We start from the raw sequence: 57,671 nt of genomic DNA, 5'->3' as shown, positions 1-57,671 counted from the left end.
TAGGGGCAGTAACGTCAACATCATCGCCATTACCGTTGCCAATGCCGTAATTATGTTCACCGTTACCTGCTAAAATGCCATTTAATAGGCCATCACCAGAGCCGTTGCCAGAACCATCCGAACCAATCAAGCCGCCTGTTGTGTTGCCGTTATTGGTCGTGTCGTTGTCATTGACTGTATTTGAAGTGGTTGTTGGTGAAATATTAATAGAGTCTGTCGAAGAACCGCCTGCTCCTGATAGGGCATTACCCAAAATGTTTAAACTGCCAGTAAATGGAAGCGTAAAGTCTGCATCGTCACCATTTCCGTTGCCAATGCCATAGTTATGTTCACCATTACCAGAGGCCGCACCGTTTAACAGACCATCGCCAGAGCCATTGCCCGAACCATCACCAAGGCCGCCTGTGTTGGCATTATCAATAGTGTCATTGTCATTGACTGTGTTTGTTGTGGTGGTTGGAGCAATATTTACCGAGTCACTAGATGAACTGCCGAAACCTGAAAGTGAGTTTCCAGAAAAGTTCAATACACCAGTGAGAGGGAATGTGAAATCTGCATCGTCACCGTTTCCATTACCAATGCCGTAGTTGTGTTCGCCATTGCCAGAGGCTGCACCATTGAGTAGGCCATCTCCAGCTCCGTTTCCAGAACTTCCGCCAACACCTAGAGCACCTCCATCATTTCCATTATCAGTCACGTCATTGTCATTAACCGTGTTGCTCGTGGTAGTTGGGGCCGTATTAACTGAACTAGAAGATGAATTGCCAATGAGCGAGAAAGAATTACCTGAGAAGTTTAAAACACCTGTAATTGGCGCGGTAATATCTACATCATCACCGTTTCCATTGCCAATACCGTAGTTGTGTTCGCCATTGCCAGAAGCCGCACCGTTTAATAGTCCATCGCCAGAACCATTTCCAGAACTGCTACCTGTGCCGCCACTATTACCATTATCAATGGTGTCATTGTCGTTAACAGTATTTGAAGTTGTGGTTGGGGCAGTATTGACTGAACTTGATGAAGAATCACCAATTAAAGTAAATGAGTTTCCAGACAGGTTTAGAACGCCAGTAATAGGAGCGGTGATATCAACATCGTCGCCGTTACCATTGCCAATGCCATAGTTATGTTCACCATTACCAGAAGCGGGGCCATTGCCTGCACCATCACCTGAACTGTTGCCAGATCCACCAAGAGCACTCACGCCACTATCATCATTACCGTTATTCGTCACGTCATTGTCGTTAACAGTGTTTGAAGTCGTGGTTGGTGAGGTGTTCACTGAACTAGAAGATGAATTACCAATTAAGGTAATTGAATTACCAGAAAGGTTGAGGGGAATGGTAATTGGGGCAGTGATGCTTGCGTCATCAGCAATGCCATTTCCGATACCGTAATTATGCTCACCGTTTCCAGAGGCAATTCCATTTAGTAAACCATCGCCAGAACCATTACCTGCACCTGAGCCATTGCCGTTATCAGTGGTGTCGTTGTCATTAACGGTGTTCGATGTGTTGGTTGATGAGTTATTAACCGAGCTTGCGGATGAGTCTCCAATGAGTGTAATTGAGTTGCCCGCAAGGTTAATTGGAATTGAAAGTGGGGCAGTAATGCTTGCGTCATCGGCAATGCCATTACCAATCCCAAAGTTTTGTTCGCCATTACCAGAGGCCGCGCCGTTTAAAAGACCATCGCCAGAGCCGTTACCTGCGCCGCCACCAGAGGTAGAACCATTGCCATTATTAGTGGTGTCGTTGTCGTTGACTGTATTTGAGGTTGTTGTCGGAGAGGTGTTAACTGAACTTGAAGATGAATTACCTATGAGTGTAATTGAGTTGCCAGAGAGGTTGAGAGGAATAGTAATTGGTGCGGTAATACTTGCGTCATCACCTATACCATTACCAATTCCATAGTTGTGTTCACCATTTCCGGAAGCTATTCCATTAAGTAGGCCATCACCCGAGCCATTACCTAAATTACTGCTTGTGTTACTATTTTCAGGAAGTGGGATAATATTAGTAATCGAAGATAAAATACTTTTAATAAACATAATCTATTTCCATGTGATTTGTTTGAGATATTGTTATTGCTATTTATTGATTATGTGAGTCAAAGCACATAATTGAGAAAGAGTATTTAATTTTTTGCTATTTGGTGTCAAGTTGTGCAATTTGTCACTAGTGATGAAGTAAATCTTCAAACATATTTAAAATCAATGGAATAAAAATAATGGTTATTTTGAATAACATTTTTAAACATAAAAGATGAGGTGAGTTAATAATAAATTTTAATATTAAAATAATATATTTATTTTTAAATTATAAATAAAACATATTTTATCTTATTGAAATAAAGTAGATTTTATTGGATGTTAAAATTGTTTTTTTATAAGCTTTTGTTTTATATTTATTTTATTGGTTGTAATAAAGTTGAAATATTTTTCTTAATAAAGGTATGAACTTAAATAATATATATGTGTTTTGTAATCTTTTTATTTAAGTATCTATTTGGGTTTGTAAAATAATAATATGGATATAAGTTTTTATAAAAATAATTTGGTATATCTAATTTGTCGGCTGAGTTTTAGTTCGTTTAAAAGCTGATGTGGGTCAGCCGACACCTTATTTTACTATATAAAAAAAGTTTCTTTTTCAAATAATAAGATTTTAATCCTTGGTTTGGGTTAAATTAACTTTTCTATTGTGAGGATGGAATTCTAGCTGTAACTTTTATTTCAAAATCAAATCCTGCAAGCCAATTTACACCAACAGCAGTCCAATTTGGATACGGGGCTTGATTAAAAATCTTCGATTTTACTTTCATAATAGTTTCGAATTGATTCTCTGGGTCAGTATGGAAAGTCATAACATCAACAATGTCATTAAAGCTGCAACCAGCTGCCGCTAAGGTATTTTCTAAATTATGAAATGCTAGCTCAACCTGTTTTTCAAAATTAGGTTCGGGACTTCCATCGGAATGACTACCCACTTGTCCGGAAACAAATAATAAATCTCCAGATTTAATAGCAGCAGAATAGCCATGCTCTTGATAAAGCGTATGTCTGTTTTTAGGGAAAATAGGGGTTCTAGTGTTCATAGTTACACTCATTCGATAATTTTTTAGGAAAGTTTTGATTTAGATAAAGCATCATTAAGGAAAGTACAGGTGTTATTCAACGCCGCTTCAGCCGAAGGTAAAATTTCGCTAAATAAATGCCAAACGCGAAACATTTCTGGCCAAATTTCCAGTGAAAACTCGTACTCGACAAAAGATAAGATAGTGCATATATTCGGGAAAAGGATTCGCTAATTAGGGGACAATGAGTGTCCAAAGAAAATTTAGATCTTTCAGCAATTAGAATATTTGTAACAACTACAAACCAAGGAAGTTTTGTTGCTGGGGCGAAGAAGCTAGGACTAACACGTTCTGCTGTGGGGAAGGCTATAGGGCGTCTTGAATCATATTTAGGTATACGATTATTGCATCGTACAACTCGGAAAATGTCGTTAACTACAGATGGACAAAAATTCTATGAAAGCTGTGTACAAATTTTAGAGAATCTAGAAGAGATAGAAGCGAATATACGCCAAGATAAGCCTATACCGAAGGGTGTTTTAAGACTTACGTTAACTCAAGCTTTTGGACGGATAGTCGTTCTACCCCTATTAAAACAATTCTTAGAAACTTGGCCTCAATTAGGTGCAGAAATAAGCTTCTCTGATCGAATTGTAGATATAGTCGAAGAGGGGTTCGATTTAGGGATAAGAATTGGGGAGTTTGAACCAGATTCACAACTAATTTCTAGAGTAATTACTAAAGCGAATCTCTGCTTATGTGCAGCTCCCTCTTACCTAATCGAGAATGGAACTCCTCAAATTACAGAAGATTTAAAAAATCATCAAATTCTTATTTATGGATTAAAATCAAATAATTATAATTTTGATCTTTATTCCGTAGACGGTGTATTAAATACAATTAAGGGAGTTGGTCGATTAAAATTTGATAGTGGAGAAGCCATAAAAGATGCTGCGGTGGAGGGCTTAGGGATCGCTTATTTACCAGATTTTTTAGTTAAAAAAGATATTCAATCAGGGAAATTAGTGCAAATATTACCAACTTACAAAAGTGATATGATTCCTATATATGTAATTTATCCAAATAGAAAAAACCTTCCTATAAGAGTGAGGCTTTTTATAGATGTGTTAACGAAACATTTAAATTACAACTAATGTGGAAACTCTATAAAACTCATCGAAAGAGCACGAATTCTGCTTTTTAGTCCTGTTTTATTTGTTCTAGCTATTCACATGCACAGATGACTGCACAAGATGTTATTGCTTTAGATAAGGGCATGATCAAAGCATCAGGCCTAGCAGTGGGAAGTGATTTAAATGATTTCAACATTGAGTTGAAAAGGTTGTATTTGGCTATTTAAATCTGACCTAAAGATCGTACATTTTTATGAATATGTAGATATGAAAGAGGGCAGCTAATAGACCAGTTTTTTTTGAAAAATAAGCATGAAGTAAAAGTGAGTTGTTAATAATTCATTATACCTATAATGTATATTTTATCTTGGACGTACTTGAAGATTATAGATTAATAGGAGATATTAATTTAATAAAAATATTATATATAACAAATATTAAATGAATCGAGTTTAAAAAATATAATTTTCATTATGATAGAAAATTATTAATTTAAGGAAATAAACTTATAGATGGATGATCTGCAAAAAAATCGATTTAAGAACTGTTTTATTATGTCGAGTAGATAATTGTAATTTAATGAAATAAAGTGATAACAATGATGAATGATTGTCATGAGTGGTTGTAAAGTAAAGTGATCTAAAATTTTTTCATGAGCTGATTTTAGAGTAAATCAGGTAACCCAATAAAGAGGGCACTCAAATGAACAATTCAGAACAAATAAAACCTGAAGGTGAAGAGCGTCATATTCAGGAAAATACGAATTTCGCGCGTATCGAACCTTATACACATCCTGCTGGTGGATGGGGGGCTTTATTGAGTGTTGCTCGAAATTTAAAAAGGCAAGAAGTTTTCGCAAAAGGCTCAATTACTTTAATGAATATTAACCAGCCAACAGGTTTTGACTGTCCTGGTTGTGCTTGGCCTGAAAAAAAGAATGCTCATGCATTTAACTTTTGTGAAAATGGAGCAAAAGCTGTTGCATTCGAAGCAACAAGTAAAAGAGTCACTCCAGAATTTTTTGCGCACCATACTGTCAGTTGGCTAGCCGAGCAAAATGATTTCTATTTAGAGGATTTGGGACGTTTAACAGATCCGATGCGTTATGACGCAGCTACGGACAAATATGTTCCAATTTCTTGGGATGATGCGTTTCAAATCATTGCTAAGCATCTTCAAGCTTTGGATAATCCTGATCAAGCCGCTTTTTATACTTCAGGCCGAGCAAGTAATGAAGCTGCGTTTTTATACCAATTATTTGTGCGCAGTTTTGGAACCAATAATTTCCCCGATTGTTCAAACATGTGTCATGAAACGACTAGCGTGGGTTTGAAAGACTCTATTGGGCATGGGAAGGGTACAGTTACTCTAGAAGACTTTGATGAAGCAGATGCAATCTTCAGCTTTGGACATAATCCAGGTACGAACCATCCTCGAATGCTAGGTACTTTGCGTGAAGTTTCGCGTAGAGGTGGGAATATTATTGCCATTAATCCTATTAAAGAACGTGGATTAGAACGTTTCCAAGACCCGCAGGCTCCAATTGAGATGATGACTAATGGAAGTACTCCGATTAGTCGTTTTTATTTCCAGCCTAAAATTGGCGGGGATTATGCTCTTCTGTTAGGCATGATGAAACATCTTCATGAATGGGATAAACAAGCATTGCTGGCAGGTAAAGCCAGTGTATTTAATCGTCAATATATTGCCGAGAATACAGTTGGTTTTGACGAAATGTTAAAAGAAATTGATCGAACAGAATGGAGTGATATTTATAAATATTCTGGTCTTTCTCCAGAAAATCTAGAATCAATTGCTAAAATGTTCTTAGATTCTGAGCGTTCAATTTTTTGTTGGGGCATGGGGATCACACAACACAGACATGGTACGGCCAATGTCCATATGTTAGCGAATTTATTGTTAGCGAGAGGGCAGATTGGCCGTCCAGGAGCAGGCTTATGTCCAGTTCGTGGGCACAGTAATGTGCAAGGCGATAGGACGATGGGGATTCATGAGTTACCAAGTGAAAAAATGCTTGATAACATAGACCGCGTTTTTGGAATTAAATCACCTAGAAAACATGGTTATGGTGTCGTTGATACCATTAAGGCGATGTATGAAGGGGATGTGAAGGTCTTTATTGGTTTAGGTGGAAACTTCGCGGTTGCAACTCCAGATACTCCATATACGCAAGAAGCTTTAAGACGTTGTTCATTGGTTGTCAATATTGCAACTAAGCTAAACCGTAGTCATCTAGTTTGTGGTAAAGACGCATTAGTTTTACCGTGTTTAGGTCGAACAGAAGTAGATAAACAACTGAAGGGTAATCAGGCTATCTCGGTTGAAGATTCAATGAGTAATGTCCATTTGTCAGCTGGACGTAATGAGCCTGCTTCACAAAACTTACTTTCTGAACCTGATATCGTTGCGCGAATGGCTGAAGCGACTTTATCAGACTCTAAAATTAAATGGCGTTGGTATATTGAGGATTATGATCGTATTCGTGATTCTATTGAAGACGTTTTTGAAGAGTTCAAAGATTTCAATGGTCGCGTATATCAACCAGGTGGTTTCCATCTTATCCATCCTGCGAATGAGAAGGTTTGGAACACCCCAGCTGGTAAAGCCCAGTTCCTCATCACACCATTAACAGAAGTCTATAAAGATCAAGAAAATCAATATGCTGCTGAGTATAAAGAGAGCAAAGTCTATACGTTAATGACGACTCGTTCACACGATCAATACAACACGACTTTATACGGACTTGATGACCGATATAGAGGTGTTTTTGGTCAACGTCGCGTATTGTTTATGAATCAAAAAGACATTGATGAAGCAGGATTTGTTGATAATCAATGGGTTGATATTGAAAGCGTATTCTCTGATGGCGTGAAACGAGTGGTCAAAAGTTTCCGAATAGTGCCTTATAACATTCCGCAAGGAAGTTTAGCGGCATACTATCCTGAGACGAATCCTCTTGTTGCGCTTTCAAGTCATGATAAATACGCGAAAATTCCAGCCTCGAAGAGTATCCCAGTTGTTCTACATCCAGGTGATGCGCCTGAGCACTTCAATTTATTTACCGAAGTTGATCCTGAAAATGCAGAGAACAAGGTTGGAATCTAAGTATTTAGTACTTTAGTTCACTATTAGTGAAATTGAATGGCAATCTTTGATTGCCATTCTTAATTGTAAGGAAAACTAAAGTTGGAACTAAAATTGTCAGGTTATGAGTCAATTCAAATTACACGATTTGAGAAAGGCCAAACAGAGACTCAGTTTGATAAAGTTGTTCAAGAGTATCCTATTGCCTTAGTTTACAATGGCATATCGCATGCTGTTATGATGGCTACACCAACTGATGTAGTAGAATTTGCAAAAGGCTTTAGTCTTTCTGAAGGGATAGTGGGAAGTTTAAAAGAAATTTACTCAATTGATATAATTCAGAATAATTTTGGCATACAGGTTGAGATGCAGATTTCATCAAAAGCTTTTATGGCATTAAAAGAACACCGCAGAATGCTCATTGGTAGAACAGGATGTGGCTTATGCGGTATAGAGAGCCTACAACAATTACATTTTTCTTTACCAAAAATTAGTCATCCAGTTAAATCAGATTGGTTAAGTGAAATCCCTAGCGCAGTGAAACAATTAAAAAGTCAGCAAAAAATTACGGCTGTTACAGGGGGAGCGCATGCTGCAGCTTGGGTTGAGAATGGAATAATTCTAGCTTTATTTGAAGATGTTGGACGTCATAATGCATTAGATAAATTGCTGGGGCATATTTCTGCACAGAACTTTGACTTATCGAAAGGCTTTGTTGTGATGACTAGTCGAGCAAGTTATGAGCTGATTCGAAAGTGTGCTGTTTTAAATATAGCTTTACTTGCAACGATTTCGGCCCCAACGAGTATGGCAATACAAATGGCACAAACAGCCGGCTTAACTTTGGCAAGCTTTTGTCGAGGCGTTGGTTTTGTAATCTATACTCAATAAATTCTGATGCTTTAGTAATAGGTCTGGGTGGACATTCAGGTGCAAGAAAAAACAGTATCTTGCATGTGATTGCTAGACCAATAGCTCCAACACATGGTTGGATTTAAATAAATAGTCAGCTTTGCTTTGGATAAAAAAGAGGAAATAAATTTATCTATTCAACAACGTCGTATGGGTGTTTAGTCTCGCAAACAAATATTCCCACAAGCGTTTTGGTCGGAGAAAAGCAGAGAGTAGCATTAAGACTATGAACAGATACTATTTGGTATCTATAAGAAGGGATCAAATTATATTATTAATCTCATAAATGTTTATTAATTTCATATTCAATATTCGAAACCATCTTATCGAGAGGTAATCCATTAATATTTAAATTAAAAGGTTCTTCAAGTTGAGTGCTGAGAGCATCTAATCCTAAGAATAAATAAGCAATCAGGCCAACTAAGAAAGGAGTGCCAATTCCTAATGTGGTTTCTAGGCTAAATGGTAATGTAAAACAAAAACAATATACCGCACGATGTAATAGTACAGAATATGAGTATGGAAGAGGTGAGTCTTTTATTCTATCGCATCCTGCTTGGACATTACCTAAATCAGTAATATGCGTGTTTATTTGATTGTAAATAATATCTGTCACCGCTTGTTCTTTTAGTGCTGTAATCAAAACATGTTGTATTTTTTCTAAAATAAATTGAGGTGGATTTTTTTGTTCTAGTAATATTTTGATATCAGAATCGCTAAGAAAACTATAATTTGAGAGTAGGTCTGCATTTAATGGGATATTACGTAATCTATAGCGTAATATGCTACTGAATAATATTAAATAATTCAGTATCAATATTCGATAAGATTTTGTGAGTAGAAGAGTTTCACGGAGAATGTGTCTTGATGAGGCGATTAATGTTCCCCAAAGTTTTCTCGCCTCCCACCATCGATCATAGCAAGCAGTATTTTTGAAACCTAAGAAAATGGATAAAATAACACCAAATATTGAAAAGCTAATAGTAGGGAATGTTGCAATTTTAATGACATTAAAATATATCAAACTGCTAAATGCTGTTGAAATTATTAAAACTAGAAGTAGTGCAGGAAGTATTTGAGGCAAAACTGTTTCATTCCATGCAAAAAGTAAGGATATGATGCTTTTTTTGTCTCTTTCAAACATGATTTTTTCCTTTATATCTGATTTTATTATAATTTAGATATATTAGAATTAATAGAAGCCTAAACTTATCTGCTTGGATAAATTTTTCATATCGAATTTATTATTAAAATAAGTAAAATCAACATGTTGTGATCGAGTTGTGTGAAATTTAATAATCAAAGTGAATATGTTTTCATGTTGTATTATAAAAAGAAAAAATGAGCGAAATAGTTAAAATATCTATATTTTATTTATCCTATAAATTAAAAAGAGCCTAAAATTTAGGCTCTTTTTTAACTCGATCAGATCAAACTTACCAGCTTAACGCACCACCAGTTTGGTAGTCAGTTACACGCGTTTCAAAGAAGTTCTTCTCTTTACGTAAGTCCATCATCTCAGACATCCACGCAAACGGGTTGGTTACACCAGCAAATTGCTCTGGTAAACCTAACTGAGATAAACGGCGGTTACAGATGAATTTCAAATATTCTTCCATCATGCTTGCGTTCATACCCAATACACCGCGTGGCATCGTGTCACGCGCATATTCGATTTCAAGCATTGTGCCTTCAACAATCATTTGAACCACTTCTTGTTGGAACTCTGCGCTCCAAAGGTGAGGGTTCTCAATCTTGATTTGGTTAATCATGTCGATACCAAAGTTCAAGTGCATAGATTCATCACGCAAGATGTATTGGAATTGCTCAGCAACACCGTTCATCTTGTTACGACGACCCATACTCAAAATTTGAGTAAAGCCACAGTAGAAGAAGATCCCTTCAAGAACACAGTAGAACGCGATCAAGTTACGAAGTAAACGTTGGTCGTTTTCAGGTGTGCCTGTGTGGAAATTAGGATCTGTTAAAGATTGAGTATATTTCAATCCCCACGCTGCTTTACGCGCAACAGATGGAACTTCACGGTACATGTTGAAGACTTCGCCTTCGTCCATACCTAAAGATTCGATACAGTATTGGTAAGCGTGAGTGTGAATCGCTTCTTCAAATGCTTGACGCAAGATGTACTGACGGCATTCAGGGTTGGTAATATGGCGGTAAATTGCCAATACCAAGTTGTTTGCAACCAAAGAGTCCGCAGTCGAGAAGAAACCTAAAGAACGCATAACAATCGTACGCTCATCTTCAGTTAAGCCGTTTTCAGACTTCCAAAGCGCGATGTCTAGGTTCATGTTTACTTCTTGCGGCATCCAGTGGTTTGCACACCCGTCAAGATATTTCTGCCAAGCCCATTCATATTTAAATGGAACAAGCTGGTTCAAGTCCGCACGACAGTTAATCATGGCTTTGTCATCAACTTGAACACGTTGCGCGCCCATTTCTAGCTCTTCAAGGCCAGGAGCAACATCTAAATGTTCTAAGGCTGCAGAGGCTCTAGCCACCGTATCGGAGGCAACTGTTGGTCGCACGGAATGGGTTCCAGCGGATTGTGAAGTTGCCAAGCTCTGCGATGATGACTCCGCAGAAGATACATTCTGCGAATTAGTCGTTTTTTCCGATTTGACGGGCGCAGACTTGAGTTCAGGTGCAGCCGGTTTTTGCGAATCATCTTCAAAATCGTCCCAACTAAGGATAGACATTTTTGTTCTCTCTTCGTTGTGTATATCTATATTTGACATCTCTTAAACGAAGATGTCCCTACTATACGCTTTTAATGTGTAAACAAAATTAAGTTTTATTGAAGTATGACCAAATTTTGGGCCTTTGGTCTCTACTCCCTACTACTTATTTTGCTTACGCTGTTGCTTACGTATTGTGAAAAATGCGTAAACCAGTGGCATATAAAAGAAAAGAAAGGCAAAGATTAAAACTCCAACACCAAGCATATAGTTATGGCTGAGATGAGAAAGCATAATCTTTACCTCTTGTAAAATTGCTCTTTAGTGAAAAAGAGCAATTTTATTGAATGTTATTGGCAAGCTTCACAATCAGGATTGTCGATTGAACAAGCCATTGGAACTGGAGCTGCTTGGGTAAAACCATCTTCTTCAACTGCTTCAGGCTTTTTCGCTTCTACAACAGGGGCAGCAACCGGAGCCGCTTCAACAGTCGCAGGTTTAACTGCGTTTAAAGCACCTGTGTTAATTGTAGATTTTTCAGCAGAAGTTGCACCTAAAGCTCGGAGGTAGTAAGTCGTCTTAAGACCACGTAACCATGCCATCTTATAAGTGATGTCAAGTTTCTTACCGTTTGCACCAGCAATGTAAAGGTTAAGCGACTGAGCTTGATCGATCCATTTTTGACGGCGTGATGCAGCATCAACGATCCAGCGTGTATCTACTTCAAACGCAGTAGCAAAGATTGCTTTTAATTCTTCAGGAATACGAGCAATTTTTTGTACTGAACCTTCGAAGTGTTTCAAGTCATTAACCATCACTGTGTCCCAAAGACCACGTTCTTTTAATGCGCGAACGAGATATGGGTTAATGACAGTGAATTCACCAGACAAGTTAGATTTCACATATAAGTTCTGGAATGTTGGCTCAATAGACTGAGAAACACCACAGATGTTAGAGATGGTTGCAGTAGGAGCAATCGCCATCACATTTGAGTTACGCATACCGTCTTTTTGAACTTTGGCACGTAAAGTGTCCCAGTCTAAACGTTGAGTACGGTCAACTTCGAACATACGCTCTGGACGAGATTTCGCAACAATTTCTAAAGAGTCGATTGGGAGGATACCTTGATCCCACAATGAACCTTTAAATGTTGAGTAAGCACCGCGTTCAACAGCCAAGTTGCTTGAAGTTTCAATCGCGTAGTAGCTAATCACTTCCATTGATTCATCAGCAAAATCAATAGCAGCGTCTGAACCGTAAGCGATGTTCATTTCATATAGAGCATCTTGGAAGCCCATGATACCCATACCCACAGGGCGGTGTTTCAAGTTCGAGTTTTTCGCTTGTGGTACAGCGTAGTAGTTAATGTCGATAACGTTATCGAGCATGCGTACTGCTGTTTTAATTGTGCGAGCTAACTTCTCACGGTCTAACACACCACCTTGAACGTGTTGTACAAGGTTGATCGAGCCCAAGTTACATACTGCAATTTCGTCTTGATTTGTGTTCAAGGTAATTTCAGTACATAAGTTAGATGAGTGAACTACACCAACATGTTGTTGTGGTGAACGTAAGTTACATACATCTTTGAATGTAATCCACGGGTGACCAGTTTCAAACAACATAGAAAGCATTTTGCGCCATAAGTCTTTAGCACGTACTTTCTTGTGTAGCATGTTTGTTTCTTTCGCTACAGACTCATAGTAAGCATAACGCTCAGCAAATTCAGCACCAGTTAAGTCGTGCAAGTCAGGAGTTTCAGAAGGCGTAAATAATGTCCATTCACCATCTTCAAATACACGTTGCATAAACAAGTCTGGAACCCAGTTCGCAGTGTTCATGTCATGTGTACGGCGACGGTCATCACCTGTATTTTTACGAAGTTCTAAAAATTCTTCGATGTCTAAGTGCCAAGTTTCTAAGTATGCACACACTGCACCTTTACGCTTACCACCTTGGTTTACCGCAACAGCTGTATCGTTCGCAACTTTCAAGAACGGAACAACACCCTGAGACTTACCGTTTGTACCCTTAATGTAAGAGTTCAATGCGCGTACAGGTGTCCAGTCATTACCTAAACCGCCAGCCCATTTAGAAAGCATTGCGTTGTCACGCATTGCGCCATAAATGTCATAAAGGTCATCGCCAATCGTTGTTAAGTAACAACTAGAAAGCTGTGGACGTAACGTACCTGAGTTAAACAAGGTAGGCGTAGAAGCCATGTAGTCGAAGCTAGACAATAAGTTATAGAACTCGATTGCACGTTCTTCTTTATTTTGCTCATTTAACGTAAGACCCATCGACACACGCATAAAGAATAATTGCGGTAATTCGAAGCGAACGCCGTTTGAGTGAATGAAGTAACGGTCAAATAAAGTCTGTAAACCTAAATAGGTAAACTGATTAGAGCGTTCTGGTTGAATTGCTGCTGCAAGTTTCTCTAAATCGAAATCAAGCAAGTCTGGTGAAAGCAAATCAAGCTCTACACCTTTTTTCAAAAAGGCTTCGAGTGCAGTGTTTTCAGGAGTATCTGTAGGTAAGCCTAAGAACGCTAAACCTGTGCTCACTAATTCACTAGAAAGCAAACGTGCAGTCACGTAAGTATAGTTTGGTTCTTGTTCAATACGAGTACGTGTTGCCATCATCATCGTAGTGGCAATATCAGTCTCTTTTACGCCGTTATATAAGTTTTTAACGGTTTCATCGACAATAGCCTGAACGTCAATACCTTCCAAACCTTCGGCTGCTTTAGCTACAGTTGCTTGCAATGCACTTAAATCAAGTGGCTGAAGCTGACCGTTTGCATCGGTCACTTGTAACGTAGGATGGTGGTTTGAGTTCGTTTGCTGACGAGCAGTCGTACGTTGTTCGCGGTAAATTACGTAAGCGCGGGCAACTTTCTGTTCTCCGGTACGCATTAAAGCAAGCTCAACCTGATCTTGAATTTCTTCAATATGGATCGTACCGCCCGATGGTAAACGGCGAGTGAAAGTATTTAATACCATTTCCGTCAGTTGGGTAATACGGTCGTGAATACGGCTTGAATCCGAACTCTGTTGACCTTCCACAGCAAGAAAAGCTTTACCAATCGCAACAGAAATTTTCTCTGCATCAAATGCAGCAACATCTCCAGTGCGTTTGATCACCTGAATTTGACCGGGAGTCGAAGTAATTACGCTCATGCCAGCATAGCTCCATTGTCACTTTTGTTATGTTTATAGACCGTTTGAACCGAGCAAAAAGTATGCCACGATGTTTGAGGGATAAACACAAGACTTAGTAGTTAAAGTTTATTTTGAACACAAGATACGGGATTTTTCATAGCAGATCAATCTTGACTTTTTAGTAATTTTTTATCTGTATGATTTGATGAGAGATAGCATAGCAAAGCTATCAAAAAACACTTATAGATAACTTTGTGGATAACTCAAAAAACAAGCACTTAAATACAATTAAAGTAGTTAAAGAAATAATTTGTTTAATATTCATACATTGGAAATATGAATAGAATATGAAATTTAATAACAATAACTAAATGTTAAAAACACGAGAAAATTCAAAGGTTAATAAAATGCAACAAAACATGGTTGTCATGTATCAGTTTGGTGAACGCCTACTTGTTTACAATGTAAACGTGTGTATATTGCAAATGATAAACGAATGTATCTGCAAGATTTTTAAGATGCATGTAATGAGATTTATAGGGGCAATGATATGAGCCAAGAAGAAAAGTTACCAAAGATTCTGATCGTTGAAGACGACGAGCGTTTAGCACGATTAACTCAAGAGTATTTAATCCGCAACGGCTTGGAAGTTGGTGTAGAAACTGATGGTAACCGTGCAATTCGTCGTATTATTAGTGAACAACCAGATCTAGTGGTCTTGGATGTCATGTTGCCGGGTGCTGATGGGTTAACCGTTTGCCGTGAAGTTCGTCCACATTATCATCAACCGATTCTTATGTTGACTGCACGTACAGAAGATATGGATCAGGTACTTGGCCTTGAAATGGGAGCGGATGACTATGTCGCTAAACCAGTTCAGCCACGCGTACTTTTAGCGCGTATCCGTGCGTTATTACGTCGCACAGATAAAACTGTAGAAGACGAAGTTGCACAACGTATCGAGTTTGATGACCTTGTGATTGATAATGGCGGCCGTTCAGTAACGTTGCATGGTGAGCTTGTTGATTTCACTAGCGCAGAATATGACCTATTATGGTTGCTTGCATCAAATGCTGGCCGTATCTTATCGCGAGAAGATATCTTCGAACGTTTACGCGGTATTGAATACGATGGTCAGGACCGTTCAATCGATGTCCGTATCTCACGTATTCGTCCAAAAATTGGCGATGATCCTGAAAATCCAAAGCGTATTAAAACAGTACGTAGTAAAGGTTACTTGTTCGTTAAAGAAACCAATGGGTTATAAGATCTGCATAAACTTCCTATAAGGTTGGTCGAGTGTTTAAACACAGCATATTCCTGCGAATATATGCGGGACTGGTAATTCTTGTTGTTTTGGTTGCCGTTTTTGGTTATTTGCTTGTACAAATCATCAATTATCAACGGGCACAAGAATACCGAGAGTCTTTAACTGATGGTATTTCTTATGTCATTAGTGAGGGAGTCGCTCGACAACCGGGGAAGCAACAGAAAATAGACTGGGTTTCAGATGCATCGGATTTATTGGAACTTCCCATTTATTACACTGATGCGAGCAAGGTTGAGTTATCTCGTACCGAGAAAAAACGGATCGAAGCTCAAAAATCTGTTGTCCGTTACGATGCCAGTAATAGTATTGCGTATATTATTATTGGCTTGCGTGATGATCCTCAGCACTATTTATCCATAAAAGTTGACAAAATTAGTGAGCGCCAAATGAAGGCTCTCCCTATTTTTGTACTTGATTATCTAATGTTTTATCCGGGGCAAGAACAAGAATACCTTGCCAAGATTCAAAAACATTTTTCATATCCAATTAATATCTACAATATTCAAGACGTTAATCTGGATTCTGAGCAAATTGGCCGTTTACGCCAAGACCAAAGTGTCATGTTGTACAAAGATAGTGCAACGATGCGTGGCACGACCATTTCGATCGTATCTCCAATACCAAATCATCCTGCACAAGTTCTGGTTCTTGGACCGGTTCCGATGTTTAACTGGATGCCTTTACAGCTTTCAGCAGGAATTACCTTATTTAGCCTATTCTTACTGAGTTTAGGTGTTTATGGTCTCATCTTGCCGTTAGAACGTAAAATTCGCCAAGTCCGTTATGCGTTAAACCGTATGAAGTCTGGTGATTTGTCATTGCGTGTTCCTATTGAAGGAAGTGACGAAATGGCAAACTTGGCATCAAGTTATAACAACATGTCTGATCATATTCAGCGTTTAATCGAGGCTCAGCGCGAGTTGATGAGAGCGGTATCTCATGAGCTTAGAACGCCGGTTGCCCGTATACGCTTTGGTACAGAAATGTTGGCAGAAGAAGACGATTACAACCATCGTATGCATCAGGTTGATATGATTGATAAAGATATTGAGGCGCTCAATACCTTAATTGATGAAATCATGACTTATGCAAAACTAGAGCAGGGTACACCTTCATTAGATTTTGCTGAAATTGCTCTATTTGATGTATTGGATCAAGTTGCGGTAGAAACCGAAGCTTTAAAAACGCAAAAAGAAATTGAACTTGTTGCTCCTCCTGTTTATTTGAAAGTAGATGCAGAGCGTCGTTATTTACATCGGGTTGTTCAAAACTTGGTAGGTAACGCTGTTCGTTATTGTGATAACAAAGTTCGCATCACAGGTGGTATTCACAGCGATGGCATGGCCTTTGTTTGTGTTGAAGATGATGGCGCCGGAATTCCGGAACAAGATCGTCAAAGAGTATTTGAAGCCTTTGCTCGTTTAGATGATAGCCGTACTCGTGCGTCGGGTGGCTATGGTTTAGGATTGTCTATTGTCAGCCGTATTGCTTATTGGTTCGGTGGTGAAATTAAAGTAGATGAAAGTCCTACCTTAGGTGGAGCTCGCTTTATCATGACATGGCCTGCAAAGCGCTTTAAACAACCTCCTTTGAAAGCCAATAAAAAAGCACCTTCATAAAGGTGCTTTTTTATTGCATTATTTATAATCGAGTTGCATCTGGTTCCAAAATAGGTTTTCCGCTTCTTAAGCTGCTCAACGCATCGGAATTAAAGTCGATCAGTAATGAATTGTTTTTTGCATCAATCTGGTATTTTTGAATAAGAGGTTGATCTCCATTAAGCGTTTCTATTTTATATTCATCCGCAATATGCAAAATACCTTCTAGGTTTGTTGTGGTTGACGCAAAATCCTGCCTAAATATTTCATAGACATCTCGCAAGTCAAAAATTGCATTGTTAGCATCTGGATGTTTGTGAATATAGCTTTCTATATGTCGCACCAGTAACTGCGCAAACAAGTAGTAGTTTGGTTTATGCGTATATTCTAGAGTCATGCATTTTTCTCCTTATTATCTGTTATTAGCATACATGGCAAAATATAGGATATTGTATAAAATTCATTACACTAGATGATTAAATGAAAACCTATAAAGATATAAAGACCCGATTACGCCCTTGGCGTTTTGCTTGATATAAAGCGTCATCTGCTTCTTTAAATAAATTTTCAATCGCTCTATGAGAAGATGGGGAATATAAACTTATGCCAATACTGACTTGAATGAAAATTGGTAATTTTCCATAAATATAAATCGGTTGCTGGCTAATTTTGATTCTTATTTGTTCTGCAAGGTCAAAGGCGCTCTCTTTGGTGGTATCTGCAATAAAAATTGCAAATTCTTCACCGCCAAAGCGGCCCAATAAGTCATGAGGATGCAAAATATTTTGAATAGTGGTGACACAAGTTTGTAGGGCGCGGTCGCCTATTTGATGGCCGTAGTTGTCATTAACTTGTTTGAAGTGGTCTACATCAAGCATGAAAAATGCTGAGGTTTTATTTTCCTTGTATACCTTTTCTTGAAGTAATCTGACCGACTGCAAAAACTGGCGTCGGGTGAGGCTAGAGGTTAGCTCGTCATGTGCAATCGCATGTTGAAGCTTTTGAATTAACTCTGAATGCAAAACACTAATACTAGAGACGGTAAGAGGTGCAATCGTCATCATGATTAAACCAATACGAATTGAGATGGTATTGCTTAAATATTCGTTCGGATAAAGCAGAAGGTAATGTCCAGAGACATGATAGATAATATAGGCACTGGTAAAGGTCGTAATGAGTGCAACAATAATAGGTTTGTAGCGAATAGCGCACCAGATGAGTGCTGCAATCGGGTAGAGGAGCGAACCAGGGCCAGAATCATAATAGCTGGCGGCAATAGAAATAATGACGGCCAAAAAAGGTAATAGGTCAATCGCTTGTAAGCCACGATTTCTCGAAAAGTAATGCTTTACCTGACTGTATTGAGGTAGGTTCAAGATGATAGGTAAAAGAAGTAGGGCATTTTGTAGTTCTGAAGTGAACCAGTAACCGAATTCATCCCACAAATTACCAAGCATAAATTTAGTATTAAACATAGGCACAAAAGTTGCTGCAAACAATGCGCCTGCTATGCTACCTATCCCACATAGACCAAATAAAAAGAGGTAGGAATAGCCTCGATAGGCCGCTTTAATATGCTGATTAAAAAACATATAGAGGGCAAGGGTAGTAACAACATAAATGAAATTTGACGTTGTTAAAACGAGTGTGAGAGCAAATGGAGTACCTTGAAATAGGTCAGCAATAACATAACCTATGTAGGCACCTAAAAACGTGCTTGGTCGACGTGTGCTCGGAAAGCGAATGAGTAGACCGAGCAAAACAGAATTGGCTGGCCAAAAGAACGCCAGAAAACTTAAAGGACGAGATGCGATGCCAATAAAACAACATACCGTAATAATGAAGCCAAACAGGAGAAAAAATTTTAAAGAAGAGGGAAATGAAAATTCACGAAGTGAGTCTGGCATCAGCTGCCCTTAATGATAAACACTCTTATCCAAGAGTAATAAAATATTATGTATGACTAAACATTCATCATAATTCAGAGGGGAAGTTGAATACAATAAAAAACAAACTAATATTATAAAAAAGTAAGTTATAAAAACTTAATGGTCGATGAACTATGTAATTATTCTAAAATTAAAAAATGAAAAAAATCATCATAAACAAAAAAACTATTAAATAAACCGATTATGCGTGGTGAAACCCCCCTTACAACCCATAGAAGAATAGTTTTGTTTAGAAAATCATCCGAAAGACTAAGACGCTTCAACTAGCATGCGAAATTAGAAATCAGGTACAATTGGCGGGATTAATTTTGTGTTTGGTGTATTTGAAGGCCAATACATACATTCTTTGTTAAATAATAGGCCTGCCAGGAGTTATCCCCGCATGAGTGCCATTACTCCATACGACTGGGCGATTATCGCCTTCGTGATCGGCGTTACATTTCTTTGCGTCTTTATGCTCACAGTTCCCTTACTCCTCGGGGGGAAATCGTGGGGGCGTGCTAAGCAAGAGCAGTTTGAATCGGGTGTCGTGAGTGCTGGTGGCGCTCGCATTCGCCTGTCTGCAAAGTTCTATTTAGTTGCAATTTTCTTTGTTGTCTTCGACTTAGAGGCACTTTACCTCTATGCATGGTCTACTTCTGTGCGTGAAGTAGGGTGGTTGGGATATACCACTGTCGTGATCTTTGTCGTTGATTTATTGATTGCGCTTGTTTATGCCTTCTCTGTAGGTGCTTTAAGTTGGTCACCAGCAGATCGCCGTAAATCAGCAGGTGAGGCGATTAAAATCGGTTCGCCAACAATGAACATTGCTGAAATTACACGCTTTAACTCTATTGAAGAGCTCGTAACTGACCCTACAGGCCAGATTCCAGCTCAATCATCAGGTCGTGTTAAGTCAAAAACTACACCTGCATTGTCATCTGAAAAGGAGTAAGTCGGGATGAAATATACTCTGACCCGCGCGAATCCGGATGCTGATCAATACCCATTGCAAGAACGTCAAATCGTGACAGATCCATTAGAAGAGGAAGTGAATAAAAACGTATTCATGACTCGTTTAGAGGATGTCTTGCATACAGCAGTAAACTGGGGGCGTAAAAACTCCTTGTGGCCATTTAACTTTGGTACCTCATGTTGTTACGTTGAATATGCAACGACCTTAACAGGTGTGCATGACTTGTCACGTTTCGGCGCAGAGGTTATCCGTGCTTCACCTCGTCAAGCTGACTTGATGATTGTTGCAGGTACTTGCTTTGTAAAAATGGCACCAGTTATTCAGCGTCTATATGAACAGATGTTAGAGCCTAAATGGGTCATCTCGATGGGTGCTTGTGCAAACTCTGGAGGTATGTACGACATCTATTCAGTAGTACAGGGTGTAGACAAAATTATTCCTGTTGACGTGTACGTCCCAGGTTGTCCACCTCGTCCTGAAGCATTAATTCAAGCTTTAATGCTTTTACAAGACCAGATTCAATTAGAGCGACGCCCGCTTTCTGCCGTGATCGGTGATGATCTTCAGCCAGTGTATAAGCCAAAGATGATGCCAGAACGTGACCGTAAGAATGCGCAGCGTATTGCCGTTAAAAACTTACGCTCTATGGATGAGATTAAATAATTTTTGACGGTGCTTTGACATATCTAACCGATATGTTCATCGAGAAAATTGACAGAATTTGTATTAAATAGGAAGCCAAGCCAATGGCTGAAACTGACATTGCTATGCCAGAGTCAACACCAGTTGATTCACGCCCAGCATTTGCAATCGTAGAAGAACTCAAAACCAAATTTGGTGAGAACTTTTACGTGCAGGCGACTTTTGAAGAGTTTCCAACAGTCTGGGTTGAGCGCGCACGCGTGCAAGAAGTCCTTATGTTCCTACGTAAAGTGGAACGTCCATATGTAATGCTGTTTGACTTATCTGCGATGGATGAGCGTTTACGTGTTCATCGTGATGGTTTACCAGCATCTGACTTCACTGTGTTCTATCATTTATTATCGCTTGAGCGTAATAGTGACATTCGTATCAAGGTTGCCTTGAACGAAAATGATCTTAACCTTCCAACAGCGACCAATATCTGGCCAAATGCCAACTGGTATGAACGTGAAGCTTACGATATGTTCGGTATCAATTTCGAAGGGCATCCAATGCTCCGTCGTATCTTGTTGCCAACGTACTGGGAAGGTCATCCGTTACGTAAAGAATATTCAGCACGTGCGACAGAATATACGCCGTACATGCAAGACAAAGCGAAACAAGACTTTGAACAAGAGCACTTACGTTTTGTGCCAGAAGACTGGGGTCTTAAACGCGGTAACGCTGACGAAGACTTTATGTTCCTGAACTTGGGTCCTAACCATCCATCTGCACATGGTGCGTTCCGTGTTGTATTGCAGTTAGATGGCGAAGAAGTTAAGGACTGTGTTCCTGATATCGGTTATCACCACCGTGGTGTGGAAAAGATGGCTGAACGTCAAACATGGCATTCTTTCATTCCTTATACAGACCGTGTCGACTACTTAGGTGGTTGTGCTCAGAACATGCCGTATGTGATGGCTGTAGAGCAAATGGCAGGAATCAAAGTTCCTGAACGTGCTCAAGTCATTCGTGTCATGTTGAACGAATTGTTCCGTATTAATAACCACTTGTTGTTCTGTGGTACAGCAATTCAGGATGCCGGTGGTATGACACCAGTATTCTATATGTTCGCAGACCGTCAAAAAGTTTACGACATTGTTGAAGCAATCACGGGTTACCGTATGCATCCAGCATGGTTCCGTATTGGTGGTACAGCACACGATCTTCCAAATAACTGGCAAAAACTTGTTAAAGAATTGCTAGAGTGGATGCCTAAGCGCTTAAACGAATACTACACAGCAGCATTGAAAAACTCTGTGTTTATTGGTCGTACGCGTAACGTTGCACAATACGATGCCAAGTCTGCACTCGCATGGGGTGTGACAGGTACTGGTTTACGTGCGACAGGTATCGATTTTGACGTTCGTAAATATCGTCCATACAGCGGCTATGAAAACTTCGATTTTGATGTGCCAGTCGAGTATGAGGGCGATGCATATGCACGTGTACTCGTTCACTTCCGTGAAATTACTGAGTCGTTAAAAATTATTCAACAGTGTTTGGATAACATGCCTTCTGGTCCATATAAAGCGGATCATCCATTGGCTGTTCCACCACCGAAAGATAAGACATTACAAGATATTGAAACCTTGATTACGCATTTCTTGAGCGTTTCATGGGGTCCTGTCATGCCAGCGGGCGAGTCATCATTTATGACTGAAGTGGTTAAAGGTGCAAGTACGTATTACTTGACTTCAGATAAATCGACGATGAGTTATCGTACTCGTATTCGTACACCGACGTTTACTCACTTACAGCAAATGCCTGCAGTGATTAACGGCAGTTTGGTATCTGACTTAATCATTTATCTGGCGACCATTGACGTGGTTATGGCTGACGTGGATCGCTAAGAGGTAACACATAATGATGATTTTGACTGATAAAAAGCCACGTGTGAATGTTGAAGGGATTTTGACTGCGGAAGAAATTCACGACATCGAACATCACATTGGTCACTATCCATACCCTCGTGCAGCCTCTTTGGATGCATTGAAGTGTGTACAACGCCGTAATGGTTGGGTAGATGACGCTCAAATGAATGCCATCGCACAGTTATTGTCGATGAGTGTTGCTGATTTGGAAGGTGTTGCAACATTTTACAACCGTATCTATCGCCACCCGGTAGGTCGTCACGTGATTTTGCTTTGTGACTCAATTGCTTGCTTCTTAATGGGTGCAGAAACACTTGCTGAAGCATTCCAGCGCGAATTAGGAATTCAGTATGGTCAAACGACACCAGATGGTCGTTTTACACTGCTTCCAATTTGCTGCCTAGGCAACTGCGACAAAGGCCCAACTTTAATGATTGATGAAGATACTCACGGTTTAGTCGAAGTGACATCAATTAAACAGTTATTGGAGAAGTATGTATGAATACTGAACCAAAACCAATTTATGGCGACGGTAATCCAGAAACTCATCCGCTCACTTGGCGTTTAAGTAAACGTGAAGAAGTTCGTGGTGCTGATGATTACGAAGCACTTGAAGGTTATGCTGGCTTTAAAAAAGCATTAGGCATGAAACCTGCTGAAGTGTTAGATGTCATTAAAGCTGCAACTGTAAAAGGTCGTGGTGGTGCGGGTTTCCCAGCGGGTATTAAATGGTCATTAATGGCACCAAATGATGGTGGTCCACGTTATTTGATCTGTAATGCCGACGAAATGGAGCCGGGTACTTTTAAAGACCGTTTGTTGATGGAAAAACTTCCACATCAATTGATCGAAGGTATGTTGATTGCGGGTTATACCTTAGAGGCAACTCAAGGTTATATATTTATCCGTGGTGAATATATTGAGGCAGCTCAATACTTAAATGAAGCATTAGAACAGATTCGTGCTAAAGGTTATTTAGGCGAAAACATTTTAGGTTCTGGCTGGAATTTTGATTTGCATGTACATACGGGTGCAGGGCGTTATATCTGTGGTGAAGAAACTGCATTGATTAACTCGCTCGAAGGCCGTCGTGCAAACCCACGTACCAAGCCACCATTCCCGCAAGTTGCAGGGGCATGGGGCCGTCCAACAATTGTGAACAACGTTGAAACTTATAACAACTTGCCAGCAATTATGCTTCGTGGTCCAGAGTGGTATATCGGTTTATCAGCAGGTAAATCAAAAGACCCAGGCACTAAAATTTATGGTGCATCAGGTAAAGTAAAATTCCCGGGTCTTTGGGAATTGCCATTTGGTACAACTGCACGTGAAGTGATTGAAGATCATGCTGGTGGTATGCGTGAGGGCTTAAAGCTCAAAGCATGGTTACCAGGTGGTGCTTCAACTGACTTTTTACCGGCTGATACCATTGATTTACCAATGGATGCAGACACGATTATGAAAGCAGGTTCTCGTTTGGGAACATGTTTATTGATGGTGGTTGACGAAACTCAATGTATGGTATCGCTCACTCGTAACTTAGAAGAGTTCTTTGCGCGCGAATCATGTGGTTTCTGTACACCATGTCGTGATGGTTTGCCATGGGCTGTTAAAGCGCTTAAAGCACTTGAAGTAGGCGAAGGTAAGAAAGAAGATATCGATCATTTACAAGAATTGACTCGTAAATTATGGATTGGTAAAACTTTCTGTGCCCACGCACCAGGTGCGATGGAGCCGCTTATGGGCGCACTCAAACATTTCCGTGGTGAGTTTGAAGCGAAAGTGACAACTCGTCCTGTCGTGCAAACCAGCAACGTAGAACAAGCTTAAGGAATTCGACTTATGGCTACAATTCATGTCGATGGAAAATCGTATGAAGTCAACGGCTCGGAAAACTTGCTACAAGCATGTTTGAGTCTGGGCATCGACATCCCATATTTTTGTTGGCATCCATCCTTAGGTTCGGTTGGTTCTTGCCGTCAATGTGCTGTTACGCAATATGCGAATCCAGAAGATACGCGTGGTCGTTTGGTCATGTCATGCATGACACCAGCATCTGACAATACCTATATCTCGATTGAAGACAAAGAAGCAACAGATTTCCGTGCATCTATTGTTGAATTTTTGATGACGAATCACCCGCACGACTGTCCAGTCTGTGAAGAGGGTGGTCACTGTCATTTACAAGATATGACTGTGATGACTGGTCATGACCGTCGTCGCTACCGTTTTACAAAACGTACGCATTACAACCAAGAACTCGGCTCATTCATTGCACATGAAATGAACCGCTGTATTGCTTGTTACCGTTGTGTTCGTTACTACAACGACTATGCAGGTGGTACGGACTTTGGTGTGTATGCCAATGCATCTCGTGTTTACTTTGGTCGTCCAGAATCAGGTACTTTAGAATCTGAATTCTCGGGTAACTTGACTGAAGTATGTCCAACAGGTGTATTCACTGATAAGACTCATTCAGAGCGTTATAACCGTAAATGGGACATGCAGTATGCACCAAGCGTGTGTCAAGGCTGTTCTTCTGGTTGTAACATTTCTCCGGGTGAACGTTATGGTGAAATCCGTCGTGTAGAAAACCGTTTCAATGGTTCGGTTAACCAATACTTCCTTTGTGACAAAGGTCGTTTTGGCACAGGTTATGTAAACCGTGCAGACCGTCCACGTCAGCCTCAGTTCCGTAACAGTGAAACTGTTGCAACTGTTTCTGTCGATCAAGCTTTAGATCAAACGATTGCGAAGCTTCAAGGCAAAAAAGTTTTGGGTATCGGTTCTCCGCGCGCAAGCTTGGAATCGAACTATGCATTACGTGAGCTTGTAGGTCAGGCAAATTACTCAACTGGTGTTGCACAAAAAGAGCAAAAACTTGTTGAACTTGCTGCATCTATCATGCAAACCGAGGGTATTTACAACCCGAACATGCGTGAAATCGAAAGCTATGATGCTGTCTTGATTTTAGGTGAAGACCTGACTCAAACTGCACCACGTATGGCCTTGTCAGTTCGTCAAGCTGCGAAAAACAAAGCTCGTGAAATGGCTGCAAAAACACGTACCCCAGACTGGTTAGCTGAGCCTGTACAACGTATTGGTCAAGAAGCAAAATCTCCGATCTATATCTTGGCTGCAACTCAAACTCGTCTTGCCGATGTTGCAACTGGTGAAGTTGTTGCTTCTCCAAATGACATTGCTCGTTTAGGTTTTGCAGTAGCTGCGGCAGTGAAAGGCGAAACAGTGAATGGTTTAGATGACGATGCAAAAGCATTTGCTCAAACCATTGCTGATACGTTAAAAGCAGCAAACAAGCCATTAATCATTGCGGGTACTAGCTTGCAAGATGCTTCTATTATGGAAGCTGCGGCTGAGTTGACTCAGAACTTAGGTTCTAAAGCTGGTTTAAGTCTTGTGGTTTCTGAAGTGAACTCGATGGGCTTGGCATTGTTTGGTGGCTTAAGCCTCGAACAAGCATTTGCTCAAGACTACGACACACTTGTTATTGTTGAAAATGACTTGTTCCGTCGCTTACCTGCTGTACAAGTGCAGGCTGCACTTGATAAAGCTGAAACAGTAATTGTGCTTGATCACAGTGAAACTGAAACTGTGAAACAGGCTGATATTGTACTTTCAGCAGCAAGCTTTGCGGAAGGTGACGGTACTGTTGTAAGCCAAGAAGGTCGTGCACAGCGTTTCTATCAAGTTTACGATCCAAGTTACTACAAACCTGAATATGCAATTAAAGAATCATGGCGTTGGTTACATGCCATTGAAACTGGCATTAAAGGTAAAGGCGTAGACTGGACATTGCTTGATGATGTGATTGAAAGCATCGTAAAAAATGTACCAGTACTTGAAGCTATTCAAGATGTGGCGCCTGATGCAGGTTACCGTGTACATGGTTTGAAAATTGCACGTGAACCACGTCGTTATTCAGGTCGTACAGCAATGCGTGCGCCGTTATCGGTTCATGAGCCTAAACAGCCTACAGATCTAGATTCAGCATTAACATTCTCAATGGAAGGTTATGTTGGTCCGCAAAAAGCATCATCATTAGTACCATTTGCATGGGCTCCGGGCTGGAACTCTCCACAATCTTGGAACAAATACCAAGATGAAGTGGGTGGTCACTTAAAAGGTGGTGATTCTGGTGTTCGTTTATTCGATCGCTTGGCAAAACGCCCTGCACGTAGCTATGTTGCTCCAGTAGCGGTAGTTGCAAACCCTGAAAGTTTCCGTTTAGTACCAATGCATCATATTTTTGGTTCTGGTGAATTCACTACTAAAACACCTGCAATGGAAACTCGTATTCCAGAAGCTATGTTTGCAGTGGGCGAACAAGATGCAAGTCGTTTGAACCTTCAAGAAGGTCAACGCATTACAGTAAAAGCAGGTGAAACCAGTGTGAGCTTGCCTGTACAAGTAATTGAATATTTACCTACAGGTTATATTGGTTACCCAGTTGGTTTAGCACCAATGGTGTCACTAGCTGAGCCTGTTTCAGTGGCTTTAGGAGTGTAATTCATGAATCAAGAAATTATACGTCAAACGCCACTTTGGGCTGAGAACTGGCCAATTGCTTATGCTGTAGTTCAAGCAGTTGTGATTTTGCTTGTGGTTGTTTTAGTTGCCGCGTTGATGTCTTTTATTGAACGTCGTTTGCTTGCCTTGTGGCAAGACCGTTATGGTCCAAACCGTGTTGGTCCTGGTGGTATGTTCCAGATCGTTGCCGACATGCTCAAGATCATGTTCAAAGAAGACTGGACACCAAAATTTGCTGACAAGCTTACATTCCGTTTAGCACCAGCTGTTGCAATGGCAACAGCGGTTCTTTCATTCATGGTTATCCCGGTGAGTCCTTCACTGGGTGTTGCCGACATGAGTATCGGTTTGTTGTTCTTCATGGCAATGGCTGGTATTGCAGTCTATGCAGTATTGTTTGGTGGCTGGGCTTCAAATAACAAATACTCATTGCTTGGTGGTTTACGTTCAGCTGCTCAAACCATTTCTTATGAAGTGTTCTTGGGTATCTCATTGATGGGTGTAGTTGCAATTGCAGGCTCATTTAACCTTCGTGAAATTGTTGAAGCACAACGCGATGTTTGGTTCGTCATTCCACAATTCTTAGGTTTCTTGATTTTTGTGGTTGCTGGTGTTGCGGTAACTCACCGTCATCCATTTGACCAACCGGAAGCAGAACAAGAATTGGCTGAAGGTTACCATGTTGAATATGGTGGTATGAAATGGGGGATGTTCTTCGTTGCTGAATATGTCAACGTGGTACTTATTTCTGCATTGATCGTAACTTTATTCTTCGGTGGCTGGTTAGCACCATTCAATTTAGAAATTCCATTTGTTCCGCCAGTATTCTGGTTTGTGATTAAAACAGCATTCTTTGTAATGATGTTTGTTTTGGCTCGTGGTTCTTTAATGCGTCCACGTTATGACCAAGTCATGAACTTTGGTTGGAAAATTTGTTTGCCATTGGCGTTGGTCAACTTGTTAGTGACTGGTGCTGTGATTCTGATGAATCAGGCCTAGGACAGCAGGGAGTACAAAATGTATAAATTTCTAGCTGGATTCGGATCGATTGTACGTTCGTTGTTTATGGTATTTAGCCATGTAACACGTAAACGTGACACGATTTTATATCCAGAAGTACCGGCTGAACAGATTGTGCCACCACGCTTTCGTGGTCGTATTGTGTTGACGCGTGACCCAGATGGGGAAGAGCGTTGTGTGGCATGTAACCTATGTGCGGTTGCGTGTCCGGTTGGCTGTATCTCACTACAAAAAGCAGAAACAGAAGATGGGCGTTGGTATCCGGAATTTTTCCGTATCAATTTTTCACGCTGTATTTTCTGCGGTATGTGTGAAGAAGCTTGTCCAACAACTGCGATTCAGATGACACCAGATTTCGAACTTGGTGAATATGTACGTCAAGACTTGGTTTATGAGAAAGAAAACTTACTCATTTCAGGTCCGGGTAAATACCCAGACTACAACTTCTACCGTGTAGCTGGTATGGCAATTAACGGTAAAGAGAAAGGTCAAGCGCAAAAAGAAAGTGCACCAATCGATGTACGGAGTCTATTACCATGATGTGGCCGTTTTATTTGATGGCACTCGTGGCCATCGTTTCTACGGTTCGTGTAGTGACTAACACGAACCCTGTACACGCTTTACTTAGTCTAATTGTTTCATTGCTTGCTGTTGCTGGTATTTTCATGATCGTGGGGGCGCCTTTTGCAGGTGCTCTTGAAATCATTGTTTATGCTGGAGCAATTATGGTTCTGTTTGTCTTCGTGGTGATGATGTTGAATTTAGGTCAACACACTGTAGAACAAGAACGTAAATGGCTTTCTTCAGATGCTTGGGCATATCCAGCACTCATGAGTTTCTTACTCGGCTTGCTTTTGGTTTGGATGCTTGGTGGTGAATACACCACAATTTCAGCACCACTTGGGGCACAAGTAATTGGACCAAAAGTAGTTGGTCAAGCACTCTTTACTCACTATTTACTATTGGTTGAAGTTGCCGCGATGTTATTGCTAGCAGCCCTTGTTGCAGCATACCACTTAGGTAAACGTGAACCAGGTGCAGAAGAGGAAAAAGAATAATGGGCCAGATTCCTTTAGAACATGGTTTGATTGTTGCAACCATCCTTTTTGCACTCGGTTTTTACGGTGTAATGGTGCGACGCAACCTATTATTTATGTTAATGAGCCTTGAGGTCATGATGAATGCTGCTGCATTGGCATTTGTTCTTGCGGGTAGCGTATGGGCACAACCAGATGGACAAGTTATGTTCATTCTGATTTTGACCCTTGCAGCAGCAGAGGCATGTATCGGTCTTGCGATTGTCCTTCAGTTCTATCATCGCTTCCATCACTTGGATGTGGATGCTGCTAGTGAGATGCGCGGATGAGTTATTTATATCTAACAGTATTATTTCCGCTAATCGGTTTTATTTTATTGGCGGCAGGACGAGACAAACTCTCTGAAAATGTTGCAGCAATTATTGGTGTGGGTTCTGTAGGTTTATCTGCATTATTTGCATTGATTGCTGGAATGGCATTTACCACAAGTGGTCAGCAAGTTTTTGTTCAAAATCTGTGGACATGGTTCAATGTTGGCGGTTTTGCGCCGGGCATTAGCTTACATTTAGATGGCTTATCTTTACTCATGATGGGCATGGTTACGGGTGTTGGTTTCTTAATCCACATCTTTGCATCATGGTACATGCGCGGTGAAGAAGGTTATGCGCGCTTCTTCTCTTATTTCAACCTGTTTGTTGCCAGCATGCTTGTGCTTGTATTAGGCGACAACTTGGCGTTGTTATTCTTAGGGTGGGAAGGCGTAGGTCTTTGCTCTTATTTGCTTATCGGTTTCTATTATGCAAACCCTGCAAATGGTTGGGCTGCGATCAAAGCATTTACAGTTACCCGCGTAGGTGACGTATTCTTACTTATTGCTTTATTCTTGCTTTACCAACAATTTGGTACGTTGAATACTCAGTACATCGTTGAACACGCAGCAGAAGTAATGACGAAGAGTTCGTCACTTACGATCTGGACTGCATTAATGTTGTTCTTGGGTGCTGCTGGTAAATCTGCTCAAATTCCATTACAAACATGGTTGGCAGATGCAATGGCAGGTCCAACACCTGTTTCTGCATTAATCCACGCTGCAACAATGGTAACGGCTGGTGTGTATTTATGCTGTCGCCTATTCAGCGTATTTGAACTTGCGCCTGAAGTAATGCAATTCATTTCGGTAACAGGTGCAGTGACTTTGTTAGTTGCAGGTTTTGCTGCACTGGTTCAAACAGACATCAAACGTATCTTGGCTTACTCAACAATGAGTCAGTTGGGTTATATGTTTATGGCTGTAGGTGCTGAAGCTTATCAAGCTGGCTTGTTCCACATGTTGGCTCACGCATTCTTTAAGGCATTATTATTCTTGTCTTCTGGTGCGGTGATTCTGGCTTACCACCACGAGCAAAACATTTTCAAAATGGGTGGCTTGTTCAAACGTAACAAATTCCTGTTTGCTTGTTTCGCGATCGGTGGCGGTGCATTAGCAGCTATTCCATTCTTGACGATTGGCTTCTTCTCTAAAGATGCGATTCTTGGTGAAGTTTGGGTACAAGGCCAATCAGTTGCTTTATATCACACCTTATATTGGGTGGGTGTAGCAGGTGCATTCCTGACTTCAATTTATACATTCCGTTTAATCTGGGTTGTATTTTTTGGTCAAGAAAACACGCCTTACCATGAAATTAAAGGTGCAACGTACTGGGCTCCATTGGGCGTTTTAGCTGTACTGTCTACTTTTGTTGGTGCTGTATTAAAAGCACCTGTAGCTGGTATTCTTAATACTGCAAAAATTCCTGAATTCCATGTGGCTGAACAATTTGTAGAAGGCATGCATGGGGCAGAGCATTTAGCAGTAGGCATTGCGCTAGTTGGTCTAGTTGTTGGTATAGCATTATTTACATTTGCTTATGGTGCAGTGAAATCATTCGCTCAAACAAGTTTGGGTGCAGGTCTGGCACATATTTGCCGTACTGCTTTTGGTTTTGATGCATTGTATGACATCGTTTTTGTTAAACCTTATTTATTCTTCGCCAAAATCTTTGGCCGTGATCCGATTGACAGTTTGTGGCTAGTTCTTCCTGCACTTGTGAAAGGCGGAAATAGTTTTACAAGCTCACGTCAAACCGGTTCATTGCGTGAATACGCATCAAGTATGTCACTCGGTGTAGTGGTGTTATTGATGATCTTGATCGTTATTCAGGTAGTGGGGAAATAAAATGGAAAACAATTTAATTTTACCCGCGCTGATTCTTGTTCCGTTCATTGCTGGTTTTATTTGTTGGTTAGTCGATAAGCTCGACAAAACTTTGCCACGCTGGATTGCCTTAATTGGTATGCTCATTACTTTGGGCTTAGGTCTTGCACTTTGGCAAAGTGGAACTTATAGCTATGAGTTGGGTTCAAAAATCCCAACTTGGACTGCTGAGTTCTATTTACCGTGGATTCAATCACTCGGTATCGGCATTCACCTTGCTGTGGATGGCTTATCTTTACTCATGGTGTTATTAACAGCGTTACTTGGTGTACTTGCTGTTGGTTGTTCATGGGGCGAAATTCAAAAGAACGTTGGTTTCTTCCACTTAAACCTCTTATGGAGCTTAGGTGGCGTTATCGGTGTATTCTTAGCGATTGACCTGTTCTTGTTCTTCTTCTTCTGGGAGATGATGCTTGTACCAATCTACTTCTTGATTGCGTTATGGGGTCATAAAGGTTCAAACGGTCGTTCACGTGTTTACGCAGCTACCAAGTTCTTCCTTTATACACAAATCGCTGGTTTAGTGATGTTAATCGGTATCCTTGGTCTTGTAGTTTATGGCTACATGATGACAGGCATGATCGGTTTCGATTACAACTATTTATTAGCTGTAGCCAACCACTTACCTGCGAACCTAGCTTATGGTTTCATGATCTGTTTCTTCATTGGTTTTGCCGTGAAGTTACCAGTGTTTCCATTACATGGTTGGTTGCCAGATGCGCATGCTCAAGCTCCTACAGCAGGTTCTGTGGACTTAGCGGGTATCTTGATTAAGACAGCTGCGTATGGCTTGCTTCGTTTTGTAATTCCATTCTTCCCGACAGCTTCTGCTCAGTTTGCAGATATTGCGATTATTTTCGGTTTGATTGGTATTTTCTACGGCGCATGGTGTGCTTACCAGCAAACTGACATGAAACGTTTACTTGCGTATACGTCGATTTCACACATGGGCTTTATTTTACTTGCAATTTACGCAGGTAACATTTTGACCTTCCAAGGTCTAATGATCATGATGTTGGCACATGGTTTGTCATCAGCTGCATTGTTCATTATGTCTGGTCAGATCTACGAACGTTTACATACACGTGATTTACGTTTAATGGGTGGTCTTCGTGGCCAGCTTCAGTACTTGCCATTTTTCTTGATGTTCTTCGTAGCTGCTCTTGTAGGCGTGCCAGGTTTGGGTAACTTTATTGGTGAATTCCTGATTTTGATGGGTTCATTTAATAAATATCCTGTCTTCACGATTCTTGCTTCTATCAGCCTTGTATTTGCAGGCTTATATGGCTTGATCTTGATTCACCGTGCTTTATTTGGTGAACCAAACCCTGAACAAAAGCAACACTACACTAGTCCACTAAAAGACTTATCTGCTCGTGAAGTTGGTATTTTGATGATTTGTGCGATTGGTCTCGTTTGGCTTGGTATCTACCCACAAACATTCTTGGATATGTCTCATTCAAGCATGCAGTGGTTGGTCAATAGTTATATGCCAGTTCAAGAAGTCGTTGAAACTGTTCAGCAAACAGCTACTCAACTTGACCATGTGGAGATCCAATAATCATGAACTTCACAGTATCACTCTCTACGCTTATGCCTTTAGCTCCGGTGATGATTGTTGCTTTGACAACAATCGTCGTCATGCTATTAATTTCTATTAAGCGTAATCATAATTTAATCGCAACAACTTCTGTTGTTGGTCTAAACCTCGCTGCACTTTATATTTTATTTGCAGTATTTGGCGGTAAGTTTGTACCGGCAAATGTGATGGGCATGTTTATGGTTGATCCATTTACCATGTTCTATCAATTCATGATTTTGATTGCGGCATTGGCTTGTTGTACTTTGTCTCATGCTTATATCGAAACTTATAAAGATAACCGCGAAGAACTATATCTTTTGTTACTTGCTTCAGTAGCAGGTGCAATGTTGATGGTTGCAAGTTCTCACTATGCATCGTTCTTCATTAGCCTTGAGTTAATGTCGATTCCTGTATATGGCTTACTTGCTTATACCTATCAACGTAGTAGTTCACTTGAAGCTGGTATTAAATATCTTGTACTTTCAGCGACAGCTTCTGCAATGTTGTTGATGGGTATGGCATATATCTATGCATATACTGGTTCGCTTTCATTCTATGATTCTGTACAGGCGTTATTTGGTGCAATCAAACAGCCAATGGTGTTATTAGGTTTAGCACTCATTATCTTTGCTGTTGCATTTAAATTATCGCTTGCGCCATTCCATAAATGGACACCAGATGTATATGCAGGTGCACCAGCGCCAATGGCAACTTTCTTGGCGACCGCTGCTAAAGTTGCAACCATTGGTTTGTTCGTGCGCTATATGCTTGCTTCAGGCGCAATTATGGTGGATTCGTTAGTCACTATTTTGACAATCATTGCAGTATTGTCGATTTTAGTTGGTAACTTACTCGCTGTTCGTCAAGTTAACTTAAAACGTATTCTTGGTTATTCATCTATTGCTCATTTTGGTTATTTGTTAATTGCTTTAATTAGCATGACTTATGCGAGCTTGGGTAGCGTAACTGTATATGTGGTGTCTTATGTATTAACAACTATCGGTGCTTTTGGTGCGGTAGCGTTAATGTCTAGCCCATATAACAATGTAGATGAAGCACAAAGCCTTGCAGACTACCGTGGTTTGTTCTGGCGTCGTCCAGTACTTACAGCAACGTTAACAGTCATGATGTTATCTTTGGCTGGTATTCCATTAACAGCGGGCTTCATTGGTAAGTTCTTGGTTGTAATGGCTGCTGTAACAACTCAACACTGGTTCTTGGCTGCAATGATTATTGTGGGTAGTGGTATTGGTTTGTACTATTACTTACGTGTGATGGTTGTAATGTATATGACACCACCAGAAACCCCTCGTATTGATGCAGATGCTCATTGGGGTCAAAAAGTAGGTGGTTTAATGGTATTGGCTGCTGCTGCATTAGTTATTATTTTGGGTGTTTACCCAGATCCAATGATTAATTTGGCATTAAAAGCAGAAATTTTATCTCCATTACATTTCATGCTTTCACAACAACAATAATTCTAGTGTACAAAAAAGCCTCCAAATCTGGAGGCTTTTTTTTATTGGGCATTAAAAAAAGATTATAATAAATACGTTTTTATATTTTTAGGTAACATCTGTGGCCATTCAAGAAATTCGTCACCCACTTATTCGTCATAAATTAGGTTTGTTACGTCGTTCTGACATCAGTACTAAGAATTTCCGTGAGCTTGCTCAGGAAGTGACTATGTTATTGACGTATGAAGCAACAAAAGATTTACCAGTTGTGGATTGTGAAATTAATGGATGGGCCGGAACTGTTACTACTCAGCGTATTGCTGGTAAAAAAATAACGATTGTACCGATTTTACGTGCAGGAATTGGTATGCTAGATGGTGTACTTAATCTGATTCCAAGTGCAAAAGTTAGTGTTTTAGGTCTGGAGCGTAATGAAGAAACACTAGAAGTTCGTACTTATTATAAAAAATTAGTTCCAGATGTCGCTAATCGTCTTGCAATGATTATCGATCCAATGTTGGCAACAGGTAATTCATTAGTTGCTGCCATTGATGTGTTAAAGGCGAGTGGCTGTAAAGATATACGTGTTATGGTATTAGTTGCTGCTCCAGAAGGCGTTGCTAAAGTTGAAGCCGCTCATCCAGATGTGCAGATTTATACAGCATCTATTGATAATGGCTTAAATGAACAAGGCTATATTGTTCCTGGTTTAGGTGATGCGGGCGATAAAATTTTTGGTAGTGTCCAAAAAGACTAATTTTTGAAATAACGATAAAAAGAGACTTAATCAAACCGTAAAGTTTTGAGGGCGGATTGAAAGTCTCTTTTTAATTTTCTGCTGTAATAACAGTATTGAAAAAGTAGGGTAAAGATCATGAAGCAAGAGTTTTATACCGGAAAAGTTAAACAATATGATCCTGACAAAGGATTTGGTTTTATTGGAACGGCTGAAGGAGATATTTTCTTTCATATTTCGGATTTTCCTGCATCAGAAGGGGAGCCGAAAAGAAATGAAAAAGTGAAATTTCTCGCTGTAGATAATCAGGGGAAATTTAAGGCTGTAAAGATTGAGCGTATCGATCCTAATCCGTCTAAAACCAAAAAAACTAAAATCACTAGTCATAATAAAGCGATTACGACAGAGTTGTTATCACATTTTCGACGTTAATAGTGATTCTCAATCTTCAAGGCTATCTGGGCATCGAGTTTAGCTAAAACCAGCAAAGAAGATTTTTGATCGTTTGTGGAACGAGTAAGTAATACAAAATTAAGGGAGGTGTTAACTTCCCTTAATTGTCTTAACTAATAAATAATAAAATGAAAAAGAATGGTGAGTTATCTGAGAACAACTCAAGATGGCATTAGAAGATCAGGTCTTAAACCTGCTCTTCACAGAATTGTAAGAATGCTTTGAGGCCAGGACCTTGGTATTTTTGACGGTGTACCAACATGTAAAGTGGGCGAGTAAGTTGCCAGAATGGCGTTTCTAAAATAACTAATTGTTCTTTTTCAATTAAAGGTTCAATAGCGAGTTTAGAGATACAAGACATTCCTAAACCACCAGCAACGATTTTCAAGATTGCTTCATTGTGACCTAGGGTTAGGCGAATATTAGCGTCTGGTAGATCTTGCAAAATAGCATTATCAAACACTTCACGAGTTCCCGAACCTTCTTCACGTAAAATCCATTCAACTTGATAAAAATCATGTGCTGTTAAAGGACGATTTAAACGTGCTAGAGGGTGATTAGGGGAGCAACATACTGCAAGCTCGTCATCACGCCAGTGAATGCATTGAAGTTGAGGTAGATGACACGAGCCTTCAATTAATGCTAAATCAAGCTGAAACTGATTGACAGCTTCAATCATTTGGCGTGTATTGCCCACCTGTAATTGCAAGTGTGCTTTAGGGTGATACTGTAAAAAGTTCGCCATTAAATCTGGCATGAGGTAATCACTGATCGTTAGAGTTGCCCCAATACGTAAGTCAATACTTTGTAACTCACCTTTTGCAGCTTGCTCAAAAGCTTCACAGCGACCTAATATTTCTAGCGCCTGAGGTAATAGAAAGCGGCCAAGATCATTAAGTTGTAGTCGTTTACCTAAACGATCAAATAGAGGGGCACCAAGACCATCCTCTAAATCGGCTAAAGCCATACTTGCTGCACTTTGCGTCAGTCTGACCGCATCACTGGCTTTGGTGACAGTTCCTTCTTGAGCGACTGCTACAAAAACAGCCAACTGGCGTAATGTCATGCGCATGTTTAAAAAGCCTTAACGTTTAAAAGTATTCATTATTTCGACTGTCATGCTAACATGAGCGCACTATTTCATGCCACGTTGAAATCATGTCAATTGAAAAATTTAGCGTAGAAAAAGTTTTATCTGTACACCGCTGGACTCCAACTCTTTTTAGTTTCACCATGACTCGCCCTGCACATTTTAAATTTACTGCTGGGCAATTTGCACGTATTGGACTGAAAGTTGGAGAAGAACTTGTTGTTCGTGCCTATTCGGTGGTGTCTTCTCCATTTGATGAAACGCTAGAATTTTTCTCGATTGTGGTACCTGATGGCGCATTTACTTCAAATCTTCAACATTTGAAGGTAGAAGATGAGCTTTATTTAGAAAAAATACCTTATGGTTATCTTACTTTAGCTCGCTATCAACAGCCTTTACCGCATGATTTATGGTTATTAGCAACAGGTACTGGCTTAGCTCCATTTTTATCGATGCTACAAGACTTCGATATCTGGTCGAAATATCAAAAGATCAATTTGGTTTACAGTGTACGTACAGCTGCTGAATTAGCTTATGTCGATCGTATTCAAGAGATTGCTGAAACTTTTGGTGAAGGGCACGTCGGTTTTAAATTTATTTCAATTATTACTCGTGATCCATCAGCACAGTTACACGATCGTTTACCAGTTTTGATCGAAAATGGTGAATTAGAAAAAGTTGCTGGTATAGAATTGAGCCCCGCAACAAGCCATGTCATGCTTTGTGGAAACCCACAAATGGTAGATGACACGAAAGAAGCTTTAAAGCGCCGTGGTTTGACGATGAATCGTCGAGGTGAGGGAAATATTGCAGTAGAAAATTACTGGTAACAAACGACAATTAAAAGAACTTTAAAATTATTTTTATGGATATGTTTATTAATGGACAAACATATCCATAAATTCACGAATTTCGGAAATCGCACTGTCTACATCGCTTGAAAGCCAAGTAGGTTCAAAAAGGCCTGCATAATGTTCTAAACGGTCTTGGGGAACAACTAAGCGAACAGGACAGTCTTCTTCAAGTAAACGCCAAGGTAAAATCGGAACTTCATTGTCCAGAAAAATATTGATATTACGAATATCAACAATCATGGCGTTAATGCAGTCAGGAAACGGCATAACTGAAAATTCTTCAGTACGACGACGAAAATACTCCAGATCACCCCATTTGAGTTCATAACTTGGTTTATTAAATTCAATAATACCAATGAGATGTTCGTCTCTTGTCTGGTGGATATAACATTGATGTGTGACGTCAGTGTCGAGATCAAGAGTTACGTTTTGCTGACGATACATCATAAAATAGAGTAGCTTTAAAACATGGGGGCTTATTATAGCCTATTTTCTAAATAGTAAGCGCTAAAACATATTGTATTACAAATGGGACATAGATGAAGTTCGTAAATAATTAGAAATTATTTTTAATTGCTTAAATTAACGTGTGCAAATTTTATACTATTTTCATTGTTTTAAAAGTAGAGTTTTGCAATCACAGACACCTTCGCATAATGCTTTTTCACACAATGCAACAAAGCAAATTGCTATGATGAATGTAAAGTTAATGATAATAGAAGAGGGGAAAGAAGATGCATGATTTTTCAAAACCACCTCATGTGACGAGTCCTGAAGAAACTGCGAAAAAAAGAAGATTACCAGTTTATATTTTAATTATTGTTGGGCTTTTTCTTCTTGCCCTTGTAGTTTATATGATAGCTGATCATAGCAAAGTGCCTAAAGAAGAAGGGGCTATGCAACATGAGCCTGTGCCACATGTCATTTCGAATGCTTCTAATTTAAAGACCTATATAGGTTAAAAAGAGGTAATAATTTAACCAGTATATCTTGATATCAAGCCTTTAGGTGAAGACCTAAAGGCTTTTTTGCAACCTTTTGCATCAATTTGTTGTATTTATGCAGAAGTGTGTTGATTACAAAATATTCAAAACATAAGGTGAGATAGACCGCATTCATAGTCATTTTTACAACGAATGGTGTTTCCTAGAGATAACACTGAAAAGAACAGAACAATTGAGGACATAACAATATGAATGAATTTTTTGATGGGCCTCGCGGCGCTCAATTTGATGCGATGTATTACTGGGATCAGTTCCATCCTATTCTGGCTGCAATAGTGATCTTATTAGTGGGTTGGATAATTGCTTTATTGGTAGCGGCAGGTGTGAAAAAGCTACTACAAAAAGTAAATACCAATGCCAAACTATCCTCAGCCACTGGCCGAGCCCCAAATATTGAAGGCTTAATTTCCAAGGTCGTATTCTGGTTTATCTTAATCTTAGCTGTTGTTGCGGCTCTAAATGTACTTAACATTAGTGGAGTGAGTGGCCCGTTCAGCAATATGGTGAATCAGGTACTTGTCTACATTCCAAATATTATTGCTGCTGTGGTGGTGGGTTTTATTGGTTGGATCGTGGCTCGGTTGGTACGAGCAGGAGTGACCAATGTTTTATCTAGAACTCAGCTTGACGATAAGCTCAGTACAGAAGTTGGCGTAGGTGGTATTAGCCAAAATATTGGTGAGATTCTTTACTGGCTTGTATTGTTACTTTTCCTTCCGATTGTTCTTTCAATATTAGGACTAACAGGCTTACTGATTCCAGTTCAAAATATGGTAAATGAAGCGGTAGCCTTCTTACCAAATATCTTTATTGCGGGCGTTATCGTTTTTGTTGGGTATATCTTGGCAAAAATTGTACGTGGTATTGTTGAAGGTCTTGTTAATAGTTTAGGTATTCAAGCTCAAGCGGAAAAAATTGGTCTTTTCAAAAGCTCTAATGTAGGCAAATTTTTAGGTTCGTTTGTTTTTGCTATCATTATTATTACGACATTGATTGTAGCGTTCGAAGCTTTAGGTATTGAGACAATTTCTCAGCCAGCGACAGCAATGCTGAATGAAATCTTGCAGGCAATTCCAAACATTATTGCAGCTGGTTTAATTTTACTGGTTGCTTATATTGTTTCTCGTTTTGTTGGACGTTTGGTTGCAGAATTAATAGCTGGAACTGGTGTTGATGAAATTCCTGCCAAATTAGATGTGCAACGCTTTTTAGGTCAAACTAAAGTTTCTAGTGCTGTCGGTTGCCTAATCGTATTCTTCACCATGCTTTTTGCAGTATCTGAAGCGGCAGATCGTCTTGGTTTCGATCAAATTAGTGGTCTAATCGCAATGTTTATCCATTTTGGTGCAAACATTCTGTTAGGTGCTGTTATTTTGGTTATTGGCTTCTGGCTCGCAAATGTTGTGGCGAACGTGGTGCAACGTGGTGAATATAATAGCTCGCGTTGGTTAGCTAGCTTAGTTCGTGTCTTAATTATTGGTCTAGTACTTGCGCTTGGTTTAAGAGCCATGGGTATTGCAGATTCAATTGTTAATCTTGCATTCGGTTTGACTTTAGGCGCAGTTGCAGTTGCTTTCGCTCTTGCATTTGGCTTAGGTGGTCGCCAACCAGCAGAACGACTTTTAACTGATTTGTTAGATAAAGCTAAAAAAGAAGCGAATCAACCAAATCCTCTTTATCAGCCACCGTCTAGTACGAGTAGTGCGGCTCCAGCCACAACTACATCTGCGCCAACGACTCCACCATCTACAGTTTCATCTGATGCAAAACCAGCAGATTCTGTACAGGTGAATCCAGCACAACCCCCAGTGAATAAACCGTTTGGCTCTACAGGTGAAAATGATGAAATTTAAGGGAATTAAACTGAATTTCAGATAAACAGTACAAAAAATCTTTGATTTTTGTGATAAGTTCGACCACTCTATATTGAGTGGTCGTTCTTTTTTGGCCGTTATAAAAACAAATAAGTGAGGAAAATACGATGAAGAAACCAGGTCGTTTTTTAGCACCAATTGTCATTGCCGGAATTACGGTAGGTTTTTTAGCGAGTGCTTATAAATTTGTATTTAGTAAGTCGGAAAGCTCAAAACAGACTACTGCTCAGCCACAAGATTCACAGACCGCATCAAATAGTTCGAAAAACTCAAATTAGTTTATACGTATTGGGCAGCAGCATAGGCAGAAGACCATGCCCACTGGAAGTTGTAGCCACCTAAATGTCCGGTCACATCGAGTACTTCGCCAACAAAAAACAATCCTTTCTGCTTTTTACTTTCCATAGTCTTGGAAGATACTTCTGTTGTATCTATTCCGCCTAAAGTAACTTCAGCGGTACGATATCCTTCTGTTCCAGACGGTTTAACTGCGAAGCCATGTAACTGCTCAGCGATATGATCTAGCTGTGCATCACTGATATTACCAATCGCTGTTTCGCTCTGCTCTGACCATATGAGTTGTTGTAACTCTTGGATGATACTTTTGGCAGTAAATTCATTAAGAAGAGTACGTAATAAAACTTTAGACTGTGTTTTCTTTTTATCTTTTAAATAAGTCGCTAAATCTTGGCTTGGGAAAAAATCAATTTTAAAACTTTCTCCTGAATTCCAATAGTTCGAAAGCTGTAAAGAACTTGGTCCACTCAAACCACGATGGGTAAATAATAATGCTTCAGTAAAGCTATTTTTTGAGTTGCTTAACGTTACATCCAAAGCATTGCCACTTAAGCGTGTAGTGACTTCTTTAATATGATCTGAAAAAGTAAATGGAACTAGACCTGCACGAGTTGGAAAAACCTGATGTCCAAATTTTTGTGCCAGTTCATAGCCAAAACCAGAACCGCCTAATGTTGGAATCGATAAGCCCCCAGTCGCAATCACTAAAGAATCACAAGTGTAATGTCCTTGATTGGTGTTTAGTGAAAACCCACCTTTTTCTAAGGGCGTAATTTGGCCAACTTCGCAATGGGTTTCAATATCTACATTTTTGGTTTTATTACACTCACTCACAAGCATTTCTAAAATTTCTTTAGCGCCGTTTAGCGTAAATAATTGCCCATGTTTACGTTCTTCATAGGCAATTTTATAATCACATACCAAACCGATAAAGTCCCAGTTGCTATAACGTGACAGGGCAGAAATAACGAAATGCGGATTATGAGAAATATAGTTATCAGGTTCTACATATAGGTTAGTAAAGTTACACTTACCGCCACCTGACATTAAAATCTTTTTACCAATTTTATTGGCTTTTTCTAAAATTAAAACCGAGCGCCCGCGTTTAGCAGCATGTGCAGCCAACATGAGTCCAGAAGCACCTGCACCTAAGACAATGACATCGACATGACTGTTAGACATAAGAGATTCTCGATTAATCTTGAAAATTAAAAAGGGGCATATACTATCATGCCGAGCCTTAGTCATGCTAAAGACATTTATTGGTATGAGGAGCAATATCTCCTAAAAATTAATGAATCAGTAGCTTAGCTTGTTTCTTATATCAGCCTGTAAACCACCAGAATGAATTGCCAGAATACGAGTTCCTTCAGAGAAATAATTATTTTTGATAAGGTCAAACAGACCGAACATCATTTTTCCTGTATAGATGGGTTCAAGAGGTACAGCGTATTGTTCTTCGAAATTTTCTATAAATGCCAATAACTCAGGTGAAGTTTTAGCATAGCCACCACAGCAGTAGGCATCTGTCAGTGACCAATTCTGTTTTTTAGTCCACTGCATAATATCTTGTTGTAGAAAGTCGCCTTTTAATGCTGAAAACCCTAGAACCTTTTGATGTAGTGCACTTCGTTCAATCAGCCCTGAAATCGTTCCGCCAGTTCCCACTGCACAGCAAATCACATCATAGTTTTGCAAATCGCTTTGACTGAGAATTTCCTGACAACCTTGCACGGCTAGCTGATTAGAACCGCCTTCAGGAATAATGAAAGTTTCAGGAAATTGATTGTGTAATTGTTGAAGATAGTTTGCATCATCTCTCAAACGATATTCAGTGCGCGAGATAAAATGTAAATGCATTCCTAAACTTTGAGCTTTTGCTAAGGTTGGATTAAGAGGTTTATCAGCTAATTCTTCCCCACGAATAATTCCTATACTGTTTAAGCCAAAAAGATGAGCTGCATACGCAGTTGCAGCAATGTGATTTGAATAAGCCCCACCAAAAGTCAAAATAGTTGATAGGCCTTGTTGTTTTGCGGCAAGCAGATTGTATTTTAGTTTGAAAAATTTATTCCCCGAGATTTGAGGGTGAATTAGATCTAACCGCTTAATGTCGAGATCAAGGGGATAGGGAAGTTGAATATGTTGATAAGGAACCGATTGAGTAATGTGATCAAACATTAGAAATTGAGAAAATAATGATTGATCACATTGTAACTTTTTAAATAGAACTTTAAAAAGCTGTTTACGAATTTGTATCGACAGAAGTAACTACTGACATACCTGGACGTAAATGTTCCATTCCTTCCTGATTTGGATCAATGGTTATACGTACAGCAATCCGTTGAACAACTTTAGTAAAGTTTCCTGTCGCATTGTCTGGCTTTAATACACTGAACTCGGAACCCGCAGCAGGTGAGATCTGCTCAACATGTCCTGTAAATTTTTTGTGTTTCATCGCATCGACTGTAAACCATGCTTTTTGACCAATTCGCATATTGGCAATTTGGGTTTCTTTGAAATTGGCAATCACCCAAGTTTGTTGTGGAATGAGGTAGAGTAACTGCGATCCAGCAGCTACATATTGCCCAACACGAGGGTTTACTTCACCAAGTTGACCATCCATCGGGGCAACAATAACGCTATAGTCTTTGGTGGTTTGTGCTTGATCTAACTGTGCTTTAGCACTTGAAACTTGTGCTTCTAAGCCAGCTTCTGCGACCTGTGCTGTTTTAAGTGCTTCATTTGCAACTAATACATTGGCTTCTGCCTGTTTCAGGGCTGCAAGGTTATTTTCTGCATCCGCCGCGGCTTTATCTTGTTCGGATTTAGAAGCTGCTCCACTATTTCCTAACTGTTGATAACGTCTGAGCTGTGCTAAAGAGAGTTCGTATTGAGCTTTTGCTTGATCCACTTTGGCTTGTGCAGCCACAATATCAGCTTGTTTCTGAGCAATAGATTGAGTTTGATTAGCTAAAGTATTTTTAGCTTGTTCAACCCCAGAAGCTGCTTGCGTTACTTTTTGATCGTAAGTGGTTGCATCAATATGCATTAGCACTTGACCCTTTTTAACATGGTCAAAGTCTTTCACTAATACGTCTTTAACGTAGCCATTAATTTGTGAAGATAAAATTGTGGTTTTACCTTTGACATAACTATTGTCAGTTTGCTGAATACTCGTTGCAAAAGGTCCGATTCTCCATGCCCATAAAATCACTAAAATACCGATAATAAGAACCCCTAACATCCATAACAGTGTTGAGCGTTTTGTCGGAATCAGTTTACTTGCAGGTGCAGGTGCAGGTGCAGGTGCAGGTGTTGGCTCGTTGGCAGGTGCCTGATCAGGCATTTGTTCCGGTTTATTTTGATCATCTGACATATATCAATCTCAATTTCTATTTCATCAAATACGAAAGCCGTTAAGGACGGCTAATTCCTCTGCGTTGTAGATATTTACTACGTGCAATATTAAATCCACCCCATAAGAGTAGGGCGACGGCAAAAATACCGTTTAATGCAATAACGTCATTGTAGGCTCGCACTTGGGCTTCACGAGTGACCACTTGATTAAGTGAGCGCATGGATTGAGCTGTTTGTAATGCTGGGTCAGTAGTTGTGATTGATGCACTGCGTTGATAGGTAGAGAGCCTTTGAGCGACTAGAGGGTCTGCTTGTTCTAAATCTTTAATGATCTCTGCTTGATAGTTCTGCGTACGATGTTGTTGATAGGTCGAGAAGAAAGAAGACCCGACAAGACCACCGAAGGTTTGGGTTGCAGAGAACAACACAATAAAAGTCACCACATACGAAGGGCCTTTAGCCAAGGTTTGTGCGAAGCCAATGAGAAGTAATGGCCCAATGAATAAACCACCTGCGAAGCCGACTAAAAACTGACTTGCGAAGAAATTCACAGGTCGGACATCACTGGTTAAGTGATAATCTAGTCCACAGGCGACCAGAATCAAAAATTCTGCAAAAAGTAAGTGGAAGATAATTCGTTCGCGCGAAAAAGTAAGCGCACTAAAAAGTGTCCCGCTTAAAATTCCTATGAATATCACAACATAGAGTGGAACAAATTGATCAGGTCCCATTCCCATTGTTTTTAAGAAGTTAACAGCAGCATAGCTTTGCTCTGACATTAAAAGACGTATTGCAAAAGCACCAAAAATGAAACGTAGGGTCGAAGAGGCGCCTAGCCAACGCGTCATAATTAATGGATTGGCACGATAGTGTTCGTAGAGTAAACCGAGCACAACTAAGCTAAAACCTGCGATTAATATATAGGCAAGCCATTCGCTATTAAACCACCATAAAATTGGACCTTGCGTCAGCACGATACATAAACATGCAAAACCTGGAGCCAGTAAAGCAAAGGTGAAGAAATCTTGCTTCTCAAAAACATAAATTCTTAAGCTACGTGGTAATTTCAATGAAACGACCATGGCTAAACAACAAAGTGCTAAACCGAGCTCAAAGGTGTAAAGAACAGACCAACTGTCTGTACTTACAAGGAAAGGAGAAATAATCCAAGCCAAGGGTACGCCAAGTTGCTGAAAGCCGAAGGCTATATATATTCCTTTTGCCATGTCTGCTTTTTTAAAGGCCTGCATGGTGTAATACATACCTAAAGAGCTTAGTGGTGCGCCCGCTAAACCAGCCACAACCCGAGCGAATAGTGCCATTTCATAGGTATGCACAAAAATATGCAAAACAAGAACCGCAATAAAAATAACGAGTCCTATTTCTGAAAATACTCTCAGGCCATATTGTTGTCTGGCTTTAAACAAAATTAGATTTGAGCTGACATTTGCCATGACATAGGCCGCAGGCAGCCAAGCAGCTTCGGAAGGGGTAAGACCGTATTCACCTTGAATTAAAGGTAAATTTGCCGTAATAAAACCATTACTTAAGCTTGCCGAAAGAGCGATAAATAAACCGATAAAAAAGTAAATAAACCGCTTAGGTACAGAGTGTGCAATCGCTGCTGGTGAACCAGGTAGAGTCGGTTGCTCTTCTGGCGTCCAGTCGGGTGGTGTTTCTAAATAACGAGGCGTTTTACTCATTCTATCCCTCGAATTTTTTGTATTTGAATACCATGAAATAGTAATTCAATTGCTCGTTTTGCTAAGCGAGTCTGTTCTTCTGGCTCATGTCCTTGAAATGAAGAACCTAACATTGCAGTAACCATTGCATAGTCATCGGCAGTTAGATCAGCTCGGCACAGTTTTTGTTCTATTGCTTTTTGAATCAGTGGATTAAGTGCATTATTTCGCCGTTCATAGATTTTTAACATAATTGGGTCTTGTCGATCAATTACTCTCCAAAAATCTTGCAAAATTGCGAGCTTGGGAAGTTGCCCAATGTGTCCTTCAATTAAACGAAATAAACCGTCTTCGAATTGTTGAAAATGAGCTGCTTTTTGCTCTAGCTGTGTAATCGCGCGTTCTAAAAGTGCGCTAATTAAAGCTTTTCGATCGCAAAAGTTACGATAGAACGTTGCTCGTCCTACACCAGCGTGGTCAATCACAACTTGTAAGGGGACATTAATGCCATGAATACGAAAACATTCTTCGGCTGCATTGAGTAATTCATCCCGATTATGGGCAGCAATTTTTTGACGTTTACTCATGTCATCGATTGGGGAGTTTTAAAGGTTATATATTTAACGGACATTTTTGTCCGTTGTGAAGATATAAATTGTAAAAACATGAAAATTCAATTTTCATCATTTATATTTTCTGCATTTTTATCTGCGTCATAAAAAGCTGGTAGAATACCGCGCAATTGCGTAATGCTAGGTCAATACAATGTTTGAGTCCCTTATTCCTCTTTTTTCAATTGCGATGGCATTGATGCTTGGAGCAATAAGCCCTGGGCCAAGCTTTATTTATGTGGCACAAAATTCAATTTCTAAATCACGTAAACATGGTTTGTTCACGGCTTTAGGAACGGGTACAGGCGCGGCTCTGTTTGGCCTATTAGCTGTTATGGGATTACAAGCGGTCTTATTGGCTGTACCTTCTGCTTATTTAATTTTAAAAATTGGTGGTGGGCTGTATTTGCTTTGGCTGGCTTTTAAAATTATTAAACATGCCAAAGAACCAATTGCCATGGAAAATGATGCCAAATCAAAAATGACTTATAAACAGGCATATCGATATGGTTTGATTACTCAGTTAAGTAATCCAAAAATCGCAGTTGTATTAGCAAGTGTATTTACTGCTTTACTGCCGAAAGAAATCCCAAATTATTACTACGTCGCATTACCAGTGATTTGTTTTATGATTGACGCTGGTTGGTACTCATGTGTGGCAATGCTGTTATCTTCAGAGAAGCCTAGAACAATGTACTTAAAGGCAAAAACTGGTGTTGACCGAGTTGCTGGAAGCATTGTTAGCCTATTGGGTTTAAAGCTAATTTTCTTCAAATGATAAGTCTTTAATTAAAATATCTAAAAAATCCAAAGCCAGCTGTTTATAGTCTGGCTTTATTTTTGCGTAAAATATATACAAATTGAAATATCTTTTTTAGCACTTAAACATTTAAAAAGTGGTAACTTAATAAATAAAACAAAAAGAAATGAGGATCACGTTATGAAAAAACTAAGGGTGAGCATTTCTGTAGTTTTTCTCATCTTAACTACAGGATGTGAGATGAGAACGATGAGTAAACAACCACCAGCAAATGAGCGGACCATGAGTATTGTTGGCACTCCAGTTCATGAAAAGGATTATAAAATTTCCGATATCCAAGCGAATAATCATGAGCCATCCAACTATTAAGTTACTTGCAGGATGTGCGACTTACTGTATTTTGAATATGGTCAATGCATGTGAACCTGCATCTTTAGATTGGGAGCTTTTTCAGGAAAAATATGATTTAAATCATGATGGAACGTACAGCCTAAAAGAATTTCAACGCGTTGAAGATTTCTATCCTTATAACTGGCCGAGCAATAAACGTTTTCAAGGCGAAAACAAGCATACAGAGTTATTTCATTATTTAGATGAAAATAAGAATGGCTATTTAACAAATGAGGAGTTAGGAAACATACATGTTTTATTTAATAATCCTTGTGAAGGGTGGCCGTGGTCGTAATTTAAATTCACTTATTTATGTTTCTTCAGAACTCGAATTTTAAAAAATAAAAAAAAGCTTCCAATTTAGGAAGCTTTTTTTATGAAGGCAGATTAAGAAACTTTATCGCCTGGTTTTGCACCGCTATCTGGTGAAATAATGAAAATACCTTCACCATTTCCAGCAGCAAGTACCATTCCGTTTGAAATACCAAAACGCATTTTACGTGGTGCAAGGTTAGCAACCATAACGACCAGTTTGCCTTTTAAATCTTCTGGTGCGTATTGGCTACGAATACCACTGAATACGTTACGTGTTTCAGCTTCACCAACGTCTAAAGTAAGTTGAAGTAATTTATCTGAACCTTCAACAGTGCCTGCTTCAACGACCTGAGCAACACGCAAGTCAACCTTTAAGAAATCTTCAATACCAATGATTTCTGCTTCACCAACTGCTGGAACAGGAGTCGCTTTTTTCTCGGCAGCTTTGTCCTTTTTCGCCGCTGCTTTAGTTGCTTCTGGAGCAGGAGTACCTAAAGACTCTTTAGATGCATCTACCATTGCAGCAACAGCTTTTGGATCAACACGTTGCATAAGCGGTTGGAACTGCGCAATCTCATGGCTTACAAGAATTTGTTTACGTGATTCGAAATTGAAGCTCTCAAGTTTTAAGAAACCTTGAACTTGCTCAGCCAAAGTTGGAAGAACTGGAGCCAAGTACACAGCTAATTGACGGAACAAGTTGATACCAACTGAGCACACATCAAGAACTTGTTGTTCTTGACCTTCTTGTTTAGCAAGTGCCCATGGCTTTTTCTCGTCAATATATTGGTTTGCACGATCAGCAAGCGCCATAATTTCACGAATAGCCATTGAGAATTCACGTGCTTCATATGCGCTAGCGATTGAATCACCTGCATCAATAAAACTTTGTACCAATTCAGATTCTGCACATGCAGCAGATAAAGTATTGTTAAAGTTACTGTTGATAAATTTAGCGCAACGGCTAGCAATATTGACGACTTTACCGACTAAGTCAGAATTTACTTTTTGAATAAAATCATCAAGATTTAAATCAGAGTCTTCAACTTTATCTGAAAGTTTAGATGCAAAGTAGTAACGTAAATATTCTGGGTTTAGATGCTGTAAATAAGTCTCTGCTTTAATGAAAGTACCACGAGACTTAGACATTTTTTGTCCGTTCACAGTCAAGAAACCATTTACAAAAAGACCTGTTGGAGTGCGATAGTTTGCACCATCCAACATTGCAGGCCAGAACAATGCATGGAAATAAACAATGTCTTTACCAATGAAATGGTAAACATCGTTTTGACTGTCTTTTTTCCAGAAATCATCAAAACTTAAATCTGGACGCTTAGTTTTGATGTAATTTTCAAAACTCGACATATAACCAATTGGCGCATCTACCCAAACATAGAAGTATTTATTTGGTGCATCAGGAATTTCAAAACCGAAATAAGGTGCATCACGGGAAATATCCCAATCGGTTAAACCCGACTCAAACCATTCATCTAGCTTGTTTGCAATCGAAACAGGTAATCGACCTTCATCACGGGTCCATTTCTGTAAATACTCAGCAAAGTTCGGTAGTTTAAAGAAATAGTGATCTGAAGATTTTTCAACTGGTGTTGCACCACTTAAGGTTGAACGTGGGTTAAGTAGTTCAGTTGCATTATAGGTCGTACCACAAACTTCACATGAGTCGCCGTATTGGTCTTCTGACTTACATTTCGGGCATGTGCCTTTAATGAAACGGTCAGACAAGAACATGCCTTTTTCTGGGTCAAATAATTGAGTTACAGGGCGAACTGCAATATTTCCAGCTTCACGGTTTTTAATATAGATATCTGTTGAGCGGGCTTTGTTCGCATCGCTATGAGTTGAATCGTAATGATCGAAATGTACGCCAAAACCGTCAAAATCACGGATGTGTTCTTTTTGAACATTCGCAATTTGCTCTTCTGGGCTAATACCATTTGCTTCAGCACGTAGCATAATTGCTGTACCGTGAGCATCATCCGCACATACATAAGTCACATCATGACCCATTGCTCGCATGGCACGAACCCAGATATCTGCCTGGATGTAACCGAGTAAATGACCCATATGAATTGGACCATTAGCATAAGGGAGGGCATTAGTGACTAAAATTTTACGCACGGATTTCATTCTCTCATTCGTATTTATAAGGTGGAAGATTTTAACTGATGCAGGGAGATAAGCAAAGATTAATAATCTTTGGCTTGGTGCAACAGGTTTCTATAAAAATGGGATTTGGTCAGAGAGCGTTTCTCTTTAGAACAGATAAACAAATCAAAAAATATTTGAATCTTCCTGTATTGTCTTTGTTTCAAATTGCAGTTACGGTCAGAAAATAAGCCATAACGATGTATAACTAATAACTTATTCAGGTAATTTTTTAATTAACTACGAGGATAACAACGATGACTACTGAAAATAAATTAGATGAGTTAAAGACAAAAGCGGCAGATGCAAAAGTACAAGGTGAAAAAGCTTTGGAAGATTTAAAGGAAAACGTAAAAGCTAAAGAAGCTGCTGGTAAAGAAGCTGTTGAAGATAAAGTAGATGAGTTAAAGGCCAAAGTGGTAGATGCAAAAGTTCAAGGTGAAAAAGCTTTGGATGATTTAAAGGAAAATATAAAAGAGAAACAAGCTGCTGGCAAAGAGGCAGTTGAAGATAAAGCAAATGATTTGAAAGGCAAACTTGAGGATGCTCAGCATACCTTGCAAGATAAGTTCGATCATTTACGTACAGAAGCGGGTCATAAACTTGATGACGCCAAAGCCAAAGCAGTAGAGTTAAAAGATGAGGCTGCAACAAAATTTGATGAGTTAAAAACGCAAGCAACTGCGAAATTTGATGAGTTGAAGAAAACAGCAACAGATAAGTTAAATAAATTGAAGCATCATGATTCTGATGAATAAGTTTATTTAAACTAAAATCTGCACTCCTTACCTAAAAGATGGAAGCTTGAAAATTAGCAATTCTTCATCCTAAGGTGAGCGAGTGCGGATCAATACTGTTACACTATCTCCATTAAGCTGTAATGATCTGTTTTTGGAGTAAACAATATGTCTTGGCTTTCTTCATTAAAGTCTGTTTTTTCACCCGCACAAGAAGTGAAAGAAGATGAAATCCAAACGGTACTCCAAAATTATTTACTACCGCATTCAAAAGATGCTTTAAAAGAGCGCATTAGTCAGCTTCAAGTTCAAGGTCGAGTATTACAACTCACCATTAATACATTTCCTGATGAAAAAGAGCACTTGCAGCAAATTCATGATGATTTGGCTGGGGCTTTAGAAAAGTGTGGTATTGAAGAACTAAATCTACATGTGGTTCAACAAAAGCGTCCTGCACAAGAAAGTTCGAACTTACCTCCTGTGCTTGATGCTTCACCTAAAGCAGAACCAGATCCAAATAATCCACCTATCCAAAAAGCAGCTCCGCAACAAAGAGATGTTCCACTTCATCCTCGCATTAAGCATGTTATTTTAGTTTCGTCAGGTAAGGGTGGCGTTGGTAAATCGACAACTACTGTCAATTTAGCGCTTGCCTTGCAAAAAATGGGGCTGAAGGTTGGAGTGTTGGATGCCGATATCTATGGCCCAAGTATTCCGACTATGCTGGGAAATGCTGGCAAAACTCCTCTTATTGAAAGTGAAAATTTTGTGCCTTTAGATGCCTATGGCATGGCGGTGTTATCGATTGGACATTTAACGGGTGATAACAACACCCCTGTTGCGTGGCGTGGACCGAAGGCAACGGGTGCTTTAATGCAATTATTTAATCAAACGCTTTGGCCTGATCTTGATGTATTGATGATTGATATGCCACCTGGTACTGGTGATATTCAACTCACGCTTGCGCAGCGTATCCCAGTTACTGGTTCAATCATTGTGACTACGCCACAAAATGTTGCCTTATTAGATGCTACTAAAGGTATCGAATTATTTAATAAAGTTGGAATTCCTGTATTAGGCGTCGTTGAAAATATGTCGACCCATATTTGCTCTAACTGTGGTCATGAGGAGCAAATTTTTGGTATTGGCGGTGGTGACAAGCTCTCTGAACAGTACCATATTCCATTATTAGGTCGCTTGCCTCTAAATGCTCAAATCCGTGAGCATGCTGATCAGGGTAAACCTAGTGTTGTAGCAATGGATGATGCAGCTGATAGTTATATTGATATTGCTAAGGCAATGTGGGAACAGATTGAAAAAATTCCTCAACGGACACGTGATGACAAACGTATCTTCTGATTTATTTAAACCCGACTTCAAGTCGGGTTTTTTATTATCTGGTTAAAATAAAAAATTAAACCACTGAATCTTAATAACAAAGCTAAACTTGAAATTGGCATATAGATTGCTACTTTACACTTTTTAAAAAGAAAGGGTAAAAAATGCAATTTAAATGTGCTTTTGGCGTAATCAGTTTATGTAGCGCTTTATTTTTAGTCGGATGCAATAATGACGACTCTTCTGTTTCACAAACACCCACAGTTCAGGAGCAAAAACAGAAATTACAGCCGATTATTATTCAGGGTGCTTTGCCTGTAGAGTCGGAAAGAATGGCTTCAAAATTAGAGAATAAGACTGTTGAAACCATTGGTGGGTGGACATTCTGGAAGGGTACCTATAATGGTTATCCAATAATTATTTCTAAAACCCGTATGGGTATGAGTAACTCGGCTGCGGCAACTGCTTTAGCCATTGAACGTTATAAACCGATAGCAATTATTAATCAGGGAACATCAGGCGGGCACGACCCAGATCTACACGTTTACGATATTGTCTTAGGAAAATACGCAACCAATATTGGTGCATTTAGAACACCAAAGCAGCCAGTTGGTGGTGGTTCAAATTCACTCACATGGGTTGAGGCTTTTGATGTTTTGCCAACAGACGAGTCTGACCCAGAACCTATTGCAATTCGTAAATTTGAAGGTGACCAAGAGTTATTAATGGCGGCACATAAAGTCCGTTATGACAAAGGCGACGTGATTGAGGGAACGATTGGTTCAGCAGATGTCTGGAATAATGAGCTTGATCGTATTCAATTTTTCCATCAACGCTATGGCACTTCAGTCGAGGAAATGGAAGCAGCATCTGTTGCACAAATTGCCAGCCAGTTTAATGTTCCTTTTTTAGGAGTTCGAATCTTATCTAATAATATTACGAATAATGGAGCTTATGACCCAGGTACAGGAGAGGCTTGCCAAGAGTATGTACTCAATGTGGCTGAAGAGTATATGAAATCAAAACTACCAAAATAATAATTTAAAACTAAGTAAGAAGATCGGAGTTTTTATAAAACCTCTTCTTCTTGCTTTTTATGGCGATGTCTACTTTTCCAATTTTTAATGACCATCCAACGCCAGAAAATTTCTGTAGATAAATATAAAATGACAGCAAATACGAAAGCTTCTACAACAAGACCTGTCATCAAAATTTTCGCAAGACTAAAATCAATGTGCCCATGGCCGAAATGAGTAATCCAGCGGGAAATCTGGTGCAATACACCCAGCAGCATTTCTTTGTTGATCATATGCACATGAAAAATATGTGCACCAAACCAAAAACCAATATATAGAATAGGAACTAAAGTAAGAGGATTACTTAGCCAAGCTAACATTAAGCTAATTGGTAAATTTACTTCAAATAGTAAGACTGCCATCACAATAAATACGCTGTGAAAAGGGATAGGCAGTAAACCAAAAAAGGTTCCAACAAAAACAGCTCGGGTAATTGATTTTCGATTGACATACCAAAGCACAGGATTCAGGGTCTTTTTACCAAAAATCCTTAGAAATTTCATATTTGAAACTTTCTCGGGTGAGGGAAGCCAAGATTGAAAAAAGTGCTTTGCCATAATCATTAAGGTAGTAGAGCGCGGTGCTCTAAATAGAAAAATCAGAAACAATATATGAATTGAAACTTATTAAAAGCTTAAAATTTAAACTTACCATCACTATATATTTTTTATTATAAAGGCTTTTGATGGAAAAATAGACTTAAAATAAAAATACTTATGTTATTTAAGTACGAAATTATTTGAAAAGCATAATAACTGACCGTAAAGTTTTCTTTATCACTTTTTGTGGTAATTCTATAAGTATATGTTTTTAATGTTTTTATTTTAAAATTAAAAGTGATCTAAAAAATTTTGTCTTACAATTACCTTTTGCCATGTGTCAGGATATCTATTAATCTGAGATGACTATATTATGAGGTCATTCAATGATTTCATGGCTTTTTATTGGCTTAGTAGCCACAATTTTACTAACACCTGGTCCAACTAATACTTTACTCGCTTCTTCAGGCGTGCAAGTAGGACTACGGAAGTCAGTAAAACTTATTCCGGCAGAAGTTTTGGGTTACGTGATCTCTATTTCTGCATGGGGAATGCTAATTGGGAAAGTGTCTACCACATTGCCATTGCTACCGCCTATTCTTAAGCTGTTGAGTGCTTGCTATATTATTTTCTTAGCCATCAAGTTATGGCATACGGCAAATCAAGAAATTGAATTAAATCAGCCTACGATCCGTACTCGTGAATTATTTTGCGCAACCTTATTGAATCCTAAAGCCTTGCTCTTTGCTTCGGCAATTTTTCCGGTAGCTGCGTGGAGTGATTTTCATATTTATTTAATTCATATGATGGCTTACTTAGCGCTTATTACGCCAATTGCCTTATTCTGGATTTTCTTGGGATCACTATTAGCTTCTAAGAAAGTTGTCTGGCTAAATCAGACTAATTTGCAAAAAACAGCTTCACTTGTTTTAGTCAGCTTTTCAATTCCTATTAGCTATTCTGCTTTACTGAGCCTTTAAAGGTACTGCTGAGCTATTCTTATTTGTTTGAGTAGCTTTGCGTTGTTTTCATAATTGCTTTTTTAAGTTAAAGTACGTCGAAATCAATGAAATTACCTTTTGGATAGAAAATACATGGCTATTAAGTCTGATCGTTGGATTCGCGAAATGAGCGAAAAACACGGCATGATTGAACCTTATGCAGAGAATCAAGTCCGTTTTGATGAAAATGGTGAAAAGTTGATTTCCTACGGGGTCTCTAGCTATGGTTATGATGTACGCTGTGCCCGTGAATTCAAGGTTTTTACTAACGTACATTCTGCAATTGTCGATCCAAAGAATTTTGATGACAAAAGTTTTATCGATATTGAGTCTGATGTTTGTATTATTCCGCCAAACTCATTTGCTCTAGCACGTACAATTGAATATTTCCGTATTCCTCGTAATGTGTTGACAGTATGCTTAGGCAAGTCGACTTATGCTCGTTGCGGTATCATTGTGAATGTGACTCCATTAGAACCTGAATGGGAAGGTCACGTAACTTTAGAATTTTCAAACACCACTAATTTACCTGCACGTATTTATGCAGGGGAAGGCGTAGCACAAATGCTATTCTTTGAAAGTGATGAAGTATGTGAAACATCTTATAAAGACCGTGGTGGTAAATACCAAGGTCAAACAGGTGTTACACTTCCGAAAACATAATTTTTCTTAGATAAAGAAGAGTTTTAAAATAATGGGTCGCTTAGGTGGCCCAATTTTATAAATAAAATTTACATGAAGTGCGTTTATCGGAATACTGATAAATGACAGTTTCCTTTTGTAAAAAATAATATAATATGATCAATAATTGATTTGTTTTTTTGTACTGCATCACAGTATTGAAAAACGAATGTATCGGATATAGGTTGTCTTTTTAGTAGTAATTATTTAGATATCTACTAAATTCAGATAGGCCAAATAAAAAGAAATTAAACAGGATTATGCCCCCAAGGATACGGAGGTCGGCCATGCGACAGTTTACGTCTCTTCATGTAGCGATAGCGCTTGGAAGCTTATGCTTTTCTTCAGCGTATGCTGCGTCTACATTAGTCCCTATGTCAGATTCGGAACTTTCCGCAACTCGTGGCCAAGCTTTGATGAGTATGTCTTATATTGCGCCTACGGATTCTGCAAATTTGGAAAAACTACGTGACAGTAATAGTAACGTCGGTTTTTATAAATTGGGCCTAGATGCTGATTTGGAACTGAACGCGAATATTAAAAAATTGCAACTTGGATGCGGGGGAGCTAATGGTGCGGGTGCATGTGATATTGATATCGATAACTTAAGTCTAAGCGGTCTTTCAGATACTAACGATGGTCGTGCTAGCTCTTCAGCAAAACTAACCAACCCATTTATTGAATTTGCGATTAAAAATCCTAACAGTGCATCGACTCGAGAAGTAGCTGGAGTGAGATTAAGTGCTGAATCTATTCAGGGTTTACTGACTTTTGGATCAGAGAATACTGCTACAAAAAATGGTATTAACTCTTTTAGTGGTTATATGGTAACTCAAGCGACAGGAGGTACCGTTAGTACAGCTGCCCGTCCAACAGGTTCAGGTTTAACGCAAGACAATTTAGGAACACAAATTACTGGGCGAGCAAAAGGAACATTACTTGGGCTCAATATTATTAATACAAATTTCCGCTCAACTAGTTATGATCTAGGGCTTAGTAGCGCTTCTGGTAGTTTATTTTTACCCTCTCAGGTTATTAGTGGAAAGCGTATTACTACTGCGAATTTGACTGGTACTGCTAATGTTAGTGGTATTAATTTGACAGGTACAATTGCAGCTGATACTGATTTAATTATCACGATTGCAGGTAACTTAAGTGGAACAATTAATAACTTAGGAGTAAATGTTGCTGTCAATGAAGATCTTGGCTATTTCCATAAAGTTAATTTGAATGGCACAGCGGCTTCTCTTTCTTTACAAGGGCAAAATTTACAATGGACAGGAGCGAAGTCGGTTTCTCAGGCAGGTTGGTGGTTAGAACTTTCGAACCCGATTGATATTGGTGATGTAACTCCACAGTCGCAGGTAGTGATTACTGATGATGTTGTAAAAGCTACATTAGGTAAAGTCAGTCAATATTTAACTAATAATCCAGTTGACTGTGGAACTTTAGCTATCAACTGTTTACTAGGTAATATTGATGTCAGTACTGTCGATTTAACAGGTCAGTATGTTCCTATGAATTTGACGAATTTAGTTTTAAAAAACCAGAGTTTTGCTCCTAACTGCTATGGAAATTTAAAGTTCTGCTAAGTTGAAAAGAAAGTAGCTATGCTATTTTACATTCATCGGAAAAGTAATTTTTTACATGCTTTTTTTTGCATTTGTGCAAATATTCCGCATAATAGAAATGTGGAAAGGTTGGCAATATCTTTTAGATTTGCCTCTTTGTCTAAGGTGAAAAGGATAGATTCACCTGGCATCAAGGATTGTTAAAGAAAAATAAATATGGTGCGCGGCATCGTATAAAACAGGAAGGTCAAGATGACTACACTTAATTATACGGTAAGGTTTCAAAAAACCGTTTTGGCAAGTTTAATCGGGCTTTGTATAAGCCAAGCTAGTTTCGCACTCGAAGAACTTTCTGATGCGGGCTTAAGTGAAACTACAGGTGAGGGTATTGCTATCTTGCCACAGAATACTTATATGGTATTTCGTGGTGCGGGTGCTAATGAAACCTCAAGTCAGATATTAACTGATCGTACTAAAGACACGGGTTATATCAATTATGTACCTGTCGGTCCTTTAAGTATGACCGCAGCAGATACCAATAAAAATGGCTCGATTGATTCGGGTGACCGTGCAGTTGGTAAAGCAGATATTTTTCTTTATGGTTTAGCGCTTTCCAAATCTGATAATGATACAAATAGCCGTATTGCTTCTACCGATGCGGCCGCTGCAATTTCAAGTTGGGGTACTGCTGTCAACCCGTGGATCTTTAAAGTTGCGACAGAAAACTCAGTACCGAACTTTAGTGCGACAAATTGTAGTGGTG

General features: G+C 39.4%; 52 protein-coding genes (2 of these 52 cut by a window edge). 35 read left to right on the top strand and 17 right to left on the bottom strand.

Annotation, left to right across the window (positions count from 1 at the left end; genetic code table 11):
* Both RMB13_RS07800 and RMB13_RS07795 read right to left on the bottom strand, forming a co-directional pair.
* Positions 1-2,050 carry the 5' portion of a hypothetical protein gene (locus tag RMB13_RS07800; RefSeq protein ID WP_311084868.1) on the bottom strand. 761 nt of this gene lie to the left of the window's left edge, so 2,050 of the gene's 2,811 nt are visible here — the first part of the coding sequence; the start codon lies at positions 2,048-2,050; the stop codon falls past the left edge of the window.
* Positions 2,051-2,697: 647 nt separating this feature from the next.
* Positions 2,698-3,096: a RidA family protein gene (locus RMB13_RS07795; protein WP_311084867.1), complete on the bottom strand. Its 399-nt coding sequence runs from the start codon at positions 3,094-3,096 to the stop codon at positions 2,698-2,700.
* A gap of 227 nt (positions 3,097-3,323) precedes the next feature.
* Between RMB13_RS07795 and RMB13_RS07790 the strand changes: the two genes are divergently transcribed.
* The 3 genes from RMB13_RS07790 to fdhD all read left to right on the top strand — a co-directional run bounded on the left by RMB13_RS07790 (position 3,324) and on the right by fdhD (position 8,204).
* Positions 3,324-4,229, top strand: a complete 906-nt coding sequence (locus RMB13_RS07790; protein WP_311084866.1) for a LysR family transcriptional regulator — start codon at positions 3,324-3,326, stop codon at positions 4,227-4,229.
* A gap of 681 nt (positions 4,230-4,910) precedes the next feature.
* Positions 4,911-7,334 (top strand): FdhF/YdeP family oxidoreductase, encoded by a 2,424-nt coding sequence (locus RMB13_RS07780; RefSeq protein ID WP_311076609.1) that lies wholly within the window; start codon positions 4,911-4,913, stop codon positions 7,332-7,334.
* 81 nt (positions 7,335-7,415) lie between these two features.
* On the top strand, positions 7,416-8,204 hold the full coding sequence (fdhD, locus tag RMB13_RS07775) for a formate dehydrogenase accessory sulfurtransferase FdhD (protein WP_311084865.1): 789 nt from the start codon (positions 7,416-7,418) through the stop codon (positions 8,202-8,204).
* Between the two features lie 301 nt (positions 8,205-8,505).
* Here the strand turns inward: fdhD and RMB13_RS07770 are convergent, their stop codons facing one another.
* From RMB13_RS07770 to RMB13_RS07755, 4 genes are all read right to left on the bottom strand, one after another.
* Positions 8,506-9,369: a bestrophin family protein gene (locus RMB13_RS07770; protein ID WP_005042875.1), complete on the bottom strand. Its 864-nt coding sequence runs from the start codon at positions 9,367-9,369 to the stop codon at positions 8,506-8,508.
* Positions 9,370-9,661: 292 nt separating this feature from the next.
* Complete coding sequence (locus RMB13_RS07765; protein WP_005042873.1) at positions 9,662-10,945, bottom strand: ribonucleotide-diphosphate reductase subunit beta; 1,284 nt, start codon at positions 10,943-10,945, stop codon at positions 9,662-9,664.
* A gap of 141 nt (positions 10,946-11,086) precedes the next feature.
* On the bottom strand, positions 11,087-11,218 hold the full coding sequence (locus RMB13_RS07760; RefSeq protein ID WP_003653490.1) for a hypothetical protein: 132 nt from the start codon (positions 11,216-11,218) through the stop codon (positions 11,087-11,089).
* Positions 11,219-11,274: 56 nt separating this feature from the next.
* A complete protein-coding gene (locus tag RMB13_RS07755; RefSeq protein WP_005042869.1) occupies positions 11,275-14,106 on the bottom strand; it encodes a ribonucleoside-diphosphate reductase subunit alpha in 2,832 nt (943 codons plus the stop codon).
* Positions 14,107-14,459: 353 nt separating this feature from the next.
* Here RMB13_RS07755 and RMB13_RS07750 point away from each other — a divergent pair, with 353 nt between their 5' ends.
* The 3 genes from RMB13_RS07750 to bfmS are packed head-to-tail and all read left to right on the top strand — an operon-like array spanning position 14,460 to position 17,037.
* Entirely contained in the window at positions 14,460-14,642 is a 183-nt protein-coding gene (locus tag RMB13_RS07750) for a hypothetical protein (RefSeq protein WP_016801725.1), read from the top strand.
* Entirely contained in the window at positions 14,639-15,355 is a 717-nt protein-coding gene (gene bfmR / locus RMB13_RS07745) for a response regulator transcription factor BfmR (RefSeq protein ID WP_003653488.1), read from the top strand. Before RMB13_RS07750 ends, bfmR begins: the two co-directional genes overlap by 4 nt.
* 32 nt (positions 15,356-15,387) lie before the next feature.
* Positions 15,388-17,037, top strand: coding sequence for a sensor histidine kinase BfmS (bfmS, locus tag RMB13_RS07740; RefSeq protein WP_231761828.1), 1,650 nt, complete (start codon positions 15,388-15,390; stop codon positions 17,035-17,037).
* 22 nt (positions 17,038-17,059) lie between these two features.
* Here bfmS and RMB13_RS07735 read toward each other — a convergent pair whose 3' ends face one another.
* Together RMB13_RS07735 and RMB13_RS07730 are read right to left on the bottom strand one after the other, a co-directional pair.
* Complete coding sequence (locus tag RMB13_RS07735) at positions 17,060-17,413, bottom strand: hypothetical protein (RefSeq protein ID WP_003653485.1); 354 nt, start codon at positions 17,411-17,413, stop codon at positions 17,060-17,062.
* Positions 17,414-17,504: 91 nt separating this feature from the next.
* A complete protein-coding gene (locus RMB13_RS07730; RefSeq protein WP_017392320.1) occupies positions 17,505-18,923 on the bottom strand; it encodes a sensor domain-containing diguanylate cyclase in 1,419 nt (472 codons plus the stop codon).
* A gap of 424 nt (positions 18,924-19,347) precedes the next feature.
* Here RMB13_RS07730 and ndhC point away from each other — a divergent pair, with 424 nt between their 5' ends.
* From ndhC to RMB13_RS07655, 15 genes are all read left to right on the top strand, one after another.
* Positions 19,348-19,899 carry an NADH-quinone oxidoreductase subunit A gene (gene ndhC / locus RMB13_RS07725; RefSeq protein WP_003653481.1) on the top strand — a complete coding sequence of 184 codons (552 nt, stop codon included), beginning with the start codon at positions 19,348-19,350 and terminating at the stop codon, positions 19,897-19,899.
* Between the two features lie 6 nt (positions 19,900-19,905).
* The gene (locus tag RMB13_RS07720; RefSeq protein WP_002050353.1) at positions 19,906-20,583 is read left to right on the top strand and encodes an NADH-quinone oxidoreductase subunit B family protein; all 678 of its coding nucleotides are present in this window, start codon (positions 19,906-19,908) and stop codon (positions 20,581-20,583) included.
* Positions 20,584-20,666: 83 nt separating this feature from the next.
* A complete protein-coding gene (gene nuoC, locus RMB13_RS07715) occupies positions 20,667-22,454 on the top strand; it encodes an NADH-quinone oxidoreductase subunit C/D (protein ID WP_016139137.1) in 1,788 nt (595 codons plus the stop codon).
* Between the two features lie 13 nt (positions 22,455-22,467).
* Positions 22,468-22,977 (top strand): NADH-quinone oxidoreductase subunit NuoE, encoded by a 510-nt coding sequence (gene nuoE / locus RMB13_RS07710; RefSeq protein WP_003653477.1) that lies wholly within the window; start codon positions 22,468-22,470, stop codon positions 22,975-22,977.
* On the top strand, positions 22,974-24,305 hold the full coding sequence (gene nuoF, locus RMB13_RS07705) for an NADH-quinone oxidoreductase subunit NuoF (RefSeq protein WP_003653475.1): 1,332 nt from the start codon (positions 22,974-22,976) through the stop codon (positions 24,303-24,305). The genes nuoE and nuoF overlap by 4 nt, the downstream gene beginning before the upstream one ends.
* Positions 24,306-24,317: 12 nt before the next feature.
* Complete coding sequence (nuoG, locus tag RMB13_RS07700; protein WP_311084864.1) at positions 24,318-27,002, top strand: NADH-quinone oxidoreductase subunit NuoG; 2,685 nt, start codon at positions 24,318-24,320, stop codon at positions 27,000-27,002.
* A 3-nt stretch (positions 27,003-27,005) separates the two neighbouring features.
* Complete coding sequence (nuoH, locus tag RMB13_RS07695) at positions 27,006-28,022, top strand: NADH-quinone oxidoreductase subunit NuoH (protein WP_003653472.1); 1,017 nt, start codon at positions 27,006-27,008, stop codon at positions 28,020-28,022.
* An 18-nt stretch (positions 28,023-28,040) separates the two neighbouring features.
* Positions 28,041-28,583 carry an NADH-quinone oxidoreductase subunit NuoI gene (gene nuoI / locus RMB13_RS07690; RefSeq protein WP_003653469.1) on the top strand — a complete coding sequence of 181 codons (543 nt, stop codon included), beginning with the start codon at positions 28,041-28,043 and terminating at the stop codon, positions 28,581-28,583.
* A complete protein-coding gene (gene nuoJ / locus RMB13_RS07685; protein WP_014205902.1) occupies positions 28,583-29,101 on the top strand; it encodes an NADH-quinone oxidoreductase subunit J in 519 nt (172 codons plus the stop codon). Before nuoI ends, nuoJ begins: the two co-directional genes overlap by 1 nt.
* Positions 29,101-29,409 carry an NADH-quinone oxidoreductase subunit NuoK gene (nuoK, locus tag RMB13_RS07680; RefSeq protein ID WP_003653467.1) on the top strand — a complete coding sequence of 103 codons (309 nt, stop codon included), beginning with the start codon at positions 29,101-29,103 and terminating at the stop codon, positions 29,407-29,409. The genes nuoJ and nuoK overlap by 1 nt, the downstream gene beginning before the upstream one ends.
* Complete coding sequence (gene nuoL / locus RMB13_RS07675; protein ID WP_311084863.1) at positions 29,406-31,295, top strand: NADH-quinone oxidoreductase subunit L; 1,890 nt, start codon at positions 29,406-29,408, stop codon at positions 31,293-31,295. Before nuoK ends, nuoL begins: the two co-directional genes overlap by 4 nt.
* 1 nt (position 31,296) lies before the next feature.
* Positions 31,297-32,895 carry an NADH-quinone oxidoreductase subunit M gene (gene nuoM / locus RMB13_RS07670; protein WP_003653463.1) on the top strand — a complete coding sequence of 533 codons (1,599 nt, stop codon included), beginning with the start codon at positions 31,297-31,299 and terminating at the stop codon, positions 32,893-32,895.
* A 2-nt stretch (positions 32,896-32,897) separates the two neighbouring features.
* The gene (gene nuoN, locus RMB13_RS07665; RefSeq protein ID WP_003653461.1) at positions 32,898-34,394 is read left to right on the top strand and encodes an NADH-quinone oxidoreductase subunit NuoN; all 1,497 of its coding nucleotides are present in this window, start codon (positions 32,898-32,900) and stop codon (positions 34,392-34,394) included.
* Positions 34,395-34,494: 100 nt separating this feature from the next.
* Positions 34,495-35,130 carry a uracil phosphoribosyltransferase gene (gene upp / locus RMB13_RS07660; protein WP_003653460.1) on the top strand — a complete coding sequence of 212 codons (636 nt, stop codon included), beginning with the start codon at positions 34,495-34,497 and terminating at the stop codon, positions 35,128-35,130.
* Positions 35,131-35,247: 117 nt separating this feature from the next.
* Positions 35,248-35,541, top strand: coding sequence for a cold shock domain-containing protein (locus RMB13_RS07655; RefSeq protein WP_198077915.1), 294 nt, complete (start codon positions 35,248-35,250; stop codon positions 35,539-35,541).
* Positions 35,542-35,749: 208 nt separating this feature from the next.
* Here the strand turns inward: RMB13_RS07655 and gigC are convergent, their stop codons facing one another.
* Positions 35,750-36,634 (bottom strand): LysR family transcriptional regulator GigC, encoded by an 885-nt coding sequence (gene gigC, locus RMB13_RS07650; protein WP_005042839.1) that lies wholly within the window; start codon positions 36,632-36,634, stop codon positions 35,750-35,752.
* 86 nt (positions 36,635-36,720) lie between these two features.
* On the opposite strand from gigC, the gene RMB13_RS07645 reads away from it, so the two are divergent.
* The gene (locus RMB13_RS07645; protein ID WP_311084862.1) at positions 36,721-37,482 is read left to right on the top strand and encodes a ferredoxin--NADP reductase; all 762 of its coding nucleotides are present in this window, start codon (positions 36,721-36,723) and stop codon (positions 37,480-37,482) included.
* 48 nt (positions 37,483-37,530) lie between these two features.
* On the opposite strand, the gene RMB13_RS07640 is transcribed toward RMB13_RS07645, so the two are convergent.
* Positions 37,531-37,950: a hypothetical protein gene (locus RMB13_RS07640; RefSeq protein WP_171056780.1), complete on the bottom strand. Its 420-nt coding sequence runs from the start codon at positions 37,948-37,950 to the stop codon at positions 37,531-37,533.
* A gap of 290 nt (positions 37,951-38,240) precedes the next feature.
* Between RMB13_RS07640 and RMB13_RS07635 the strand changes: the two genes are divergently transcribed.
* The 3 genes from RMB13_RS07635 (at position 38,241) to RMB13_RS07625 (ending at position 40,662) form a co-directional block, all read left to right on the top strand.
* Positions 38,241-38,468 (top strand): hypothetical protein, encoded by a 228-nt coding sequence (locus RMB13_RS07635; protein WP_005042834.1) that lies wholly within the window; start codon positions 38,241-38,243, stop codon positions 38,466-38,468.
* Positions 38,469-38,698: 230 nt separating this feature from the next.
* Positions 38,699-40,363, top strand: a complete 1,665-nt coding sequence (locus RMB13_RS07630) for a mechanosensitive ion channel (RefSeq protein ID WP_056483805.1) — start codon at positions 38,699-38,701, stop codon at positions 40,361-40,363.
* Positions 40,364-40,491: 128 nt separating this feature from the next.
* A complete protein-coding gene (locus RMB13_RS07625) occupies positions 40,492-40,662 on the top strand; it encodes a hypothetical protein (RefSeq protein ID WP_017392316.1) in 171 nt (56 codons plus the stop codon).
* A gap of 1 nt (position 40,663) precedes the next feature.
* Here the strand turns inward: RMB13_RS07625 and RMB13_RS07620 are convergent, their stop codons facing one another.
* The 5 genes from RMB13_RS07620 to RMB13_RS07600 form a co-directional block, all read right to left on the bottom strand.
* The gene (locus RMB13_RS07620) at positions 40,664-41,863 is read right to left on the bottom strand and encodes an NAD(P)/FAD-dependent oxidoreductase (RefSeq protein ID WP_311084861.1); all 1,200 of its coding nucleotides are present in this window, start codon (positions 41,861-41,863) and stop codon (positions 40,664-40,666) included.
* 117 nt (positions 41,864-41,980) lie between these two features.
* Entirely contained in the window at positions 41,981-42,862 is an 882-nt protein-coding gene (locus tag RMB13_RS07615; protein ID WP_311084860.1) for a pyridoxal-phosphate dependent enzyme, read from the bottom strand.
* 64 nt (positions 42,863-42,926) lie between these two features.
* Complete coding sequence (locus tag RMB13_RS07610) at positions 42,927-44,060, bottom strand: HlyD family secretion protein (RefSeq protein ID WP_311084859.1); 1,134 nt, start codon at positions 44,058-44,060, stop codon at positions 42,927-42,929.
* A 40-nt stretch (positions 44,061-44,100) separates the two neighbouring features.
* Positions 44,101-45,744 carry an MFS transporter gene (locus tag RMB13_RS07605; RefSeq protein WP_005048729.1) on the bottom strand — a complete coding sequence of 548 codons (1,644 nt, stop codon included), beginning with the start codon at positions 45,742-45,744 and terminating at the stop codon, positions 44,101-44,103.
* On the bottom strand, positions 45,741-46,310 hold the full coding sequence (locus tag RMB13_RS07600) for a TetR/AcrR family transcriptional regulator (protein ID WP_017392313.1): 570 nt from the start codon (positions 46,308-46,310) through the stop codon (positions 45,741-45,743). The genes RMB13_RS07605 and RMB13_RS07600 overlap by 4 nt, the downstream gene beginning before the upstream one ends.
* A 178-nt stretch (positions 46,311-46,488) precedes the next feature.
* Between RMB13_RS07600 and RMB13_RS07595 the strand changes: the two genes are divergently transcribed.
* From RMB13_RS07595 to RMB13_RS07585, 3 genes are all read left to right on the top strand, one after another.
* Positions 46,489-47,112 carry a LysE family translocator gene (locus RMB13_RS07595; protein WP_004641496.1) on the top strand — a complete coding sequence of 208 codons (624 nt, stop codon included), beginning with the start codon at positions 46,489-46,491 and terminating at the stop codon, positions 47,110-47,112.
* A 162-nt stretch (positions 47,113-47,274) separates the two neighbouring features.
* Entirely contained in the window at positions 47,275-47,463 is a 189-nt protein-coding gene (locus RMB13_RS07590) for an NF038215 family lipoprotein (protein ID WP_311084858.1), read from the top strand.
* Positions 47,444-47,779 (top strand): calcium-binding protein, encoded by a 336-nt coding sequence (locus RMB13_RS07585; protein WP_311084857.1) that lies wholly within the window; start codon positions 47,444-47,446, stop codon positions 47,777-47,779. Before RMB13_RS07590 ends, RMB13_RS07585 begins: the two co-directional genes overlap by 20 nt.
* 92 nt (positions 47,780-47,871) lie before the next feature.
* Here the strand turns inward: RMB13_RS07585 and metG are convergent, their stop codons facing one another.
* Positions 47,872-49,938, bottom strand: a complete 2,067-nt coding sequence (metG, locus tag RMB13_RS07580) for a methionine--tRNA ligase (RefSeq protein ID WP_311084881.1) — start codon at positions 49,936-49,938, stop codon at positions 47,872-47,874.
* A gap of 284 nt (positions 49,939-50,222) precedes the next feature.
* On the opposite strand from metG, the gene RMB13_RS07575 reads away from it, so the two are divergent.
* The 3 genes from RMB13_RS07575 (at position 50,223) to RMB13_RS07565 (ending at position 53,077) form a co-directional block, all read left to right on the top strand.
* Complete coding sequence (locus tag RMB13_RS07575) at positions 50,223-50,723, top strand: hypothetical protein (protein WP_311084856.1); 501 nt, start codon at positions 50,223-50,225, stop codon at positions 50,721-50,723.
* A gap of 147 nt (positions 50,724-50,870) precedes the next feature.
* On the top strand, positions 50,871-52,061 hold the full coding sequence (apbC, locus tag RMB13_RS07570; protein WP_005048722.1) for an iron-sulfur cluster carrier protein ApbC: 1,191 nt from the start codon (positions 50,871-50,873) through the stop codon (positions 52,059-52,061).
* A 143-nt stretch (positions 52,062-52,204) separates the two neighbouring features.
* On the top strand, positions 52,205-53,077 hold the full coding sequence (locus RMB13_RS07565; RefSeq protein ID WP_311084855.1) for a 5'-methylthioadenosine/S-adenosylhomocysteine nucleosidase: 873 nt from the start codon (positions 52,205-52,207) through the stop codon (positions 53,075-53,077).
* Positions 53,078-53,109: 32 nt separating this feature from the next.
* On the opposite strand, the gene RMB13_RS07560 is transcribed toward RMB13_RS07565, so the two are convergent.
* On the bottom strand, positions 53,110-53,679 hold the full coding sequence (locus RMB13_RS07560; RefSeq protein ID WP_003653419.1) for a DUF2062 domain-containing protein: 570 nt from the start codon (positions 53,677-53,679) through the stop codon (positions 53,110-53,112).
* Between the two features lie 362 nt (positions 53,680-54,041).
* Here RMB13_RS07560 and RMB13_RS07555 point away from each other — a divergent pair, with 362 nt between their 5' ends.
* The 4 genes from RMB13_RS07555 to RMB13_RS07540 all read left to right on the top strand — a co-directional run.
* A complete protein-coding gene (locus RMB13_RS07555; protein ID WP_311084854.1) occupies positions 54,042-54,635 on the top strand; it encodes a LysE family transporter in 594 nt (197 codons plus the stop codon).
* Positions 54,636-54,749: 114 nt separating this feature from the next.
* Positions 54,750-55,319 carry a dCTP deaminase gene (gene dcd, locus RMB13_RS07550; RefSeq protein ID WP_003653416.1) on the top strand — a complete coding sequence of 190 codons (570 nt, stop codon included), beginning with the start codon at positions 54,750-54,752 and terminating at the stop codon, positions 55,317-55,319.
* Between the two features lie 305 nt (positions 55,320-55,624).
* Positions 55,625-56,929, top strand: coding sequence for a hypothetical protein (locus RMB13_RS07545; RefSeq protein ID WP_004641514.1), 1,305 nt, complete (start codon positions 55,625-55,627; stop codon positions 56,927-56,929).
* Between the two features lie 231 nt (positions 56,930-57,160).
* On the top strand, positions 57,161-57,671 hold the start of the coding sequence (locus RMB13_RS07540; protein WP_311084853.1) for a hypothetical protein. It continues 1,526 nt past the right edge of the window; 511 of the gene's 2,037 nt are visible here — the first part of the coding sequence; the start codon lies at positions 57,161-57,163; the stop codon falls past the right edge of the window.

The organism is Acinetobacter sp. V102_4, assembly GCF_031799005.1.
GTDB classification, from domain to species: Bacteria; Pseudomonadota; Gammaproteobacteria; order Pseudomonadales; family Moraxellaceae; genus Acinetobacter; species Acinetobacter calcoaceticus.
The sequence above is the reverse complement of the archived record's forward strand: the minus strand, read 5'-3'. Positions and strand labels throughout refer to the sequence as shown.

Coding starts and splice junctions, on each gene's coding strand:
- RMB13_RS07795 (WP_311084867.1), bottom strand. CDS start 3,096: ATGAACACTAGAACCCCTATTTTCCCTAAAAACAGACATACGCTTTAT.
- RMB13_RS07780 (WP_311076609.1), top strand. CDS start 4,911: ATGAACAATTCAGAACAAATAAAACCTGAAGGTGAAGAGCGTCATATT.
- RMB13_RS07770 (WP_005042875.1), bottom strand. CDS start 9,369: ATGTTTGAAAGAGACAAAAAAAGCATCATATCCTTACTTTTTGCATGG.
- RMB13_RS07765 (WP_005042873.1), bottom strand. CDS start 10,945: ATGTCTATCCTTAGTTGGGACGATTTTGAAGATGATTCGCAAAAACCG.
- RMB13_RS07760 (WP_003653490.1), bottom strand. CDS start 11,218: ATGCTTTCTCATCTCAGCCATAACTATATGCTTGGTGTTGGAGTTTTA.
- RMB13_RS07755 (WP_005042869.1), bottom strand. CDS start 14,106: ATGAGCGTAATTACTTCGACTCCCGGTCAAATTCAGGTGATCAAACGC.
- RMB13_RS07750 (WP_016801725.1), top strand. CDS start 14,460: ATGTTAAAAACACGAGAAAATTCAAAGGTTAATAAAATGCAACAAAAC.
- bfmR (WP_003653488.1), top strand. CDS start 14,639: ATGAGCCAAGAAGAAAAGTTACCAAAGATTCTGATCGTTGAAGACGAC.
- RMB13_RS07735 (WP_003653485.1), bottom strand. CDS start 17,413: ATGACTCTAGAATATACGCATAAACCAAACTACTACTTGTTTGCGCAG.
- RMB13_RS07730 (WP_017392320.1), bottom strand. CDS start 18,923: ATGCCAGACTCACTTCGTGAATTTTCATTTCCCTCTTCTTTAAAATTT.
- ndhC (WP_003653481.1), top strand. CDS start 19,348: ATGAGTGCCATTACTCCATACGACTGGGCGATTATCGCCTTCGTGATC.
- RMB13_RS07720 (WP_002050353.1), top strand. CDS start 19,906: ATGAAATATACTCTGACCCGCGCGAATCCGGATGCTGATCAATACCCA.
- nuoC (WP_016139137.1), top strand. CDS start 20,667: ATGGCTGAAACTGACATTGCTATGCCAGAGTCAACACCAGTTGATTCA.
- nuoE (WP_003653477.1), top strand. CDS start 22,468: ATGATGATTTTGACTGATAAAAAGCCACGTGTGAATGTTGAAGGGATT.
- nuoF (WP_003653475.1), top strand. CDS start 22,974: ATGAATACTGAACCAAAACCAATTTATGGCGACGGTAATCCAGAAACT.
- nuoG (WP_311084864.1), top strand. CDS start 24,318: ATGGCTACAATTCATGTCGATGGAAAATCGTATGAAGTCAACGGCTCG.
- nuoH (WP_003653472.1), top strand. CDS start 27,006: ATGAATCAAGAAATTATACGTCAAACGCCACTTTGGGCTGAGAACTGG.
- nuoI (WP_003653469.1), top strand. CDS start 28,041: ATGTATAAATTTCTAGCTGGATTCGGATCGATTGTACGTTCGTTGTTT.
- nuoJ (WP_014205902.1), top strand. CDS start 28,583: ATGTGGCCGTTTTATTTGATGGCACTCGTGGCCATCGTTTCTACGGTT.
- nuoK (WP_003653467.1), top strand. CDS start 29,101: ATGGGCCAGATTCCTTTAGAACATGGTTTGATTGTTGCAACCATCCTT.
- nuoL (WP_311084863.1), top strand. CDS start 29,406: ATGAGTTATTTATATCTAACAGTATTATTTCCGCTAATCGGTTTTATT.
- nuoM (WP_003653463.1), top strand. CDS start 31,297: ATGGAAAACAATTTAATTTTACCCGCGCTGATTCTTGTTCCGTTCATT.
- nuoN (WP_003653461.1), top strand. CDS start 32,898: ATGAACTTCACAGTATCACTCTCTACGCTTATGCCTTTAGCTCCGGTG.
- RMB13_RS07655 (WP_198077915.1), top strand. CDS start 35,248: ATGAAGCAAGAGTTTTATACCGGAAAAGTTAAACAATATGATCCTGAC.
- gigC (WP_005042839.1), bottom strand. CDS start 36,634: ATGCGCATGACATTACGCCAGTTGGCTGTTTTTGTAGCAGTCGCTCAA.
- RMB13_RS07645 (WP_311084862.1), top strand. CDS start 36,721: ATGTCAATTGAAAAATTTAGCGTAGAAAAAGTTTTATCTGTACACCGC.
- RMB13_RS07640 (WP_171056780.1), bottom strand. CDS start 37,950: ATGTATCGTCAGCAAAACGTAACTCTTGATCTCGACACTGACGTCACA.
- RMB13_RS07635 (WP_005042834.1), top strand. CDS start 38,241: ATGCATGATTTTTCAAAACCACCTCATGTGACGAGTCCTGAAGAAACT.
- RMB13_RS07630 (WP_056483805.1), top strand. CDS start 38,699: ATGAATGAATTTTTTGATGGGCCTCGCGGCGCTCAATTTGATGCGATG.
- RMB13_RS07625 (WP_017392316.1), top strand. CDS start 40,492: ATGAAGAAACCAGGTCGTTTTTTAGCACCAATTGTCATTGCCGGAATT.
- RMB13_RS07620 (WP_311084861.1), bottom strand. CDS start 41,863: ATGTCTAACAGTCATGTCGATGTCATTGTCTTAGGTGCAGGTGCTTCT.
- RMB13_RS07615 (WP_311084860.1), bottom strand. CDS start 42,862: ATGTTTGATCACATTACTCAATCGGTTCCTTATCAACATATTCAACTT.
- RMB13_RS07610 (WP_311084859.1), bottom strand. CDS start 44,060: ATGTCAGATGATCAAAATAAACCGGAACAAATGCCTGATCAGGCACCT.
- RMB13_RS07605 (WP_005048729.1), bottom strand. CDS start 45,744: ATGAGTAAAACGCCTCGTTATTTAGAAACACCACCCGACTGGACGCCA.
- RMB13_RS07600 (WP_017392313.1), bottom strand. CDS start 46,310: ATGAGTAAACGTCAAAAAATTGCTGCCCATAATCGGGATGAATTACTC.
- RMB13_RS07595 (WP_004641496.1), top strand. CDS start 46,489: ATGTTTGAGTCCCTTATTCCTCTTTTTTCAATTGCGATGGCATTGATG.
- RMB13_RS07590 (WP_311084858.1), top strand. CDS start 47,275: ATGAAAAAACTAAGGGTGAGCATTTCTGTAGTTTTTCTCATCTTAACT.
- RMB13_RS07585 (WP_311084857.1), top strand. CDS start 47,444: ATGAGCCATCCAACTATTAAGTTACTTGCAGGATGTGCGACTTACTGT.
- RMB13_RS07575 (WP_311084856.1), top strand. CDS start 50,223: ATGACTACTGAAAATAAATTAGATGAGTTAAAGACAAAAGCGGCAGAT.
- apbC (WP_005048722.1), top strand. CDS start 50,871: ATGTCTTGGCTTTCTTCATTAAAGTCTGTTTTTTCACCCGCACAAGAA.
- RMB13_RS07565 (WP_311084855.1), top strand. CDS start 52,205: ATGCAATTTAAATGTGCTTTTGGCGTAATCAGTTTATGTAGCGCTTTA.
- RMB13_RS07560 (WP_003653419.1), bottom strand. CDS start 53,679: ATGATTATGGCAAAGCACTTTTTTCAATCTTGGCTTCCCTCACCCGAG.
- RMB13_RS07555 (WP_311084854.1), top strand. CDS start 54,042: ATGATTTCATGGCTTTTTATTGGCTTAGTAGCCACAATTTTACTAACA.
- dcd (WP_003653416.1), top strand. CDS start 54,750: ATGGCTATTAAGTCTGATCGTTGGATTCGCGAAATGAGCGAAAAACAC.
- RMB13_RS07545 (WP_004641514.1), top strand. CDS start 55,625: ATGCGACAGTTTACGTCTCTTCATGTAGCGATAGCGCTTGGAAGCTTA.